General features: G+C 40.9%; 48 protein-coding genes and 3 pseudogenes. 11 read left to right on the top strand and 40 right to left on the bottom strand.

The features are described 5' to 3' along the window. Window positions 1-207: 207 nt before the first annotated feature. Window positions 208-516, bottom strand: coding sequence for a DUF3139 domain-containing protein (locus L1028_RS31775; RefSeq protein ID WP_423803089.1), 309 nt, complete (start codon window positions 514-516; stop codon window positions 208-210). A gap of 88 nt (window positions 517-604) precedes the next feature. Further along, on the bottom strand, window positions 605-1,249 hold the full coding sequence (locus L1028_RS25410) for a formylglycine-generating enzyme family protein (RefSeq protein ID WP_234540788.1): 645 nt from the start codon (window positions 1,247-1,249) through the stop codon (window positions 605-607). A gap of 230 nt (window positions 1,250-1,479) precedes the next feature. Here L1028_RS25410 and L1028_RS25415 point away from each other — a divergent pair, with 230 nt between their 5' ends. Both L1028_RS25415 and shc read left to right on the top strand, forming a co-directional pair. Beyond that, entirely contained in the window at window positions 1,480-1,926 is a 447-nt protein-coding gene (locus L1028_RS25415) for an OsmC family protein (RefSeq protein ID WP_234540737.1), read from the top strand. A gap of 129 nt (window positions 1,927-2,055) precedes the next feature. Next, window positions 2,056-3,948 carry a squalene--hopene cyclase gene (gene shc / locus L1028_RS25420; protein ID WP_234540739.1) on the top strand — a complete coding sequence of 631 codons (1,893 nt, stop codon included), beginning with the start codon at window positions 2,056-2,058 and terminating at the stop codon, window positions 3,946-3,948. 13 nt (window positions 3,949-3,961) lie between these two features. Here shc and L1028_RS31385 read toward each other — a convergent pair whose 3' ends face one another. The 3 genes from L1028_RS31385 to L1028_RS25430 form a co-directional block, all read right to left on the bottom strand. Then, window positions 3,962-4,093 (bottom strand): hypothetical protein, encoded by a 132-nt coding sequence (locus L1028_RS31385; protein WP_279306915.1) that lies wholly within the window; start codon window positions 4,091-4,093, stop codon window positions 3,962-3,964. Between the two features lie 633 nt (window positions 4,094-4,726). Continuing rightward, entirely contained in the window at window positions 4,727-6,283 is a 1,557-nt protein-coding gene (spoVB, locus tag L1028_RS25425; RefSeq protein WP_234540741.1) for a stage V sporulation protein B, read from the bottom strand. Between the two features lie 285 nt (window positions 6,284-6,568). Then, complete coding sequence (locus L1028_RS25430; protein WP_234540743.1) at window positions 6,569-9,358, bottom strand: glycoside hydrolase family 3 C-terminal domain-containing protein; 2,790 nt, start codon at window positions 9,356-9,358, stop codon at window positions 6,569-6,571. A 193-nt stretch (window positions 9,359-9,551) separates the two neighbouring features. Between L1028_RS25430 and L1028_RS25435 the strand changes: the two are divergent. After that, window positions 9,552-10,028, top strand: a pseudogene (locus L1028_RS25435) (ArsR/SmtB family transcription factor). 406 nt (window positions 10,029-10,434) lie between these two features. Here L1028_RS25435 and L1028_RS25440 read toward each other — a convergent pair. From L1028_RS25440 to L1028_RS25465, 6 genes are all read right to left on the bottom strand, one after another. Continuing rightward, on the bottom strand, window positions 10,435-11,913 hold the full coding sequence (locus L1028_RS25440; protein WP_234540744.1) for an Lsa family ABC-F type ribosomal protection protein: 1,479 nt from the start codon (window positions 11,911-11,913) through the stop codon (window positions 10,435-10,437). A gap of 317 nt (window positions 11,914-12,230) precedes the next feature. Then, window positions 12,231-12,731: a DinB family protein gene (locus L1028_RS25445; protein ID WP_234540746.1), complete on the bottom strand. Its 501-nt coding sequence runs from the start codon at window positions 12,729-12,731 to the stop codon at window positions 12,231-12,233. Between the two features lie 90 nt (window positions 12,732-12,821). Beyond that, entirely contained in the window at window positions 12,822-13,370 is a 549-nt protein-coding gene (locus tag L1028_RS25450; RefSeq protein ID WP_234540747.1) for a CueP family metal-binding protein, read from the bottom strand. Window positions 13,371-13,585: 215 nt separating this feature from the next. Further along, on the bottom strand, window positions 13,586-14,452 hold the full coding sequence (locus L1028_RS25455) for an SDR family oxidoreductase (RefSeq protein ID WP_234540748.1): 867 nt from the start codon (window positions 14,450-14,452) through the stop codon (window positions 13,586-13,588). A 183-nt stretch (window positions 14,453-14,635) separates the two neighbouring features. Beyond that, entirely contained in the window at window positions 14,636-16,393 is a 1,758-nt protein-coding gene (locus L1028_RS25460; RefSeq protein ID WP_234540749.1) for a sensor histidine kinase, read from the bottom strand. After that, window positions 16,390-17,145: a response regulator transcription factor gene (locus tag L1028_RS25465; protein ID WP_234540750.1), complete on the bottom strand. Its 756-nt coding sequence runs from the start codon at window positions 17,143-17,145 to the stop codon at window positions 16,390-16,392. Before L1028_RS25465 ends, L1028_RS25460 begins: the two co-directional genes overlap by 4 nt. A 194-nt stretch (window positions 17,146-17,339) precedes the next feature. Between L1028_RS25465 and L1028_RS25470 the strand changes: the two genes are divergently transcribed. Further along, the gene (locus L1028_RS25470) at window positions 17,340-18,371 is read left to right on the top strand and encodes a M23 family metallopeptidase (protein ID WP_234540751.1); all 1,032 of its coding nucleotides are present in this window, start codon (window positions 17,340-17,342) and stop codon (window positions 18,369-18,371) included. A gap of 163 nt (window positions 18,372-18,534) precedes the next feature. Then, window positions 18,535-19,428 carry a deoxyribonuclease IV gene (locus tag L1028_RS25475; RefSeq protein WP_234540752.1) on the top strand — a complete coding sequence of 298 codons (894 nt, stop codon included), beginning with the start codon at window positions 18,535-18,537 and terminating at the stop codon, window positions 19,426-19,428. Between the two features lie 111 nt (window positions 19,429-19,539). Here the strand turns inward: L1028_RS25475 and L1028_RS25480 are convergent, their stop codons facing one another. The 10 genes from L1028_RS25480 to L1028_RS25525 form a co-directional block, all read right to left on the bottom strand. Then, a complete protein-coding gene (locus L1028_RS25480; RefSeq protein ID WP_234540753.1) occupies window positions 19,540-19,863 on the bottom strand; it encodes a coiled-coil domain-containing protein in 324 nt (107 codons plus the stop codon). Between the two features lie 100 nt (window positions 19,864-19,963). After that, the gene (locus L1028_RS25485; protein ID WP_234540755.1) at window positions 19,964-21,184 is read right to left on the bottom strand and encodes a GNAT family N-acetyltransferase; all 1,221 of its coding nucleotides are present in this window, start codon (window positions 21,182-21,184) and stop codon (window positions 19,964-19,966) included. 113 nt (window positions 21,185-21,297) lie between these two features. Then, the gene (nhaC, locus tag L1028_RS25490) at window positions 21,298-22,686 is read right to left on the bottom strand and encodes a Na+/H+ antiporter NhaC (RefSeq protein ID WP_234540756.1); all 1,389 of its coding nucleotides are present in this window, start codon (window positions 22,684-22,686) and stop codon (window positions 21,298-21,300) included. A 233-nt stretch (window positions 22,687-22,919) separates the two neighbouring features. Continuing rightward, window positions 22,920-25,436, bottom strand: a complete 2,517-nt coding sequence (locus tag L1028_RS25495; protein WP_234540757.1) for a hypothetical protein — start codon at window positions 25,434-25,436, stop codon at window positions 22,920-22,922. A gap of 37 nt (window positions 25,437-25,473) precedes the next feature. Further along, on the bottom strand, window positions 25,474-26,811 hold the full coding sequence (locus tag L1028_RS25500) for an ABC transporter substrate-binding protein (RefSeq protein WP_341482582.1): 1,338 nt from the start codon (window positions 26,809-26,811) through the stop codon (window positions 25,474-25,476). 35 nt (window positions 26,812-26,846) lie between these two features. After that, window positions 26,847-28,007 carry an efflux RND transporter periplasmic adaptor subunit gene (locus tag L1028_RS25505; RefSeq protein WP_234540758.1) on the bottom strand — a complete coding sequence of 387 codons (1,161 nt, stop codon included), beginning with the start codon at window positions 28,005-28,007 and terminating at the stop codon, window positions 26,847-26,849. A 20-nt stretch (window positions 28,008-28,027) separates the two neighbouring features. After that, complete coding sequence (locus L1028_RS25510) at window positions 28,028-28,861, bottom strand: carbohydrate ABC transporter permease (RefSeq protein ID WP_423803090.1); 834 nt, start codon at window positions 28,859-28,861, stop codon at window positions 28,028-28,030. A 59-nt stretch (window positions 28,862-28,920) separates the two neighbouring features. After that, window positions 28,921-29,787 carry a carbohydrate ABC transporter permease gene (locus L1028_RS25515; RefSeq protein WP_234540790.1) on the bottom strand — a complete coding sequence of 289 codons (867 nt, stop codon included), beginning with the start codon at window positions 29,785-29,787 and terminating at the stop codon, window positions 28,921-28,923. A gap of 203 nt (window positions 29,788-29,990) precedes the next feature. Next, the gene (locus L1028_RS25520) at window positions 29,991-31,478 is read right to left on the bottom strand and encodes a DUF4179 domain-containing protein (protein WP_234540760.1); all 1,488 of its coding nucleotides are present in this window, start codon (window positions 31,476-31,478) and stop codon (window positions 29,991-29,993) included. Window positions 31,479-31,498: 20 nt separating this feature from the next. Further along, window positions 31,499-31,960 (bottom strand): RNA polymerase sigma factor, encoded by a 462-nt coding sequence (locus L1028_RS25525; protein WP_423803091.1) that lies wholly within the window; start codon window positions 31,958-31,960, stop codon window positions 31,499-31,501. Between the two features lie 217 nt (window positions 31,961-32,177). Between L1028_RS25525 and L1028_RS25530 the strand changes: the two genes are divergently transcribed. Beyond that, the gene (locus L1028_RS25530; protein WP_234540761.1) at window positions 32,178-32,933 is read left to right on the top strand and encodes a DeoR/GlpR family DNA-binding transcription regulator; all 756 of its coding nucleotides are present in this window, start codon (window positions 32,178-32,180) and stop codon (window positions 32,931-32,933) included. Window positions 32,934-33,246: 313 nt separating this feature from the next. Here L1028_RS25530 and L1028_RS25535 read toward each other — a convergent pair whose 3' ends face one another. From L1028_RS25535 to L1028_RS25585, 10 genes and pseudogenes are all read right to left on the bottom strand, one after another. Continuing rightward, entirely contained in the window at window positions 33,247-34,320 is a 1,074-nt protein-coding gene (locus L1028_RS25535; protein WP_234540762.1) for a Gfo/Idh/MocA family protein, read from the bottom strand. Window positions 34,321-34,337: 17 nt separating this feature from the next. Then, window positions 34,338-35,153: a sugar phosphate isomerase/epimerase family protein gene (locus tag L1028_RS25540; RefSeq protein WP_234540763.1), complete on the bottom strand. Its 816-nt coding sequence runs from the start codon at window positions 35,151-35,153 to the stop codon at window positions 34,338-34,340. A 144-nt stretch (window positions 35,154-35,297) separates the two neighbouring features. Next, window positions 35,298-37,682 (bottom strand): polyprenyl synthetase family protein, encoded by a 2,385-nt coding sequence (locus L1028_RS25545; RefSeq protein ID WP_234540765.1) that lies wholly within the window; start codon window positions 37,680-37,682, stop codon window positions 35,298-35,300. A 281-nt stretch (window positions 37,683-37,963) separates the two neighbouring features. Next, window positions 37,964-38,101 (bottom strand): annotated as a pseudogene (locus L1028_RS25550) (saccharopine dehydrogenase); the annotation flags it as partial. 120 nt (window positions 38,102-38,221) lie between these two features. Beyond that, window positions 38,222-38,758 (bottom strand): hypothetical protein, encoded by a 537-nt coding sequence (locus tag L1028_RS25555; protein ID WP_234540767.1) that lies wholly within the window; start codon window positions 38,756-38,758, stop codon window positions 38,222-38,224. 151 nt (window positions 38,759-38,909) lie between these two features. Beyond that, window positions 38,910-39,944 carry a right-handed parallel beta-helix repeat-containing protein gene (locus tag L1028_RS31565; RefSeq protein WP_341482583.1) on the bottom strand — a complete coding sequence of 345 codons (1,035 nt, stop codon included), beginning with the start codon at window positions 39,942-39,944 and terminating at the stop codon, window positions 38,910-38,912. 294 nt (window positions 39,945-40,238) lie between these two features. Then, window positions 40,239-40,586, bottom strand: a complete 348-nt coding sequence (locus L1028_RS25570) for a DMT family transporter (protein WP_234540769.1) — start codon at window positions 40,584-40,586, stop codon at window positions 40,239-40,241. Between the two features lie 17 nt (window positions 40,587-40,603). Beyond that, window positions 40,604-40,930, bottom strand: coding sequence for a DMT family transporter (locus L1028_RS25575; protein WP_279306916.1), 327 nt, complete (start codon window positions 40,928-40,930; stop codon window positions 40,604-40,606). 12 nt (window positions 40,931-40,942) lie between these two features. Next, window positions 40,943-41,482, bottom strand: a complete 540-nt coding sequence (locus L1028_RS25580) for a TetR/AcrR family transcriptional regulator (protein WP_234540771.1) — start codon at window positions 41,480-41,482, stop codon at window positions 40,943-40,945. A gap of 85 nt (window positions 41,483-41,567) precedes the next feature. Then, complete coding sequence (locus L1028_RS25585) at window positions 41,568-42,044, bottom strand: GNAT family N-acetyltransferase (RefSeq protein ID WP_234540773.1); 477 nt, start codon at window positions 42,042-42,044, stop codon at window positions 41,568-41,570. 125 nt (window positions 42,045-42,169) lie between these two features. Here L1028_RS25585 and L1028_RS25590 point away from each other — a divergent pair, with 125 nt between their 5' ends. From L1028_RS25590 to L1028_RS31780, 3 genes and pseudogenes are all read left to right on the top strand, one after another. After that, window positions 42,170-43,837, top strand: coding sequence for a ribonuclease J (locus L1028_RS25590; RefSeq protein ID WP_234540775.1), 1,668 nt, complete (start codon window positions 42,170-42,172; stop codon window positions 43,835-43,837). A gap of 239 nt (window positions 43,838-44,076) precedes the next feature. Further along, a complete protein-coding gene (locus L1028_RS25595; RefSeq protein WP_234540777.1) occupies window positions 44,077-44,745 on the top strand; it encodes a helix-turn-helix domain-containing protein in 669 nt (222 codons plus the stop codon). 265 nt (window positions 44,746-45,010) lie between these two features. Further along, window positions 45,011-45,193, top strand: a pseudogene (locus tag L1028_RS31780) (DUF5823 family protein); the annotation flags it as partial. 137 nt (window positions 45,194-45,330) lie between these two features. Here the strand turns inward: L1028_RS31780 and L1028_RS25600 are convergent. Next, window positions 45,331-46,887, bottom strand: coding sequence for an ABC-F family ATP-binding cassette domain-containing protein (locus L1028_RS25600; RefSeq protein WP_234540779.1), 1,557 nt, complete (start codon window positions 46,885-46,887; stop codon window positions 45,331-45,333). A gap of 231 nt (window positions 46,888-47,118) precedes the next feature. Between L1028_RS25600 and L1028_RS25605 the strand changes: the two genes are divergently transcribed. Beyond that, window positions 47,119-47,703, top strand: a complete 585-nt coding sequence (locus tag L1028_RS25605) for a P-loop nucleotide/nucleoside kinase family protein (protein WP_234540780.1) — start codon at window positions 47,119-47,121, stop codon at window positions 47,701-47,703. Window positions 47,704-47,885: 182 nt separating this feature from the next. Here L1028_RS25605 and rsiV read toward each other — a convergent pair whose 3' ends face one another. From rsiV to L1028_RS25640, 7 genes are all read right to left on the bottom strand, one after another. Next, entirely contained in the window at window positions 47,886-48,773 is an 888-nt protein-coding gene (gene rsiV, locus L1028_RS25610; RefSeq protein ID WP_234540781.1) for an anti-sigma-V factor RsiV, read from the bottom strand. 1 nt (window position 48,774) lies between these two features. Next, entirely contained in the window at window positions 48,775-49,281 is a 507-nt protein-coding gene (locus L1028_RS25615; protein WP_234540782.1) for an RNA polymerase sigma factor, read from the bottom strand. Between the two features lie 91 nt (window positions 49,282-49,372). Further along, window positions 49,373-51,352, bottom strand: coding sequence for an acyltransferase family protein (locus tag L1028_RS25620; RefSeq protein ID WP_234540783.1), 1,980 nt, complete (start codon window positions 51,350-51,352; stop codon window positions 49,373-49,375). A gap of 171 nt (window positions 51,353-51,523) precedes the next feature. After that, entirely contained in the window at window positions 51,524-52,597 is a 1,074-nt protein-coding gene (locus tag L1028_RS25625) for a stalk domain-containing protein (RefSeq protein WP_234540784.1), read from the bottom strand. 84 nt (window positions 52,598-52,681) lie between these two features. Then, entirely contained in the window at window positions 52,682-53,131 is a 450-nt protein-coding gene (locus L1028_RS25630; protein WP_234540785.1) for an NUDIX hydrolase, read from the bottom strand. Between the two features lie 17 nt (window positions 53,132-53,148). After that, on the bottom strand, window positions 53,149-54,135 hold the full coding sequence (locus tag L1028_RS25635; protein WP_234540786.1) for a phosphotransferase enzyme family protein: 987 nt from the start codon (window positions 54,133-54,135) through the stop codon (window positions 53,149-53,151). A gap of 202 nt (window positions 54,136-54,337) precedes the next feature. Then, window positions 54,338-54,871: a YdhK family protein gene (locus tag L1028_RS25640; RefSeq protein WP_234540787.1), complete on the bottom strand. Its 534-nt coding sequence runs from the start codon at window positions 54,869-54,871 to the stop codon at window positions 54,338-54,340. A 175-nt stretch (window positions 54,872-55,046) separates the two neighbouring features. Here L1028_RS25640 and sleB point away from each other — a divergent pair, with 175 nt between their 5' ends. After that, a complete protein-coding gene (gene sleB / locus L1028_RS25645) occupies window positions 55,047-55,688 on the top strand; it encodes a spore cortex-lytic enzyme (protein ID WP_423803088.1) in 642 nt (213 codons plus the stop codon). A 46-nt stretch (window positions 55,689-55,734) separates the two neighbouring features. On the opposite strand, the gene L1028_RS25650 is transcribed toward sleB, so the two are convergent. Continuing rightward, window positions 55,735-56,001, bottom strand: a complete 267-nt coding sequence (locus tag L1028_RS25650; RefSeq protein ID WP_234540794.1) for a CD3324 family protein — start codon at window positions 55,999-56,001, stop codon at window positions 55,735-55,737. Window positions 56,002-56,021: the final 20 nt, after the last annotated feature.

Here is a 56,021-nt window from a genome sequence, read left to right on the forward strand (position 1 = left end):
TTTGTCGATGCGCTTTTACACACAGATTTCGCCATGCGCAAGCATCCTAGCTACAAAGGTGGCTTGGCCCCTCCTTCGGTTGGACTTTCACCAACTAGATAATGCGTGCCTCTGGGCACGCCGACAAAGAAAAAACCGCACAAAGTGCGGTCAGCTTGATGAGAAACTAGTCATTTTTCAGACCAAGATTTATTTGCTATATCTCAACTATTGATTAACCTTCTTTAATCTTTGCGGCTCCTTAGGATCTAGTTGCTTCCAATCTGATGCATCTCTGTCTGTGAAAATATAATCCGTATCTGGGTCATTAGCAAATCTAACATATACAGGGAACTTCGGCATTGAGCTCAGTTTAGCTTTAATACTCAATAAATCAGATTCAGAGTATCCTTCTACAGTAATCAAATATTCTCTTAAGTTTTTCTCAAGTGAATTATATTTAAACTGAAGTGCTGCGTACATTCCTAGAACGAGCAGAGTAATAATTACAACGGAGATAGCTACAAACTTTCTAATTCTAGAAGCACCTCCTTTTGTAAGTCTATTTTAGGGACAATCATTTTCTGTGTTAATGTGAATTGATTAATATAGAGACGAATTAATGTTATAAAGATCGAGCAAGACGAAATCCAAGATCATCCACACTAAATGTGGGATGACTGCGACGACGACAGGTTGCTCCACAGCCCCTGGCCTCTTCAGCCCAGCTGCCTCCTCGAAAAATCCGATAGGACCCGTACACTTGTTCATCATATAAATCCCAGCACCACTCCCAAACATTCCCTAACATATCATAAAGCCCCCATGCGTTCGGTTCTTTCGTCCCTACTACATGGAGTTCACCATCTGAATTTTCATTGTACCAAGCTATCTTATCTAGCTCGCCATATTGATAACCAGTAGTTTCTGCTTTACATGCACATTGCCATTCTGCTTCTGTTGGAAGTCGATAGCCACCCGCTTCCCTATCCCAAATAATATGATCTCCATCATCACTGATAACATAAGCTTCTTTCAATCCAGCCTTCTGAGAAAGCAGATTACAGAAAGAAATAGCATCATTCCAAGAAACATTCACCACAGGTTTATGATTTTCGACAGATGACTTCGTTGTTTTTTTTGTAATAGCATTGTATAGTTCCACCGTTACAGGATACGGTTCAAGAAGAAATGGTTTTATTTCAGTCTTCCATTTAGTTTTTATTCGATCGTCTCTTAATTCTATTGCTCCCCCTAGAATTTTAACCATAGGATTCTTCAAATAGCGCGCAATTTCATTTGACACTTTATCTCCTCCGATACTTTTTAACAAAATCCAACTTATGAAGATGTAAGAATCCAAATCATACTAATCAAGTATTGACAGGGTATAAAGAATAGAACTATAATCTAAACAATTCCTAGAAAAATACTATGAATTACATAATATTTAAAACATCTAATCATGACTGGGTTGACCAGAAGAAGGAGTGTAGACAAATGTCAAATGTTCAAACTTTCAAAGCAACTGCCCATTTACAAGATGGAGTTAAAGTCATTACTAAAGCAAGACAATTCGAGCTCGTCATCGATGAACCACAAAATCTTGGGGGTACGGATACAGGAATGAATCCTGTTGAAGCTTTGCTAGCTTCTTTAGGGGCCTGCCAATCTATTGTGGCTCGAGTTTATGCTTCCAAATTTGAGGTAGAGCTTGAAGATTTCAGAGTAGACGTTGAAGGTGATCTGGACCTCGATGGATTTTTTAACCGTTCTGAAGTCCGTCCCGGCTATTCCGATATTCGATATACATTCTACATAAAGACCCCATCCCCTGCCGAGAAGGTCGAAGCATTCGTACAATTTTTAGAAAGCAAATGCCCTGTGGGTGACACGATTGCTGACCCGGTAAATCTTAAGCTGAACCGTATCGTGATTGAAAATTAACCGATTGATTAGCTAACATAGTGTCAAGGGCTGTGAGGTTGCATAAAGCAACTTTACAGTCCTTTTTCATTTCAACCTCTCATCCATCATATAATACTAAAAATGAAGGACTTCGGAGGTACCTAAGGAATGAATCCTATACTGAGAACAGTAGATAATGAGATCGAGCGTTTAACAGCACTCCTGATTGATCAACAGCAGCAAGATGGATCTTGGCATTTTTGTTTTGAAAATGGAATCGTTATCGATGCCTATGTCATCATTCTCTTTCGGATTTTGAACGTACAGAATGAAGCCCTGATCAGGCAGCTACATGATCGTATTCTTGCTGAGCAGCAGTCCGCTGGATTCTGGCAATTGTATAGAGGTGAAGAAGATGGTAACTTATCCACCTCGGTTGAAGCCTACTACGCCCTTCTCTATTCTGGGTACAGTAAGGTGACAGATGAGCCAATATTGCGCGCAAAGCATTATATTCAATCCAAAGGCGGAATTGGAAAAGTAACTAGCATCCTAACCAGAGTCATTCTCGCAGCTACTGGTCAGAGCAAATGGCCTTTATCGATCTCTTCGATTCCCCTAGAAGTTCTGTTGTTCCCGTCTTATTTTCCTATTAACTATTTTGAGTTCTCTTGCTACTCAAGAGTGCATCTCACGCCTATGCTTATTATGGCCGATCGACGTTTCTCGATCTCAACAGCGAATGCTCCTGATCTATCAGATCTCATAGACACACGCATTGAAGATGCTGAACCCGCTTCCCGTGGATATCAAGAGCTACAGGACATTATACAATCTGGCCTAAACAGACTTCTTGGAAGCCCTCGCTACATTCACGAAGTTGCCCGATCCAAAGCAGAACAATTTATTCTCCAGCGGATTGAATCCGACGGGACTCTATACAGTTACGCAACTAGTACAATTCTTATGGTATATGCCCTTCTGGCTCTGGGCTATGACCAGCAACATCCTCTGATTACGAATGCCTTAGATGGGCTTACCGCGATGCAGTGCCGTTCTGAAAGTAAAACAACAATACAAAACTCTCCATCTACGATATGGGACACGGCTCTAATAGCCTACGCTTTACAGGAGGCACAAATTCCCGATCATCATCTCGCGATTCAACGTGCGACTTCGTATCTGCTGACCAAACAGCAGCATAAAACTGCTGATTGGTTTATTCATAATCCGGATACAACTCCGGGGGGATGGGGTTTCTCAGAATCTAACACGATTAATCCGGATGTGGATGATACGACCGCTGCTTTACGAGCCATTCGAAGTTTATCAATAACTCAGCCATCCTATCTAGAGTCATGGAATCGTGGACTGAACTGGGTCCTATCGATGCAGAATAAAGACGGTGGCTGGCCAGCTTTTGAAAAAAACACCAATAAAGAAATGCTCACTTGGCTCGCAATCGATGGGGCTAAATCTGCTGCTATTGATCCCTCGGAGGCAGATCTAACCGGGCGCACCTTGGAGTATCTGGGGAACTTTGCCGAACTTGATTCACGAAACGAATTCATCGGGCGAGGTGTGAAATGGCTGATTCAGCATCAGGAGAAGGATGGCTCATGGTACGGAAGATGGGGCGTTTGTTACATCTACGGGACTTGGGCTGCCTTAACAGGATTGCAGGCTGTTGGTCTGACACTAGAACATGATACATTGCAAAAAGGAGCGAATTGGCTCCTAAGCATACAGAACTCGGATGGGGGTTGGGGGGAATCTTGTCATAGTGATCGGCTTTTGAAATATGTGCCATTAGGCGAAAGTACGCCTTCCCAAACCGCATGGGCGCTTGACGCACTCATCGCTGTTCAAGCGGCACCTACACCTGCGGTAAATCGAGGAATAAAAAGACTAATATCATCTATGAACGAAGTGGATTGGAAGAGCTCATATCCGACAGGCGCTGGTCTCCCCGGCAATTTCTATTCTAATTATCACAGCTATCGGTACATCTGGCCGTTACTCACACTGAGTCATTTTAGAAAAAAATACGGTCAAGGATAATACTCGGTAATAACTAGCGTAGTTCTGCTTCACTTCTCAAGTGTCTCATAAAAGCTTGGATCGCGCCCTTAAGTAGTCCTTTTTGGGAGCTCCCCCTCCGGTATGTATTCATCAGTTCAAACAAAAATTCTTGTTTTCTTTCCATAAAGATCACCTCCTTTTTCTGTTCGTAAAAAGCATCAGAGCAGCGATCATCCGTTATTGGAGAATCGTTGCTCTGATGTTATGAACCGGGGGTTGAACACTTTTGTCCGTTTCACTTACTTCTAAATCACCCAGTCTTGATCAAGCTCAGAGCTTTTCGGACCCAGAAGACGCTATTTGCTTGTTTTTAGGATTTTGAGTTAGGTTACAGACTCCAGTGAAACTATTCCTTAAAAAGAGAGTCATTTGGGGTATTTTTCATGGCACGATAATCGAAAATCATTACCTGGTATTTTGGATCCATATCGGTTTGTTTGAGCAAATTATGACTGTAACTTCTGATATCCCTAATCTGTATATTTTTAGCGCAGGATTTTAACGCAAGCTATGAAGTAACTGCATTCATTACAATTAAAATCAAGAGAAATCACCTAGTAGACTTAAACTCATGAGAATAGATGTAAGAAATACAGCTATTTTCAATGCGCAATTGTTTTGAATGATTATAGCTGTACAAAATACAGTTAAACACCTCGCTGCTCCCCGTTACCTTCATCCGCCTCCATACTGTTACACAGAGGGTTACATCATAACTGGATGTACTTTTTGGAGCACGATACCGAAATATCCCCTTTCAAGAAACAGGCGTAATCGTCGGCGGTTTCGGTGACCGTTCCCAAGCATGGGTTACCTGCAATGTTGCAGCGTAGGTGATCAATGATACGAATAGTGCTCCGGACAGTTCAATAATCTGCCCCAGTTCCATTCGTTCCAGAATACCGTGAGCCGTCATCCCGCAAATCGTCATGACAATTCCTCCCGCGCCCACCTTGAATACAATCCGAAAGTCAAAATAAAATCCGATCGTTCCTGCCACAGACAAAAAATTCAGCAGTGTCAGCAGCAAGAGCCCCAGTCCAAACCCTATAGCAACCCCTTCGATGCCAATATTAGAACCGAGAACAAAGATTGCAATTACTTCAAAAATATTCGTAAGAATATGGTTCCACATGACGGTTGATGCTTTCCCCAAACCAAGCAAAATCGCTTGCAGTGGTGCTCCAAAATAATAAAGAAAAAATAAGGGTGCAATCAACCTTAGCAGCTCACCCGCTTCTGGCGAATGATAGATCAAAGTAGTTAATGGTACAGCCCATAAGTACAGGATGATTGTACAAGGAAGACCTACAATAAGCGCGGATCGCATAGCCATATCCATCCGACTATGCATAAGCTTGCTATTATTGCTCACACTAGCTTCGCTGATCGCCGGAATTAATGCAGTGGACAACGATTGAGTGAAGAAGCTGGGGAGAAACAACATTGGCAGAGCATATCCCGCTAAAAGTCCGAATTGCTTAGTCGCCATCTCAACACCCACACCAAACAGGACTAGACTTTTCGTAATCAGCAACGGGAGAAACGCATGATAGAGGGAATGAATAAAACCGCTGCCTGTCATCGGTAAGCCGATGCGCAGCAGATCTCTCAACGTACTGTCTCCTTTGGGTGAAAAACTTGAATTAGGCGGTGAGGAGGTTTTAATCTTCCCTCGATTTGCCCATTTGAAGACAGCAAACAAATAGAGCAAACCAAAACCTTCACCGATCACGGATGCCGCCATAGCGCCCGCAGCTGCATAGGTAATCCCATAAGGCAGCAAAACGTTGACAACACCGATAATGACAATGATTTGCGCCAAATTCTCAATAATATCGGAAAAGGCCAGCGGGTTCATATTCTGTTTTCCACGAAAATAACCTTTCAATACAGCTGACATCGCAATAATTGGAATGATCGGCGTAATAGCGACCATAGCATAATACGCCCGCTGATCAGCTAAAAAAACCGACGCGATCCATTTGGAGCCAAATAGTGCCACTAAAGTTAGTATAATACTCAACGTACCCGTAATACTTAAGGATACTTTGAGAATTCGCTTTACTCGCGCTTCATCCTGCTTAACCTCGGCTTCTGAGACAAGCTTTGAAATCGCAACAGGAAGCCCCAGCTCTGTCAGTGTAATAAACAAGGGTAGCAGTGGATGAGCAATCATAAGCAGCCCTACCCCCTCGGCTCCCAAGAAACGTGCCAGCAAGACGCCATTCAAAAATCCGAGCCCTTTTGTGAAAAATGACGACACGGTTAAAATGAACGTGCCGCGAATAAAACTTTGTTTACGCATCCCCATTTCTACGCATCTCCACCTATAGTTTGTCCTGGTCCTACTTTCTAACTTATTCGAACAAACACAAGTACATGCAGACAAGTATTTATAAAGTATATAATCTGCAAAAAGCCCGACACACCATAGTGGGTGTATCGGGCAATTTCCTCATATTTTAGTATCCGAGCAGACTCTTAGTTTTGTTGGGGAATAGAGCTTCATGCAACAATAAGTACAACAAAAAAACCGCGAAAAATATCGCGGTTTTTAGAAATACTTAACGATCTATTCAACATTAACACATGACACCTAGTCGATTTTATTAAATTCAATCCAATCGATCTGCAAACCTGGTTTGATGAACTCTAATTTCATATCATAAAGACCTGCTTCGAGTTCGACTTTCACAAGCTTCTGTCTGATCCATTGACCTTCGGTACCATTTGTTTGAATGGTTGTCATCAATTGATCATTCACAGTCACATTGCAAGCACTTTGAGCCAGTTCAGGTTCCGTTGACATGATATGCACTAGAATCCGATATAGACCAGCCTGTTCCACTTTAAAGCTAGTTGATCCTTCTACGACAGGTTTAACCTGTGGATTCTGTGATAAAGATTGAGCTTGTTCTACATTAAGTGAAGGATTAGCTTTGAATGACTCAACCGTTTCTACAATTTCCTGTTTTCTCGAGAATACAGGTGCATTCATGATAAACTCACAAATGTTTATAGCAGAACGTTGCAGTTCTCCACGGGTTAACGTACCATTTTCCAAGGACTCAATAGTGTTATCATTCCATCCGTTAATTTCCGCACCATAGTTAGCTACAACCATATAGAGGTCATTTTGTGCACGAACCATCCAGTTTGTAAATTTCCGGTCTGCTGGTCCGCCATTAACAACATCATTCATGATCGCCCACCAGTCAGTCATAACAATCCCTTTAAAGCCCCACTCGCCGCGAAGAATAGTGGTATTCAAATCATAATTAGAAGCCGCCCAATGTCCGTTAACTGGATTATAGGAGGTCATAATAGAATTCGAACCGCCCTGCTTCACCGCAATTTCAAAGCCTTTCAAATAAATCTCACGAAGCGCACGTTCAGACACCACGGCATTTACTTTACTGCGATGTTTCTCCTGATTGTTACAAGCAAAGTGCTTCATCGTAGCGGTTGATCCGCCTTTTAAAATACCGCGAGTACATGCAGCAGCAAACACTCCAGAGATCAACGGATCTTCTGAAAAATATTCAAAGTTACGTCCATTAAGCGGACTGCGTCGGATATTAAGGCCAGGTCCAAGCAAGGAATCCACGTTATTTCTTAACAACTCTTGCCCTTCCATAACATAAAGCTCTTCTACCAATTCCGCATTCCAAGTCGCTGCAAGAAGCGTTCCGATGGCAACTTGAGTCGCCTTAGCTCCGCTGTCCATACGAATCCCTGAAGGACCATCAGCCGTACATGCCACTGGAATTCCGAGATTAAATAAACTGTCACTTACTCCACCAAATGCAGAGGCCGTGCCAGGTGTAACTAAAGGACTGCTCATCCCTTCACCACGTACAATTGCAGCCAAATCCTCATCACTGAGCTGAGCAATGAAGGCTTCCATACTAACCTTCTGTTCATATACGTCTCTTAATTTATATCCTTTATTACCTGTTTGTGAGATCGTCTCTGGAAGATTAGTTTCAATTCGCTCAGCTAACGAAATCTTACGTTTAGGAACTTCAACATAAACAATCTCGTACGAACCGTCCGCCTTCTGAGCGCCTGGCATCATTCTCGTAAAGCTTTCTGTAGGTGCGAGAGCTTCTTGCAATTGCTCCACAACTTGAAGAGATTCTACTACATATCCGTCCTTACCCTCAACACGAACACCTTCCACTTGCTTAACACTAGTTCCCACAAACAAGCGGTACGTACCTTCTTCGAGCACATAGGCAGAAGCGTGTCCTGTCACACCTGCGTCATCATAAGAAGCCATCGAATGAGCTGAGAAACTCACGGTAAGGCGCTGCGCTTCACCCGGTTCAAGAACTTTTGTCTTATCGAATGACACCAGAGCTTTAGCTGGTTTACCGAGCTTACCTTGCGGAGCTTCATAATAGACCTGAACAACCTCTTTACCAGCGAAGGAAGTTCCTGTATTGGTAACGGTTACGCCGATTTCAATGAAAGACTCGCCTTCTTTGGTAATCAATTTGGCTTCTTCTGGCTCGATACTAAAAGTTGTATAAGATAAGCCATAACCAAATTCAAATTGAACCTTATCTGGGCAAAATGTCTCGAAATAACGATATCCTACATAGATATCTTCCTGATACAAGTTCGTAAATTCATTGCCGTAATTCTGTGTAGATGGGTAATCATTGATGGAATAAGCGATTGTATCCGTCAGTTTACCACTTGGAGTTACCTCTCCAGACAGCACATCTGCAATCGCATTTCCGCCTTCCATACCACCCTGCCATGAATAAATCACCGTTGAAATCGGATATTTATAGCTTTCATCGTTCATCCAGTTCATATCAATAATGTTGGAGACATTCAGGACAACGATTGTTTGCTCAAAATATGTAGTTACCTGCTTCAGCATCGCCTGTTCATCATTTGTTAATTGGTAGCTGCCCGGTGCATCAGCATTATCCTGATCTTCCCCTGCCGTGCGTCCAATTACAAGAATGGCTTTATTCGATTTGTTTCTAGCTTCGGAAACCAATTCATTGCTCAAAGACATTTCCTTCTGATGCCAAGGTTCTGCAGCCCATGCGCCTCCACCATTATCAAATGGATTCTGTTCAATCCACTTTTCATAGACAGCAGCCAGTTCTTCGTTAACTGTAAAGTTCTTCTTAGTGCGAAGACCATCCAATAAATTGGTCGTATAAGTAACATGGACACTACCGCCGGAACCTGTACCACTGCGATAATAATTCACTTGGGATCTACCAAAAATCGCAACATTATCGCCTTCGCCAAGCGGAAGTACCTGATTATCATTCTTCACCAGCACCGCACCTTCAGCGGCTACTGTCCGGCTAAATTCTGCAAAACCTTCTAATGGAATTCCCACATTCTGTGTGCTCAACTTATTTCCTCCTGTTGTTCAATTCTATAGGTTGTTTCTTGAAATCTTCATTCCTTTAATAACATGCTAACAATGCATCTATATCATTATAGTACATTGGAAAACTGGAATATATATAATAATTAACTTTATTAATATAATAATTTTAGTTTAGACCATTCACTAATTTAATAACGAGTACGAATTCGCTCGGATTGGAAAATGCCTCTCTAACCCAAAACGATTAGAAATCTTGGACCTCCTATCTCAAAGTCCAAAATCTGTAGAGGGCTTAGCTAAAAATACGCAAATGACGGTTGCTAATGTTTCGCAGCATTTACAGACACTACACAATGCAAAGCTAGTAAATTACAAGAAGCAAAGAAATTTTGTTTTTTATGAATTAGCTGACTCAGCGATAACTGATTTCATGCGCACATTGCATAGTTTACCCGAGAAGTAATTAGTTCAAGTACAACAAATTCAGAAAGAATTTCAAAGCAAGCATTTTCAGATGGAAGGATTGTCTTTGAACGAAGCTATATCTATTCCTATTGAAGAATTAGAAGAGAAACTTGCTTCCTTACCCTCAAATTGTGATGTAGTCGCTTATTGTAGAGGACCTTACTGTTTAATGTCCGTGGAGGCAGTCGAATTATTAAAAACAAAAGGGGTTAATGCTTTTCGATAGGAACAAAGCGTTCAAGACTAGAGTGATTTTGTAAAATAAAAGCAAGAAGATTATGGAGTGATGCTAGAAAGGCGGAAAATCTAATGTCGATGAAAGTTAGTGATTCTACAAGTATTAGCAATCAACTCCAGTACATATGGGGCATCATGGACATGAGGCTTCGTTGCATTATTGCTTATTCCAGTCGTTCTTTCGTCTCGAAATTTGAATAACAATAACAACAAAGGTTGGCCTCAAGAAATAAAATATTTTAAGCTTCATTGCTCCAGGGTATCATTGTCTTCCTGCAGTATTTCAAAGGTCTGTAGGTAGCATATTAATATTAAATTGCAATTTAAAATATACAGAGAGACAAAAAAGCCGACAGATAAACTCTGTCGACTTCCCCTTCATTTCTTCATTTTAATTAAAGTTCAACGATCTTCGTAGCAACATTGTTGCAAAATTCCCGATCATGCTCCACAAAAACAAGAGTTGGCGTGTATTCAAGCAACAGCTCTTCAATTTGCATACGTGAAATAACATCAATAAAATTAAGCGGTTCATCCCAAATGTACAAATGAGCTTTCTCACTAAGACTTTTGGCAATCAGTACTTTTTTCTTTTGACCACCACTGTAAGTGGATATGTCTTTATCAAATTGGATTCTAGAAAAATCAAGCTTTCGTAGAATAGATTTAAACAGACTTTCATCGATTCCATTGTCTCTGGCATAATCCGTTAGATTCCCCTGAAGATTTGAAGTGTCTTGGGATACGTAGGAAATGATAAGCTGGCTATCCTTTGTAAGAGTGCCTGTGAAATCTATATCCTCACCACACATCAATTTGATGATACTTGATTTACCTGAGCCGTTTTTACCCGACAGCGCAATGCGCTCACCCTGCTCGATAGTGAAGCTTACGTCTGAACATACCTTTTTTTCACCGTAAAAAATCGAAATATTGTCTAACTCAGCAAGTTGACGTTTATGATAGCCAAGCTGTGTAATTTCTAGATTCTCAGAATTTTCGATATTTTTTAGCAGCTTAGACTTTTCGTTAATCGCAGAATTTTGTCTTTGCTCAATGGCTTTAGAGCGTTTCATCATTTTAGCGGCCTTGTGTCCAATGTAACCTTTATCGACCTTTGAGCCGGAATTCCTCGTTCCGTTTTTTGTTTTTTCCACTTCATGTGACCAGTTGCCTGTCCGTTTAGAAGAAGCAGATAAGCGTTTAATATCTCTTCTGAGTTTCTCGTCCTCTGCTAGCTCAAAGTTATCTTGTCTGACTTTATTCTCCCACCAGCTTGAAAAATTGCCTTTTTGAATCTCTATATTCGTCTTATTTATGGACAAAATATGGTCTACACAATTATCAAGAAAAGATCTGTCGTGAGAGACCAGAATATATCCACTTTTCGTATTGAGATAATCACTGACTAGCTCTCTTGCCGTCATGTCCAAATGATTGGTAGGTTCATCGATCAACAGGAAGCTATTTTCCTTAATGAAGAGAGTGGCTAACAGCACTTTCGTCTGCTCTCCGTTAGACAATGAGTCAAAGGGTCGATATAACACATCTTCAGAAACCTTTAATAATGAAAGTTCACGCATTAATTTCCAATGAATATAATCCGGAAAAATCTCGCTGATCACATCAATGGTATTAAGCTCCTTGTTATCCACCTGAAAAGGAAAATATTCAAAAGTGACATGAGCAGAAATATTTCCGCTGTATTCATATTTTCCAAGCAATAAACTCAGAAAGGTGGTCTTTCCTCTACCGTTCCTTCCGGTAAATCCCAATTTCCAATCAGTATCGATTTGAAAGTTAACATTCTCAAAGATGTTATCGTAGCTGCCTTCATAGGCAAAGGTTAGATTTGTAACATTTATTAATGACATATAAGTATCCTCCTGTATGAAAAAAATAAAAGCCACAAGAAAGTTACTTTCTTGTGACTCAAATAAATACAGCAAATCTAGCCCCAAATGGAGTTAGATAAGGATATATTGTTCGAGTGAAAAGAAGTAGTAACTTTCTTGCATACAAAAAATAAAACAAACGAAATAAACCGTTTTTGTTGTTTTATTCATCATGTGTCGCAAGAATAATTACTACACTATACTTTTCAACTCCGATCATTAATTTGTATCCATGATACCATGCCGATTTGTTTTTTTCAACTTTCCGATCCTTAAATCGTTAAGAAATTCATTTATTAAGCGTTCGTTAACTCATCTGCCGAAGGCCCATAAAGGCCCGGCACTTGTATATTTAGAAGTCGGAAGTATACCCCAAGCTGTGCCCGGTGGTGAATCATGTGATTCAAACCGATGGTACGAAGCGCGACTGCCCGTGTCTGACGGCGGATAACCGCTGTACCATTACGCAGGGTCCACTCCGCACCAAGCGTCTCCACATTGCTTTCAGAAATTAATTGTTCAATCTTGCGAGCGCTCATATCAAACTCTTGCAGAACCGCGGCGGGGCTCTCCAGTGCCTCTCGTCGATATGCCACAGAGGCCAAATCAAACTCCGAGTGAAGAAGAATGGCTGTTTGCCAGTTTAGCAGATTGACGAGATGTGTGGATAGCCCACCGAGACTCATTGACTTTTCGTGTGGTTTCCATGTCATATACTCCTGCGGCAGCTTCTCCAGCATACGACGCGTACCAGCTAACTCCTGCAAAACATCCCCGATGATCAGATCTTTATCCATTCCTCTATCTCCTCTCTTCTTCAAGGCAATTTCTAATGATTTCGTGTGAAACTGTTGCTTAACAAAGTAATTGTCCTCTGCTAGAACTCTTTAGATACTCTCTACTAATTGCATAGTCGTTACACATGTATTATCACTCTTAAAAGTGGAAAGTGCGGCTTTCGCTTTTATACCATCCTGCTCAATCGTTACATTATATTTCTTATCGCGAGGTAACCAAAGATCAATGAATCCGTTAGATTGGGACTTCATAGTTTGATCCACAATCACGTTGCCCTCAGTGTCCTCGACATATACATTAAACTCTTGTTCTGTTAATTCCCCTTGGCATCCAGTCAAGCTATGTGTTGCACACGGGTGTGTACTCTTAACATATGGTGCGATGGAAACAAAAAACTCATCTTTGGGTAAGTCATATTTGGTTGATTTATTGTTGCTGTCGGTCACAATGAGCTGCTCTGAAGTGATGGAAGCAGAGAGATCTTTCATGCTGCTTGAACTATATTCCTGCACTAATTGTTTAACATTAGATGTATCGGTTGTTGCAGGTGATTCTTTATCGTTTCCCCCCACAAATAAAACTGCCCCTAAAGCAACTACAACTACAGCACCTGAAGCCATCCAGATTTTTGTCCTCATTGATATTCATCCCCTTCTCTTCGATTCAATCATTCTCATTACACCAATAGTTCACATATGTTTCCTATTATATCATTATTATTACATTAACATGAGATAAGCAGAAGCCTCGTCAAAATAGTGATTTTTCACGAAACCTTTATCATTGATGTTAACGATGCACAAAAAAAGCCCCTTCTGGTTATTCACCGAGAAGAAGCCTTGAATCATATTATTTAAGCTTGCAGACTATTTACTAAATCACGAATGACATCCGCTAACGGAGTGACTGGACGATTCAGTACGTTCTCCAGATCGCTACTTTCAATATCCAGCCATCCTTCGCGAATACCACGTTGAATCGCAACAACGAATGGCAGAGCAGCTTCTGGTACACCAACCTCAGCCATGATTTTCGCATAAGCTTCGTCGTCAACTTGCAGCACTTTGATTTCTTTACCGATTACACCACTTATAATTCCGGTCAATTCTTCTTGTGTTAAAGGCTTGCCAGACAGTTCATAGACAGAATTCTCATGTCCTTTCCCAGTTAGAACATTAGCAGCAGCTTCTGCATAATCTCCTCGTGCTGCCCAGCCAACTTTACCACTACCAGCAGAAGTTACCCATGGGGCACCTGCTACGGCGCCTTGAATAGATCCAATCTCGTTCTCCATGTACCAGTTGTTGCGAAGGAAACTGTAAGGAATTCCGGTAGCTCGAATGGCATCCTCGGTTACACGGTGTACTTCAGCAAGGAACAGCTCACTCTTCTCTGCATGTCCTACGCTTGTATAGGCAATGAATCCAACACCAGCTTTAGCGGCTGCATCAATAGCTGCTTTATGTTGGCGAATCCGAGTCTCGTTATCTCCATCTGAAGATACAATTAGCAGTCGATCCACACCGGCAAATGCTTCATCCAACGTTTCCGGCTTATCAAAGTCACCATGACGGACTTCCACACCACGCGCTTTAAGATCACTTGCTTTATCTGGATTCCGGACACTAACTACAAGGTCCCCTTCGGGTACAGTTTTAAGTAGAGACTCTATCACTAATGATCCGAATTGACCTGTTGCTCCTGTTATAGCTATTTTCATTTTAAAATCCTCCTCAAATTAGGATTAATTTCATCCTCTTAATAATTGTTAACCTGTAACCATTGTAGTTACATTTAAAAAAGATGTCAACTCCTTTATTTTTATAGCCTTGACTGAACCTAGTAAATACAAACAGCCCTCACGGTATCCGGTTGGAATACAGCGAGGGCTTGAATGAAGATATCAGCTCCATATTAACTTAATAACCGTTCCCTTACCTACGTGACTCTCGACAGTAATCTGGCCCCCCATACATTCGATCAGTCCTTTAGAAATCGCCATGCCGAGCCCAGAACCGTTGGAGGTAGACGATGTATCCGTTCCTCGATAATATCGTTCAAATAGCCGAATCATTGTTTCTTCATCCATTCCATCGCCGTCATCAGCAAATTGAATGATAATTCCGGTCTCCCTATCTTTATGAATAAGCGACACGGTCAACTTCGTATCCGGTGGGTTGTGGAGCAGCGCATTCGCAGTTAAATTGTTGACAACCCTCTCTAGCCATGGCGTATACAATTGAGCTCTAACTTCGGTTTGTGCAGGTAGAAATACTATTCGCTGCTTCCCATAGGCAGGATTGGCAGCAGCTTGTTCGAGAGCTTGTTGCAGCCAAGTGTTCAATTCAACTTCCATCGTCTCAGGTGGTTTAATTCCTGACTTTAGACGATAGGTCATTGCAAGATCACTGATCAGCATGTCCATATGGGCCGATTTATCTAACATAGTCGTTGTAAACTTACGGACTTCCTCTTTCGACCAATCGTATTTTGGTTCTGCCAGTAAATGAGCATATCCTGTGATAGAAGATAATGGGGTTTTCAAATCATGAGTAACACCGGCGATCCATTCTTCGCGTAAGCTCTCCGTCTCCTCCCGAATGACTTGATCTCTCTTTAAGGTTGCCGATAATTTCTCAATTGAAACCATCACATCAGCAAAAACACGGTACCTTCTCCTCCATTTCAAGGCGTGTGTTCGACTGCGACGAAGTCCTTTACGATCCGTTGGCTCTGTATAAATGGCATTTCCGATGGAATCGAGCCACACGAGCATATGCAGCATTGGCGCACCAAAACGATGCGCTTGCCATAAGGAGAGCAACACAAACGCGATCAATAAAGCGATAAGCATGGCAAATGAACCGATGATCACGACTTTAACTTCTTCTGGTACCCACATTTTTTTGCCTGGATCTGTCCCTTTGATATTGGGTTCTCCCACAATCCAAGTACGACCTGACTCCTTATCAAAAGAAGAAAGAACATGATACCCATATCGTTCACTGTACATGGTACGAAGTACAAGCTCTTGAACGGAGTACTGAGTGGGTATCATATTAGGTCTGTTATAAGAAAGCACTTCATTGCCTGATGAATCTATAAGTTGAACAAAAGCTTGGGCCGATTTAATTTCTTTTTCAAGTTCATCAGGAAGTACTGGCTCCCCTTTCGCAACAGCGAATGTCCCCTCACTCTCACTCACTTTCTTTAGTAGTGGACCTAATACATTAGGCGCACCATACACCAGTGCGAGCTGTTTACCATCCTTTTCTTGAATCCATAGTGCCAGATTATAAGGAAACGGCTGAGTGCCCGTCCAATAAGCAACTACTTCGCCAGGACCATATTGAATGGGTACATCTTTAGGTGTATTATAGGCACTCTCAACTTGCCCATCTTCATTTAGACTTTGTAGCCAGCCTTTATTTTTCTTCACTTGCTCCAATAAACTCGGAGAAAAATGTATGCCATCCTCATCAATCTTAGATGATTCTACCAATTGTTCAAGACCCACATTGGCAAAATCACGCGTGAGACTAATATCAAGAAACCGCAGCAAAATCCAAGTAAATGTTATGGCAGAAATAGCGAGAACTACCATGCCCGTAATTGCGAGCTGAAGAACAAACTTTAACGTTAACCGGCGCTTAATATTCATGGCGCAGACAACTCTTGGCGTTCTACTTTAACCAGTTTGTACCCAAGACCTCTAACATTAACGATAAACTTCGGATCGGATGGGTCTGCTTCTATACGTTCTCTTATGCGGTGAATATGCACCATGACCGTATTATCATCACTTAAGGCTTCTTCACCCCATACCTTTTCATATAATTCACTTTTGCTGAATATTTGATTGGGATGTTTACATAAGAACAGCAGCAATTGGAATACAAGTGCCGGACAAGAGACCGACTCACCCTCAACCAGCAGCTCCCCTGCTGTCTCATCTAGTTTAAATCTCCCGTAATCATAAACGTTCGCAGATTTGCTGTGAACTGTCGCTGTGATCTTATCAGTACCTGATGGAGCAGGTGAACTTAAGTATCGCCGCAACTGAGCTCTTATTCGAGCGACAACTTCAAGTGGATTAAAGGGTTTAGTGATATAATCATCTCCACCTATAGCAAATCCGGTCAGCTTATCAAAATCAGAGGTTCGAGCCGTAAGAAACAGGATAGGTGCGTCCGTCGTCTGCCGGATAAAAGGACAGATTTCAATTCCACTGCGCCCTGGCAACATTACATCCAATACAATCAAATCATATTTTTTGGCTTCGCAGGCGCTTATCGCTTCTTCACCCGTCACCGTAGTATCAATATTCAAATAACCTTCCTTGCGTAGCACAGTCTCCATAATCTCCAAAAGCGATTGTTCATCATCTACAAGTAAAATCGATGCTTCATTCATTGTGAAATTCCCTTTCCAAATAGCCCTTGTTTTTATCATCATAACATGATTCTTGAGGCTATTAATCGCACTTACCTTAACAGAAGCTTAATTCGTATTCGTCTACTACCCCAAAAGTTAAGATCGTATTAATAATGTGTTTCAGAAGAGCTAAGACTCATTTGCTATAATTTGGCTATTGGGAGGCGATATTATTGAAAAAAAGCTCTAAAAAAATTATCAGCATACCGGGAATGTCAGCAAAAACAGCTTTGGCAATAGGATCACTTACTTTGCTATTAACTGCTTGTGGAGGAGGAAAAGCGGATATGAATAATAATGCGGAAGTGAAGCATACATCCAGTTCAACCGCAGAATCAAACGAAACAGTATTCCTGCCAGATGATCTGCCAAATTTCCTGCTTAAAGGGTACTATAAAGAAATGCACGCCCACTTTAGTCAGCCTTTGAAAGATGAGGTTAGTGAAACTGAATTAGCTGAGACCGCTAAGGAATTCACTAAGGATATCCAGACACTGAATAAAGCTTCTGATATGCAGCTTAATGGATTTGATCGACGTACTTGGGTGAGTGATACAGGTAATAAAGGGCTTATCGGAATGTTTGATCCGGATGGAACCATTTCATTAATCCAGATTCAAGAACTGACATCATCCCCTGAAACCGACTCGACACTTAGCAAGCGTGAATACGCATTGCCTTTCGAAGGTGACTGGTTTGTATTTTGGGGCGGAGAGAATGTTCTCGTAAATTATCATTATGAAGTAGAGATCCAGCGTTACGCTTATGATTTCATCCAAGCCAATGAGAACTATTCTTATAAAGGCGATCAGCTGAAAAACAAAAGCTATTATGCCTTTGGGAAAAATATTCTCGCACCTGCAGATGGTACAATCGTATCGATTGTGAACGATATTAAAGATAATGAGCCCGTCGGTGTGATGAATCCAAACCAGGCAACAGGCAATAACGTGGTCATCGATCACGGTGGTGAATACAGCCATCTAGCGCATTTACAAAAAGGTTCAATTACAGTTAAGCCAGGCGATAAAGTCAAAAAAGGCGATATCATTGGACTGACAGGTAATTCAGGCAACACTAGTGAGCCCCATTTACATTTCCAGATTTCTGACGGAGTGGATTTATTCAACTCTCGTTCAATCCCTGTTAGGTGGGAGAATGGATTGAATCCGATCCAAGGCGAGACGATTACCGCTACTGAATAGCGATCATTTTTAGTTGATAAGGTTGTCTCCCCGAGGAGATATTCGGACGAGACAACCTATACCAAAGCTTAAATACATACAAATAGGTCGATTTACAAATATTAATAGGCCTATAGTGACTAAATACTGATCTCTTCTCTAAAGAAAGGAAGTGTTAAACCAGATGACTTTACTCCTAGGGTCACATGTATCCATGACTGGACCAAAGATGCTCCTTCGAGCTAGTGAAGAGGCAGCATCTTATGGAGCGACCACCTTCCTAATATATACCGGAGCTCCTCATAATACTCGCCGTAAACCCATTGAAGCTTTGAATGTTAAAGCTGGACAAGCTCACATGAAAGAAAATGGCATTTCTAATATCGTTGTTCATGCTCCATTTATTATTAATTTAGGGAATACGCTATCCACTCAGGTCTTTGAACATAGTATTGAGTTTCTTCAATCAGAGATTATTAGAACGGAAGCTTTAGGCTCTACACAAATTGTCCTGCATCCCGGTTCCCATGTTGGTGCGGGTCCACAGGCCGGAATTTCTCGAATTGTAGAAGGCTTGAACGAAGTGCTATCCCAAAAACGAAATGTTCAGGTTTCATTAGAGACCATGGCGGGAAAAGGTAGTGAATGCGGAATTACATTTGAGGAATTAGCAGCGATCATTGATGGAGTTACTCATAACGAGCGCCTGTCTATTTGTCTGGACACTTGCCATATCCACGATGCTGGTTATAATGTGAAGGAAGATTTTGATGGCATATTGGATCAATTTGATCGCATAATTGGAATAGAGCGCCTAAAGGTCATTCACGTAAATGATTCAAAGAATATCATCGGCTCACGAAAAGACAGGCACGAAAATATCGGACATGGATATATCGGCCTTCAGGCGCTTCGATATGTAGTCCACCATCCACAGCTAGAAACCATTCCTAAGCTCCTAGAGACCCCCTCCATCGGTGAAAAGAAATATGTCAACCCTCCTTATAAGCATGAGATTTCATTGTTACGAGGGGAAACTGATGAGCCGATAAAACAAGCGCCCTTATATGGACGGTAAGAGTTTAAGAGAGAAATATTTGATATAAAATATAAGTGAATAACTTACTTTATTATATTTAAATAAAAACCGCAAGGAGCGCGGTTTCTATCTGTGCAAGCTATATTCAATTTATCCTTTTGCAGGATCATTTGTAACAGATGCAGTTTCGTTCACTTGGAGTTTCTTTAGCGAGTTTTTCTTTGCGGTTAATTCTATTGACAGATCAGCTTGCATACGATTTAAGGTTTTTATCTCATCATTCAGCTTTTTGATTCGCGACATTTTACTGCTCAAATCTGTGTGAGACTTGCTAAATTTCATATCCTGTTCTAATTGATTAATTTTGAATTTAGATTTTTCTTTTTTGTTCTGCGTACTCTTGATTTTGTTTTCGAGCTCGGTAATTTCTTGTTGTAATTTAGTGATCATTGGTTTAGTAAAATTAATTGCCATTCTTACACCTCATATCATATTGTGTTGCTGAGAGACTATTCTACTATAAAAAGAGCAAAAAAGCACACTCATTAGAGTATGCTTCAAAGGTTAACATATTTTAAAAATAATCAGAGAAATAAGGATGCTCTGGTCTAATCAATCCTTCCAGCAAATGAATCGTGGCTTCATCTGTCTGAATACGTCCGATGCGAGCCAAGTAGGTTGCCCGCTTATAGCCCATTAACATGGTTGTTAAGGTAGGAATATCAATCGTAAGTGAAGGATTTACTCCCCCTTCTTGCAGGGTCCCCTTCCCTTCTTTATCTACAGTTAATGAAAATGTCCCTCGATTCCATTCCAGCATCGGATCGCTTAAGTTAAAAATGAGCTCACAGTCTTTGTCCTGCCGTTTAAAAGGATACTGTTCGATAAATAAACGGACATCTACAATCCGTGCCATAAAGTATGGAGCGATCGTTTCCTTGATATCCCCATCATCTAGTATGAATGACAATGGTTCTCCTTTATAAATATCCCCTTTAACCAGCTTAATCATTGAAAAGTGCGCACTAATAAAATTCCACAAACCCGTTCGAGCCTCTTCAACAATGTATACCATCTCTTTGATATAAAAAACTTCTTCGGCGACCCAATACAACAAGTACCCCATGGGTTCATCGTTGTTATTGTAATAAATGCCCACCGTCATATCATCCAAATCCCATCGCAAATATTCTTCCCAAGCTAACTCATTACGAATCATCGCCCCATGATGCTGCACGGCAAACTGATCGTAAATCACTTTGATATCTGGATGTTCAATAGATACGCGTTCCACATTTCCTGGGACATTTCTCATTTTTGGCAACTGGGTATCCGGCACTTCAAATGATATTTTATCAGTGATGATCTCCCAGCCTTTTCTTCTATAATAAGGGATTGAATACGGATAAAGATAAGATATCGATTGTTTACGATCCCGCATTTTAGTTAAAGCATGAAGCATCAGTTTATTCATTAAACCCAAATTGGCATATTCGGGATAGGTTCCAACACCCGTTAGTCCACCCATCTCATAGATATGCCCAAAAATATTAACCTGAAATGGGTATACGGCTAACTGAGAGATGAGCTTATCTCCATCAAACCAACCTACAACATCAGCATACTTAAGAACTGGCAACTTAGCCTGAGTAATTTCACGATTCTCCCAGCCAAAGATTTGCAGATCACGATTGGTCACTTGAAATACATAACGTAATAGATTATTAAATTGTTCTGCATGCTTGGTCTCGACATTAGCTAATCTTATTCGATCCTGTAACTTACTGCGACTCACTATTATTACCTCCGATAAATTGACCACTTTTTCAGCTAAGAATACTAGCTTGTTCACATTGACTCAACGCATAGTATTCTTTATCTACGTTGAATCAATGCATTTGGTGTCCTTTATCTTGAGATTTCTTGATCTTTACCCAATGAGTTCCTTTGTAATCTAGGGATCAACGCGTAAGCAAACGTGATGAATGGACTTAACCATAAGAAAGTTGCATAAGGCGCATATTCTATAACGGGTACACCCAGAGTCACTGCGAAGAAGGCACCACTGACACCCCATGGAATCAATGGATTAACGAGAGTGCCGCAATCTTCTAACGTACGGGACAATGTCTTCGCTGGAATGCCACGGCGATTATATTCATCTTTGAACATTTGACCTGGCAAAAGAATCGAAAGATACTGTTCACCCGTCATGCCATTTACCGCAATGGATGATGCTCCGCTCATCAGAACAATGCTGCTCTTACGTTTGAGCGGTTGAATGAGTTTACGGAAAAAGGCCTCAATGACCCCGCAATGCTGAATCAAACCACCTAAGGATAAGGCAATTAAGATTAGAGATACAGACCACATCATCGATTGCATTCCTCCGCGGTTAACGATAGAAGCAACCATTTCATTCGCGATATTACTGTTATATCCGCTCTGCATTACACTAAACCAGACATCGATTTCAGTCTGCTGCTGAATCAAAGCCGTCACAAGAAGACCACTGACAATACCAACAACTAACGTAGGCAGGATCGGTATCCGCTTGATCGAACAAGCGATGACAGCTAGCGGAGATAGCAGCGTTAACCAATGAATATGGAATCCATCTTGCAACGCAAGCTTGATGTCTTTAATCGAGGATAAGTCGATCGAATTCCCCTTTGGAGCGAACAGAAAAAAGAGAGTGGTGATAACAAGCGCCGGCACCGTAGTGTATGCCATGTTACGAATGTGTGTAAACAAGGATATGCCAGCCACTGCAGGTGCAAAATTCGTTGTATCGGAAAGTGGCGACATTTTATCACCAAAACAAGCCCCACTGATAATCGCTCCAGCAGCTAGAGTTGGGGAAATTCCCGTAGTTAAGGCAATTCCCATTAAAGCAACGCCGATCGTGCTTACTGTCGTGAATGAGCTGCCGGTGAACATCGAGACGATGATCGTGACATATAATGCGCTCACCGCAAAATAATTCGGATTAATATAATCCATCCCATAGTATAAAAGCGACGGCACCGTACCGCTCATCATCCACACAGCGATCAGAATTCCAATCAGCATAAGGATAAGAATTGGCATAATGGCCGTTTGTATCCCTTGAATAATGGCTGATTCGATCTTCTTCCAAGAGAAACCAAACATTCCTAGTAAGACGGCCGTGCCTATTGTAGTTACGAGAAGCGGTAGATGCGGCTCCGCTTTCAATAGAAAGATGGATACAAATAGAAGTGCTAAAATAAAAACGATGATGATCATGCTTTTTGAGAAACTAAGCTGTCGTTCCATGAAGATAATGCTCCTTAACATTGTATTGGGTATAAAAATAATGATCGAATGCTTACACACTTTTAAGCTTTTTTGCTTTTTGGCATTGAAGCGCAGAGGTAATCTTAATGAAAAGAATGGGAACAGTCAATGTAAAGAACATACATTGAAGGAATTTCCATAAAAAGTTCATAAGTATATAAAAAAGTGCTGGCAATTATGCCAACACTTTTGACTTGATTCTATACCCTATTTTAATTGCCTGCGCTTCCACTACCATTAGGTTTTTTCGATTCAGTTGTTTTGTAAGTTATCGGGTAGGATTGACTCCCTAGCAACACCCTATGACCCTGGAATTCATCATATAAATTTATACGGAAGCTTCCTCCCCTTAATTTATTGTAAAGGTTACTATTAAATGAAGTTGTGTATGACTTATTTTTACCCATTGGCAAATCAGTCCCCATTACCAAAGTCTTCTCCATAGATTGTCCGTAAGGGTCAATCATTTCTAAGACTAACTTATGCTCATAGGCACCTGCTTCTAAATCTTCTTGTTCAGATAAGCTATAATTTACAGCTATATCTAATGTGTCCCTCTCTTCAGTAATGTAACCCACTGCATTTGCAACCGAAAGGTTGTAAGGGAATAGATCAACACTTATTAGATTATTCTGTGAGATTACTGCTGTAGGGGTAAGTGCTAATTTAACACTATTGATAAATCCTGTTGATGTCCCCCCTAGATCTGTAAGCTTACCGTCAGCAACCCCTTCTCCAATATATAGCACAAGCTGAGAGGTATCCACACCTTGGGGAAGCTTACTCCAGATGGTAACCATTTTTTTACCATTTGGGCTTGTTAGCGTTGTCGATTGGCTAACCATCGCGTTGAAAAATTGGTTATCAGGTGTTTTGTAATAAGCTACCAGCTGTACCTGTTTCGACTGGCGTGCTTCTTCGCTAATCATTTCCAGTTCCGTATAGATCAAATTAGATTTATTAGAATTATATGTGGTTGTCCGACGCTCACGGACTTCTGCTTTTTTGCCTAACGAATTCATATGATGAGATTCACCTGCAGCAATCGTATGGATCACATTATTTAGCGAGTTTGAATACATGGAGAGAAACTTCGTGACTTCATCTCCAGAGGTATCTTGTAGCACAATTTTCAGCTGATTGAAGCTATAAGAATATGGCACTTTCGCTATCACAAATATATCTTTTGTTTCATTAGGAGCTAGTGACGTTTGCGAATTTGTGGTCACGATCTGGGCTGTACTGCTCAGATCACTCATTCCTGCTTTGACTATAGCTTTTAAAGAAGGTAGCTGTACTGAGGTTAAGCCTGTGTTGCGGATGCTGATATTAGTTACAATTTGATCACCATCATCCCAAGGTAACCGCTGATAGGATCCAAGCTTCACCATGAACTTCCCGTACCTGTTCTCGACCATATACTCTTGTCCCATCAGATTATTATGTTCTAGAGCATACGGAATGTTATACAACGCAGTTGGAAAAACAACCTTGTCATCAACAGCGGGTTCCGTCCACTCCAGCTTTAACGTACCTTGATTAAGTGTTAATGGCACATCCGCACTGAGACTGACGATCTTTTCTTCAAGTGGTTTCAATATTACATTCGCAAGTGCTTTTGAATCTACCGGAATACTTAATCCTTCAGCAGCTTTAACCGTAAGCTCATATGCAGGTAGCGTGACAGGTTTATTCCCTAGATTCTTTAAGCGGAATTGAAGATTCCATTTCGCAGAGTCATTTTCCGAATACACGGAAGCACTCTTCAATTGCGTTTCAACCGTGTTATTCTTGATAGAAATCTTTTTCACAGCATAATTAGCCACAGCCAAGTCAGAAGCTGTTACTGAAGGAAGCTTAAAAGATTTAACAGGTAGTATTATTTTCAAAGTTTCATCTTCTTGTGCGAATTGCAAGATCATTTGTTCAGTCTTCATATAGGAAGGAACTTCCGTTAAATAGAAAACCGTCTTCTTCTCTTGAGACTGTACATTGAAACTTGTGTTAGCACCCTCATGCTTAAGTTCGAACACCGAACCACCCGCTGAACTCAGGTACGCCCTATAAGTAGAATTGCTTAGTGCTTTTTTACCTAAATTTGTGAAACTAACACCAACTCTCATATAGGCTTTTCCATTCCTATTAAGCCTTTGTAGACTTTCCGCTTTGATGTTTACTGGTAGATTATCCATCATGAGCTTCTTGCTCTGGCCCTGAGGAACGACAACTGAATAACTTGCTGGAATGGCGAATTCACCTAGCTTTTTCTGATAATCCCGGCTACTGAAATCCCACTTAAATAGGGTCACTTTAGTGCCGCTTAATTTTGTAGACTCGCCAATGTTCACGTAGTAGGTTACATTTTGGGTACTCTTTGGAGGGATGTTTTTTTGGGCAACATCTCTCGTGACAGGTTTGCCTTGTATGACTAATCCCCCAGTTGTAATAACCCTTGAGAAATAATCTACGTGAGCTACACTATTGGTGCTACCATTGCTATAACTAAGCGTGTATATAAGTATATTACCGTTCGATTGCTCTAAAATATCCATATCTATTAGCTTCACGTTGACATTACTTTTCAAAGCTATAGAACCAAGTTTGTCAAGAGTGAATACCGCTGCGTCTGAAACTCCAGTCGACGCTGCGTATGTGCTGTTTGCAAAAGGTTGGCTTAATAGCATTGCGCTGAGCAGAACTACAGCATATGTCTTTAGTGATTTGTGCATGAGTCCCCCTCCTTATACAAAATCCTGTTTAATACATCTATTCGTTTAGAACGATTGTTACTCGATTCTGGATCAGCTTTGCAACATCTTCCGCAGATTTTTGTCCACTGAAGAATGATGAGGACTCCTCTCCAATAATAGAAAGCACTTTAGTATCCAGTTCCGCATATTGATCTACCGTATGAATGATTTCTTTAAACATAGTAAATTCTTCATCAGAAACCTTAGCCGCTTTTCCGGTTGGAAGCTTATATGCTCCACTTTTCACCTTTTCCTGAATATCGTTTAACTTCTTATCGTTCACGGATTGGAGCAGAGAGAATCCTTCTCTATCTTGCAAGGACTGTGCTTCTTCAGATAACAAGAAGGTCATAAACTTATAAGCTTCTTCTTTCACCGGAGTATTGGCTTGTATGGCGAGCGAAGATGAAGGAATGATTCTCATACCACCAGTCTGACCTGCATGTGGCTTTTGAAGGTACACCGGATTTTCAAAGTAAGAATATGGACCATCGATAAAGTCTGTTGGTGACCATATAACGATGGAGTTAAAAAGCTGATTACCTATCTCCGCTGGCTCCGAAGTCATAACTTGTTCTTTATACATTTTCTTGACTTGTTCCAACAGCTCCACAAAATCAGGCGAGTCGAACTTCGCTTGTTTCGCTTCACTATCAACAAACAAATTATAATTATCAATAGCCATTTCTTGGAGTGTCATTTCCGCTGGGTACTCCGTTAGGGCATAAAGTTTGTTTTTAGCGTCCTTCCCAACCTGTTGTATAATTTCCTTCGATTGCTCCCCAAACTCTTTCCAAGTCCAATTCTTATCGTCAATCTTCACATTTGAGTTCTTAATCATATTTCCATCACCTATGAACGCTCTAAAAGCGAACCCGGTAGGAATGAAGTATAGACCGTCGTTCACCTTCATTGCGTCCAAAACATTCATTTCTAAATCGCTCTTATTTACCGTTTTATCTTGTTCAATATCATTCATGTTCACAAGCAACTTTTTACTCACATAATCATTGATTGAAAAGGCGCTTACATCAAAAATATCTGCACCTTTTCCGGAGAGTAGTGCTGTATTCGTTGTTTTTTTATATTCTACATAACCATTCTCCCCCCAGTCATTTCCCACTTCTTTATATGCTTTAATTTGTAGGTCGATATCCGGGTATTTCGCTTCAAACTTTTTCTCTAGCGCCTGATAGAATGCACTCGATTCTGCTAGAGATAGAGTCAAGATTGTCTTCCCCTCTTCAGTTGCCGTTTTCCCCTTATTTTCCACTTTCTCATTACCTCCGGAATTACATGCCGTTGTCATTATCAAAGCACCCATTAATAGTACAAAAATAGACCTTTTGATCATTTGATTTCCTCCTATTTTCTCGTTTATATGATTTCTTATTGCAGTCGAACTCGGTTCCCGTCTTCTAGAGGTTCACTACTTTCCAGAATAATTGAATCCTCCTCATAGAGAATATCCGATTGAATCATCGTTTCTTTCTCGTTCTTTTCACTGGAGTGAATACGAACTTTTTGAGCGACAAAGACATTGCCTAATGCCCCCCGCTGCTCGTCAACTTTATAGACAAACAAACCTTCCCGATCCTCATGAATCGCTTCATTCGAAAGGAGTAAACCCTCTTGGATGGATTGTTTCTCGAATTTGATCCGCGCCTGTTCACCCCCTTTAAGTTCTGGATCAACGATTTTGATTCTCAGGGCCTTTTGAGCAATGGTTTGTGTCTTCCCTGACTCATTACTAGCAGAGCTATCAGTACGTGACTCTGAATTCGCTACTTCTTCGATGGAGCCGCTTAGGGTACGGGCTTCTTGACCATGATTCATATCAACCTCGACCTCTATCTTTTCTCCAGCAGAAATCCCTAAACTAGACAAATGCGCGGAATCCACAATAATATCCAATCTATAACCCTGACTGCTGTTCGATACAATCACATCCGGTTCTCCCATTGAAGTTAACCCTTCGACGGCATTCAGTTTTGAAATCAGACCATCGAACGGAGAGAGTAGTTGTTTTTCGCTTGTTAGACGATTTTTTAGCCCGCTAATCTTATTTTCCTGGGCTAAGATATCTAACTTCCCTTTTTCGATATCACGTCTTGCATTTCTGATTTTGAATTCATCCTCTTCCAGCGCGGACTGGATGTACTGATCTTGCCTATTCTGTTGATCAATTTTCTGCTTTTCTAAATTTGTTATTTCATCTTTCAATTCTTGCTCAGCCGTTTTGCTCTCATAGATAATAAGCTTTTGTCCCTTTTTTACACGTTGTCCTTCTTTCACAAGAATTTGTTCGACCTTCAGTCCGGAAGTATTCGAAAGTTTAACTTCAGCAAGTGGCTGCAATATCCCACTACCTTCAATCGTAAATAAAAGATTACCCTTTGTTGGTTTTTCGGTTCTCACTTTCGGCAAGGTCAAAGATTGTATCGTATTACTGAACAATGTAAAAAACAACAATAATCCCATAAAAACCATGAAGACGACTTGAATATTTCGTTTACGTCTACGATCAGTCGGCTCTATACCTAACTCCATATCCCGTCATTCTCCTCCAATCAACCTTTGATACCAGACAATTGAACGCCTTCAATAAAATACGATTCCGCATACAGAAATAGCATCACCATGGGAGCCATATAAAGTATGGATGCAGCAAAAGCAATTCCTCTCTCGCCTTCATTGATCCTCGATAAATAGACTGACAATGGCTGCTTAAACGGATCATCTAGAAAAATAAGCGGCTGCTCCACCATATTCCAATAATCAACGAACAATAATATGACAAGTGCTGCCAGGCCAGGTTTAATCATCGGAACAATAATCTTGTAAAAGATAAGCAAATGTCCGGCTCCATCCATTTTGCTCGCTTCGATATAGGCGTACGGTATATCCAACATGAATTGCCTAAGCATAAACACACCAAAAGCTGCGAAAATTCCTGGCAATATAATCGCATATGAGCTATCTAATAATCCTAGCTTATCCGCCATAATATAGTTCGGTACTAGCGTCACTTGGAAAGGCATAAGCATCGTTAGGACGTAGATTAGAAACAAAGGATCTCGTCCCCGAAATTTAAGCTTCGAAAAAGCATAGGCAGCGAGTGCTGCTACCAATGTTTGTCCTGCAATGATGGGCACAACCATGAACACTGAGTTCCAGAACATCGTCAGATATTTAGGGTTGTCTAGGAGAACCTTAGTATACTGGTCCAAGGACACTTGATCCGGCAGCAATTTTAAATTTACAAAAGGATCTTCTCTCCCTTCAATCACCTCATTCATCTGCCCGATAGGGCCATAATTGATCTCAATTTCTTTCTCTGTCATAAGCGAATTTGTGAATGTGATCACAATTGGGAATAATAACAAGACTGCAATAACAGCCATGACGAATGTTAATGCCCCTTTTCGTAATACTTTAACTACTGGCACAACCCTGTTCACCCCTATTCCATGAATTGTCGATGCCTACGCTCAAATGCAAACAATCCCAACACAATCAATAAAATACAACCAAACATTAAGGTCGCCGCAGCTGTCAGCTTCTGAATATCGAGCGACATGAACATGTTGTTCATATAATGCTGCATCATATATATGCTATCGTGCGGATAATCACCTGCGATTAAATACGTTTCGCGAAACACTTTGAATGAATTAATAATCGACATGATGACTACAAAAAACATCGAAGAGGTTAGATAGACAAGCGTAATACTGCGAAACTGCCGCAATCGTCCAGCACCTTCAATTTGAGCCGTTTCATAATAATCCTTCGGAATTTGCTGCAATCCTGCCAAGAATAAAATCACGTTGTAGCCGATGTTCTTCCATAAATAAACAACAATGATTACATTTCTAGCCGCATTCGTCTTCATCCAATCCACACGATGGATACCGAAGTTGTTCAGCCATGCGTTAAGCGAGCCATTCCAATCGAAGAGCATCTGCCAGATCAGAATAATAGAGGCGACAGGTACGACAAGCGGCAACACGTATCCAGTCCTCAGCCAATTCCGAAGATATGTATTTTTATTCAATAACATCGCTAGTCCTAACGAGAGTACAAGCATTAGTGGAACACTTATCGCGCTAAAATAAAATGTATTGGATGCTGCTTTACGGAAGGACTCGCTCTCTAACAGCTCTCGGTAATTATCAAACCCTACAAAATGGCCCTCTATCGTGCTGTCCATAAAAGAATAGAATACTCCCATAACAAACGGTATAAGGTAAAACAACGCGAAGCCGATACCGCTTGGTGCCAGGAACATCATTGCCGCTGAGCCATCCTTTCGGAGCCATTTCTTCATACTTGGGTTTTTCATTCTTTCAGTAACCTCCTTCATGTACTTAGAATAAGAAAAACTATTTAAAAAGAAGTGCGGTATATATTAAGTATTTCTTAAATTTCAAGGAATGAAGAGGTGGGATCACAGAAAAACCGTTGATAGAATTATCAACGGCTAATGAGTTAATATAAAATTCATTCTTTTGTCTAATGATTCATTGCTTTCTAATTCTTCGCGTACAACTCCACAGCCTGCGTATCCATAATTGGATTTATATATTTCTCTAACGTTATAGTCAATGGCTGAGGATAGTTCTTCGCTTCTGCTCCAAAAATATAAATAAACTCATCCACGCCTGGCCCATCCTGTGACCTCATTAATCCGCCAAAATTTAATACCGCGCTCCTATTTGTAGTATATCCAGACTGATGCACTTTCCCTTCTCCGTCCGTGAAGGTTTCAGACGTACGGGTATAATGGTTCAAATATTGAGCATTCTCAAACTTATGTCTTAAGAGAATCGTTCCTTCCATAGCATCATTCTCTGGAGTTGGCGTGACTAACTCAAGTCCACTTCCGGGCGCTTCAATAAGCTGATACTTGTTAAGATCGACGACAATTTTCATTTGATCCTTTTCGACTGCCGAAATTCCAAATGCTTTCAACGAGACGCTGTCTGGCTTGCTCTCTACAATCTTTTTATTGTCTCTGAACACCAGCGTAGTCTTGGAATCGTCCGAGTAGACTTCAGAGTTATCAGCAGTGATAAGTGTGGGATAATAAGACTTCTCCTCAGTGCCTTCATGCTTACTGATTAGAACTGGGTTGATCAATTGAAAAATCCGTTTATCATTGTTTTGATCATACTCCAGATCCACATAGGTGCTAAGCGGAGTAAATTGGACCCCAGCTACTTTAATCTTTTGTCCGTCTACGGTCAGCGTTCCGTCTGTATCCAGTATACGTTCATGTGCTTTGAGCATATCAGGATCAAGCTCGAAAGCAACATCTAGGCTAGTCCGATACTTATTGCTACTGGATAGGAGAGCCTTATCTGAAGTTTCGGTAAGAATAATATTATAGTTAACTTTCTTTGGATATTTAATTGTTGGTGAAAGATTATTTGAGTATATAAAATCCATAGACTGCCCAGGTTGAATTCGGCTCTCGCTAGCGAGCATACTTAATGATGCGCCTTTGTGAAGAGGCGACTCCTTTATTCCTTCAAATTGAAGCTCAAAATCCGCGTGTATAACTACTTCGTCCGTATTGTTCTGAACACTGTATAAAACATAAACTTTCCGTCCATCTGTAACGGCACCTGTCACATCTATCCGGTAACCCTTGTTTTCCGCACTTTGACCGACCGGCACAATGAGATTCTGCTCAAGAGCACTGGCCAGTGCAGGCTCTAACCTTGAGAACGAGCGATAAGCTTTGAAATTATCCGTGTTTTTAGTGCTTGCCGATTGTACTGAAGGTTGTGCCACCTTATTTGGTAATCCGATTGTTGAGTATGTAAACAGTAACGCAACCGCTGCAGCTGCAACCACACCCATTCCTGTAGTATAAATGCGCCGTTTCTCTTGCTTTTTCCCTTTTGCAATTCCTTTTCTCATGGCGTTGTAAATTTTCATCTCCTGTATTGCTTCGACATTTTGCTGCACTTCATCGATGTTCTTATGTAGAATACGTTCTTCTTTTTCTGTCATTCCGTTCACCTCCAATATTGCTATAAATAGCTCCGAAGCTGTTTGAGTCCCTCTCGAAGCCAAGTCTTAATGGTACCTTCTGGTCTTTTTAGTACTTTAGCAATTTCGATTGTGGTCATGTCATGGTAGTATTTCAGCGTTACGACATGCCGGTATTTAGGTTTTATCTGATTCATCGCACGCTCCAGATCAATTCGGTCATTACTCTTCATTTCCTGTGCCGCTTCCTCCACCATCTTTTCCGCAACAATCACACGCTTTTTGCGCCGTAGCTCATCCATACAGCAATTAATCGTTATTCGAATCAGCCAGGGTGTGAAGGACTGTTCGTCCTTTAATTTTTTGCGTTTCATCCATGCCCTGCATGACGCTTCTTGGATCACTTCCAGCGTGTCTGCCTCTGTTCGCAGATAACTGTAGGCAATAGCGTACATTTTTCGATGCTCCACATACAAACGACTAAAAAAAGCTTCTTCATCCATTTGTGCAAAATCCACCATTCTGACTTCATCCATTGTGTTTTCCACCTTCCACCACCCCCTCTTTCTTATATCAGGAAAATGCATCCACATCATATATCTATAAGTAAGACGGAGTTGTACGTAAAAACGATTGATTTTTTTCAAATTCATTTCATATGTAGTAAAATAGTAACGTTAAGTACAACCTTTAAAGCATTTTGTGAAAAGAGGTGGATCGGTGCTAAAAGCTGACAGACAGGCGTATATCCTAAAAAAAGTAGAGACCGAAGGCCGCGTCGTTGTCCAAGAATTAACACATGAATTAAATGTAACAGAAGATACCATTCGAAAAGACTTACAAAGCCTGTCGAAGCTGGGACTTCTCAAACGAATTCATGGTGGAGCTCATAGCCTTATTAGTGACATGAAAGATTTCAATTCACGTGTAGAATTTAATAGCCAGACCAAAGCTGACTTAGCTAAACGAGCTTGCATGCTTATTGAGAATGCAAAGGTTATCTTTATTGATGGCGGGTCCACAAATTTAAAAGTAGCTGAGAACATCCCTGAGCATTTTGATGGAAGAATTATTACGAATTCCCCCTCCATTGCGTTATCGCTATGCCGGTTGTCCAAAGTTAGTATAACCTTGTTAGGTGGCGACCTCGATAAAAAAAACAAAGTGTTATTAGGAGCCGCAACGCTTAGAGCGATACAGCAAATCCATTTGGATCTTACAATCCTTGGCGTATCCACGCTGGATTCAAAGGTGGGCATAACTGTCCCCTCTTATGAGGAATCTATTATTAAGAATCAACTCTTTGAACAGTCCTCCTTGGTTCTCGCTATAGCTACGAAAGAAAAGCTGGAGAAAATATCATCCTTTTTTGTAGCAGACGTATCCTCATTGGACTATTTAATCACTGAAAACTCAGTAGATAATAAGACTATTGATACCTATACAAAACTTGGAGTTAACGTGGTTACAATATAGTTCATTTCTTCTGAAGACCAAAAAAAGAACACCATTGAAGATTGTGCTCATCTCTCGTTTATAAAATTCTTGATCGCGTCATACGAATCATGATTATGCTGCAACTTTACAAGCTTCATAGAGGAAACGCCACAGTCTTTCTATGACCTCGAAAATCTAGTGAGATCCCTCGTATTTGATCTGTTTGCTTCATTAACCCGAAAGTTGATTGACGTCTCCGCCTAAACCATGAAGAAATATAAAAGGCTCTCCATCATCTTCATAATGAAACCGAATGTGATCGTAGGTAAAGTACGGCACATTATTCCCTCCTTTATAACGGACCAGAAACGTCACTTAGGTAAATTGTATCTCCAGTCTTCATTGATTCTTCAACAGCGAGCATCGCTCTCATCGTAGCCATCCCATCCTCAATTGTTGCACCTATGCCTTGCTTATTGTGCAGAACAGAATCTGCGAAACCTTCAATCTGCAATCTATAAATATGGCCATCGGCTCCAAGTGGTCTGTGGTAGCTACTATCACTAGCTTTGAAGATTTCTACATCGCTTGATTTTAATGTCCAAGGGTTGTATGTCTTTCCTACTACTGATCCGAATTCACCATAAATTTGGAATCCTTCATGCCAATCCATCCGAACCGCAATGGTCAAATCCAATTGAGCTACAAAGCCGCTTTCAAACTCCGCAGTAATAAACCAACAATAGGCACCGAACTTTTGCGTATTCCATGCTTTCACACTTACAATATTTCCACCTAGATATCTTGCGGTATCGAACAAATGGCTGCCATGACCTAAAATATAGTAGCGTTCCTTGTTCGCTTTTGGATCTCCAGCAGGTCTCTTTATATTTTTACCGGATATAATCACTGGCTGAACATTCTCGGTGACGGTATATCGATAGGTGGAATCACAATACCAAGCTTTTAGGCCAATAATCTCACCCATTTCATGATCCACAAACTCTTTAGCTGCTACTATACCGGGGTCAAATCTCTTCATATTCCCCACTTGCACTTTAAGATCGGTACGATCCACAAGCTCTTTTAATTCTTCCACTTCTTCGATGGATACGCCTAGAGGTTTTTCTACCAAGACATGTTTGCCTGCACGCACCGCTTGTTTAGCTGCCTCTACATGAAATTGATCGGCAATGCCAATAACTACAGCATCTACGCTCGGGTCCGCCAGCATTTGATCATAATCCGTATATATCTTGTCGGGTTCATAGATAGCATTCATTCTTTGGAGCAAGTATTCGTCCACATCGCATATTGCGTAAAGATGAGCATTACGTGAACGCCTTATAGAGTCAAAATGTGCCGCTTGTGAAATCTGACCGCAGCCTAACACACCAATGTTCAACAATTTGTTTTCCTTTTTCATATTCATGTCCTCCTATTCTAGTTAATGTAATTCAAAGCATGCGCTACATCGTCCTCAGCTAACCCATGCATAATAACTGGACCGTCATAAACCTTACTTAATTCATTCAGATATTCCTTTAAGGGCAAGTTTCCTTTACCCACTGGTGCAAAAGTGATCTTCTCTTCGGTTACAAAAGCATCTTTGCAATGCGCAATGGCAATGTGCTCCTTCAGCACTGTTAGGGTTTTTGAAATCTTACCTAAGAGGTTCTTATGATCCTGTGGGGTTACTAGATTTACTGCATCGTAGAGAACCTTAAGGTAAGGTGTATCCAGATCCCTCAATAGTCTTAAAGCATCTTCTGCCGTACTCACCACATTGGCTTGTTCAGGTTCAAATACTAGCGTTACTTGATTGTCTTCTGCAATATTCAGCATCCATGTAAGACTATTACGCAATAGTGACCACGCCCTCACTGAATGATTGTCAGGATGAGGACTCCAGAAATTTTCTTGATTCAAGCTACCCGTAGAAATAGAAACATACGGCACAGCTAATGCTGCAGCAGCCTCAACTACAGTCTTAAAACACTGCTGATTCTCAACTTTCTTCTCCTCATTTAGCTCCAGCGTATTAAACGTCCCTGAGATCACAGCAATGCTAACTCCACTGTTTATTGATGCTTCTTTGATTTGAAGGATAATCTCCTGACTAATTTCTTTAGGTAAACTCGCCAACCCCACGTTAGCAAAATTAAATTGAACGGTACTCATGCCTTGGGCTTTGATTTTGTGTAAGGCGATCTCCAGTTCATAGTTCGAGTATACTTTAGAGAAAATCCCTAGCTTCACAAGTTACACCTCTATTATCTATTTTCAACTTCATCATACACGCAGTTTCGATTATAAACAATAAAATCCAATTACCGTAAAGAACTAATAATCTGCAAAAAAATACAAAAAGTGCTGGCAATAATGCCAACACTCTATAATCAATTATCGATTTCGATTAATCATGTAATTCAATAAATGCTTCAGAAAAGCAATATTTCGAGGAATCTCCTTCAACGCTTCCATGGCGAGACAGTAGTGTTCCCACATTTCTTTTCTTGCGCCGTCTGCTCCAAGGATAGCTACAAACGTTGAATTGTTATTCTCCACATCCTGCCCTATCGGCTTCCCTAATAAATGATGATCCCCTTCCAAATCGAGCAAATCATCTTTAATCTGAAAGGCAATCCCCGCATGGTAGGCAAATTTTTTCAAAGACAGAATTTCTGACTCCTTAATCTGAGCGAGAATGGCTGGCATCACTAATGAAGCTTCAAATGCAATTCCGGTCTTATAAAAGCAAATCATATTTAATTGCTCTAGCGTCAACGCTTTCCCCTTAGAATTCAAATCCATCGCCTGACCCATACATATATCTTCTGCTTTTTGGGCTGAATACTGCATCAAGGCAAGCACAGCTTTTGCATCAAAAGAATGAAGCGACGCCTGTTCCTCGATCGACTTCTGAATCAAAAATAGACCCGTTAACTCCGCTGTGGAGCTATTATACACTTCGTGTAGAGTTGCACGCCCCCTTCGGGTTGAGGCATTATCCTGGGACGGAAGATCATCGAAGATTAGAGAAGCGGTGTGCATATATTCCAAAGATCTCAGAAGCGGCACAATTGCTGATTCATCTAGACCATATTCGTTAACACCCATGACCCAAGTCAATATAGGTCTTATCCGCTTGCCGTCGCCTGTTAGACTATAATTAGCCGCATCAATAAGCAGCTCTTTCATTTCTGGCGTCCCGTCTGGCTTGGCTATCAGCAATTGTTTATTGATTTGATCGCGGACCTTTTGGATCGTATCTCGAAATTCCACTTTTTCCTTCTTGCTGTTTTTTAGATTCAAAAGCAACTGATCCCTGAGCAGTTTATCGAAAAAATCCACATCATCTGCTTTCTGCACCATCTGCTGCACAACAAGGTTAAATGCTGGTTGACCAGAAGCAAAGATCTCCATGATCTCTTTATACTTTTCAACCCCTACACGTTCTTTACAGCGCTTGAGTCCATTGATGGCTCGATCTAAGATTACCTCACGGGTTTTAGGATCAGAGCGATACACGGTGTGTATTAAATGGGAAATAACCGTCCAGTATAATTCAAAAGGATTGATCAGATCTGTACGTTGGCCACGGTATTTTAAATAATAAGTATAGGGGGTTACCGCTCCCGCTTTCATATCGTCAAACATATCCGCAAAATCATCAGCCAGCTGATTATATAACCCATAGAAAAAGGTGCGTTGATCAAATCCGTCATCTGCTGGAGCACTAATTACGGATCGGACAATTAAACGGGAAGAAGAGGATTTTAAAATGATGGGTATGAAAAGCTCTTCATTGCTGTATTCAGAATTAGAAAGATCCTTCATACGATCCAATTCCTGTGAATGGAAAAATACAAAAGACTGCTCGAAAAATGCATCCTGTATGTCTTCCCGCTGATACCCTCTAATATACTCAAAAGCCTCCTTGAGCTCCGAATGTACAAATCGAATGAACGGCATGTTCTCTCCGGACCATTCACCCAATTCCGGTACAACTCTATTAAGGATCGCGGTGCGTATCATATGAGAATACTGTTCTTTCTCTTGGTCGGTTAAGACACTGGAATCAAGAAGATCATCAATGAATGGATAAGTTAGGCCATATGAATAACCAAGTCTAATGGCTTCACCAATCCTCTTGGATCGCTCCACAGGCGGTACGTCATCGTCCATTTCTTCCATCACATGGAGAATCACCCCAATAATGATCTTGATTAATTTACGCTGCGCTTGCTCGGGATTCATTTCCTTCGGAAGATGTGCTGATACCTGCTTAAGTTTGTCTATCACCCAAATCGTGGCCGTTTCAACGCCTTCCTTCTGAGCCCAACGGTAAATCCCGGTGAAACTCATGAAATCCGACTGATCCTCCGAACTTGTGGAGCCTGGAAGAATCATCTGATTTCTAATGTCGGCAACCATACGCTTAATCCGGAGCTGTGTATTCGGCGAATCCAAAGCTTGCCCCAGATCTCTCATATAAAGATAGGAAACACTTCGATCCAAATAATCATCCAATTTACCGGTTTGATTCAGCCATCCTAGATATCTATGATAATCCTGAGAATCAGGTTTCCTTTTTCCTCTTGATAAAAAGGACAACCATGAACGGCGATGAATATGGTTCTTCTTCCACAATTGAAAATCTTCAATCAAGGTAGACACATAAGTTTTTTCTTTGAACTGTTCACGAAGAGATGCAAAATACTGAGCCGCCTTCTGCTCAGCGATCGAATATCCTGTATCGGCGTAATCTGTAAATTTTTCATTCATAGGTGATGACCTCAACTTCTCTTTTTGTTAACATGACCCATTAGGGAAGAACAGAATTTCTTCCTGAATGAAATGTTCATCAGTTAATACGGTCAAAACTCTTTTGGGTTACGAAAAAGAAGCTTGACTAATCAAGCTTCTTTCAAAATTACTATACACAAATTATTCTATTTAGATTAATCTGCATTATGCTCCTTTACTTGGATCTTTAGCGAGAGAGTCGATCCTAATTCCTTTTGTATAAATGCTAAGTCTGTTATCTGCTCGACATGATAGGCTATAGCCAGCATTTTAGTAACGAAGACTGAGTCCAGACAAAATCGTGTGGAGACGGACGATGCTTTGAGCGTTCGGGCAAGCGTCTGTTGATCTGAGAATGGGAAACGATAGGCATGGCAACTCCCTAAATCGTCACCAAAGTGATTATAGGTATAGATATCACAGCTATCTAACTCATTTATATGAACATTATTTTATAGAAAAAAATAGTTCCCTCTCTATCCATTATGAGGAACGAACCGAAGGGGTACTATTTAAAATTACTTCGTATCTATGGAAATAGACAGCCTTCCATTGGATTCAATTAAAGAAACTTTAGCGTTATCCGTCTGCCATACCCTACGAAAGTTTGTACCTTCGCCCTCTTTTTCCATATCTGCTGTGCTACCTTCACTGTTAGTGGTAGGCTCACCGAGCTGTTGCGTAATCTCTTGCATTAATTTTTCCTTGCTAGCTTCCTTAAAGTGAATCGTCTCTCCAATCACTTTTCCGGTGTCATCATACGCGACCTGAAGAGCTGCCTCGTGATTCACAATCTTCTCGTTATATTCGCGGGATAAAAGAGTAGAATTCGTACCTTCATTACGTTTAGGTGCGCCTTCGCCGAGAGATTGGACAACTTGCGTATCCTCTTTTCCAATTAAAGTGGCTAGTGAGTCAAGGCTATAACTTTCCTCAGCTCCGCTTGGCGCAATTGTTGGAGGTGGTAGCTGGGATTTATCTGGAACTGGTTTTGAGCATGCACTAAGTGCAAGGACCGTAAGCAGTAACAAAAAAGTCTGTTTTAATTTCATCATGGGTTTCATTCCCTTCGTTGCTAGCTCTTGATGTATTTTTTACAATTTACTGAACGATTATGTATTGGTGGAACCAAATCCGTCCAAAAAAGACGATATCTCATGAAGTCAAATGACTTTGAGATACCGTCCTGCATCATAAACCTTTCAATTAAAGGGAAGCTGCGGCTTGGCTGACCCAAGTCACTAATTGAGCTGCATCAACGGTATCCCCTTTTCGCAGTTTCAGCGTTTTTCTCTCTGAGAGTCCTTCGAACATCCCTTCTGGAAACACGAGCTCATTCGTATTAAAAATAACAAAGCTTACCGCGTCTTTCGATGTTGAGATGGCTGCTGGACCCTGATGTGGCCCAGAGAAACGTGAAGTAGTAATACCATCAAGCCCAGTACCATTAATATTGATGATGTTAAACACGATATTCTCAAATCCACCGCCATAACCGAACTGGATTGCATCGCGTTGTGTATTGATGATATCGATGTTGGTAAAGGTGACGTTCTTGATGGCATCATTCGATGCCTCTAAATCGATGGCTCCACGTTCTCCACCATATAGATCTTTACTGGTACCACTTGTGATAATCGTAGTGTCTGAGAAAACTATGCCCGCATTATTCTGGAAATGGTAACCAGGGAAAACGGTGTTCATACGAATACCAGAACCACCTACAGTGTCGATGATGTAGTTATGATCAGCCTTATGACCGCCGCCTCCAAAGAATGCTATGGCTGCTGCACGCCAGTTATTCTCAATCGTGTTATAGGAGAAAGTGTTATTTACACCCGCCGGAGCACCATTGGTGTTACTAGTCCATACTGCAAGACCATCATCACCGTTATTTCGTACGTTAGTATTTCGAACAATCGAATTACTAGTGCCTTGGGAGTAGTTGATGCCATCGGCAAGATTGTTCCGAATCCGGTTGTTTTCAACCACAAGCCCACTGGCATAAATAGCAGGTGTATGAGCATAGTCGCCTACCCACATGCCACATTCAAAATGTTCAACCCAGACATCATGGATAATTGAATTGGTACCGAAGTTATCCATAAACCCTTTGTAAATTGCATTTTGTCCATAACGGGATCGCAAATTTGAATTCATGTAAACATTACTAAAATCTAGCTTGCCGCAAATACGGAGTGAAATGCCGCCTCCTGCCGCATGGATACTACTAGCGACCATACAACATACTTGTTACGCATTTTAATTTTAATCCTCCTTAAATATGTTAGATTCTCAAAAATTCACGAACCTATCAAAGTGCTCAAATGGTAGCGTTTTCAATATAGATCATCCAGAGCACATTAAAAAGAACAACACCCTCCCTTCACTTTCAGACACACTCATTATAGATAAATAGCTGCTCAAACTATAAGATGTAATTCTACGGAAAAGGTAAGTGATACCATTATCGCGAAACTATGCGATTTATGGAATCTATGACATCCGTTTAATTAAAAAAGAGCCCGATTTAATTTAACGAGCTCTCTCTTTATCTGCAGAAGGTGCGTTTAATAACACTACCCCTCCTACAATTAATACGATTCCGGCAAAAGTTAGAATACCAAATGGATCTCCCCACACGATAATACCGACAAACGCTGTTAGAACTGTACCTACACCCGACCAAATCGCATAAGCTAAGCTTAACGGTAATTCTCTAAGACTTATGGATAAACTATAAAAAGCAATTACAAAACCAATAATAACCCCTATAGAAGGGAATAATTGCGTAAATCCTTCTGACATTTTCAGCATAGTAGTACCTACGACTTCGCTAGCAATCGCGATACTTAGAGCTATATATCCTACATTTCTTTTCATGCTACAGCCTCCAAATTCTAATGAGCCCCACCAGAAAGCTTCATAATAATTACACCACCAATGATGAGAAGCAGACCAAGTAATTTCTTACGATTAAAGTTTTCTTTATAAATGACTACGCCAATTATAGCTGTCAATGCTGTACCAACCCCTGACCAAATCGCATAAGCCGTACCTAATGGAATTGTTTCAAGCGCTAGAGAAAGACTATAAAATGCAAAGCCCATTCCAAGGATCACACCAATAGAAGGGAATAACCTTTTAAAACCGTTAGATACTTTTAGCATTGAACTGCCAAATACCTCACAGAGGATCGCTGTTGCCAATAATACATATGAATTCAAGATCGCCACTCCTTACTTCGTCATATTTATCAATTCATGAATAACTTTAGTGCGTAATTCATCATCTAACACACCTAATCCGAACATCTCGGAATACCATAATCCATCAGCTGCCAACCTAACGATAGTAGAACGTACAGGATCAATACCATCGTTCTCTATATTTTGTTGCCATGTTGCATATTGATTTTGAAATTTACTAAGAATATCTGGATTCGTGAAAAGAGCAGCCGTTAGTGCGGTGCCGATCTCTTTGCCTTCCTTAAGATCTTCATCTATAGCTTCAGTAATAGCACGACTCCACTTCCCTTTTTCAACCATTTCACTCATAGCCCTATCTTGAACATTGTTAAAAAAATCATTCGTTAGCTCTTCGACCATCCCTATGATCAAAGCTTCTTTATTTGGAAAATGGTGCAGTAGCCCGCCCTTACTAACACCGGCTTCTTTAGCAACAGCTTCAAGCGTAAGCTTCTCTACTCCATTATTCTTAACAACCGTGGAAGCAGCCAATAATATAGTTTTACGTTTAGAATTACTGTTCACGTTCATCACCTCTGCTATTTACTATACCGTCTGGACGGTTTTATTGTCAAATAAAAAACAAGCCTGTTTATTCAGGCTTACAAAACAATAATTAAGATAGCTCTTTAATATACCACGCATCACACGCGAAATGCTCCGAGCCAGCCAAGGGCGCAGGTAAAAGCTGAAATCCATTTTTCGTATAAAAACGGTTAGCTGCATGCATGTTCTGCAAAGTCTCCAGATAACACTTGTTATAATGAAGCTTGGCATAATCCAGAGCCGTAATTAAGAGTTCCGAAGATATCCCACTACCTCTAACGGACGGAGATAAGTACATTTTTTGCAACTCACATATATTGCTCTCATTCCCGAACGGCGCAATTCCGCAACCTCCTAATACTTCTCCTTCCGCTTCTACAACCCAATAGGCCCTATTTTCACTCTGATTGTAATATTCATATAAATGATGCAGGCTATCATCTTCCCAGGCAAGCCCTGCCCTATTCCCGCCAAACTCAATTAGGCAGTTCCTAATGATCTCTTCGATTGTATAATTATCCTTCATTTGTATTCTTCTGATGTTCATGATTAATCTGTCCCCTAACTTTCGAATACCATTTTATTGTTATTCTATTGTACCACCTCAATGAAAGGATAATTATTAAGGGTTTCATACATAATATAGGTGAATTTATAAAAGGAGGGACTTTAATGAAAGTGGCAGCTAAGCAGCTCTGGATTGCAGCGTTAGGCGGTGTAAATGAAATTGGTAAGAATATGTATTTCCTGCAATATGCTGATGATATTATTGTCATTGATTGCGGCTCTAAATTTCCGGACGAAAGTCTATTGGGAATTGACCTCATAATTCCTGATGTTACGTATTTATTAAGCAATCTTGATAAGGTTCGAGCATTAGTAGTTACACATGGACATGAGGATCATATTGGAGGAATTCCATATCTGCTCAAACAACTAAATCTTCCGATCTATGCATCCCGGTTAACCTTAGGCCTAATTGAAAATAAACTGAGGGAACACGGGATATTACGTCAGACTAAGCTTCATGTCATTGATTCTGAGTCTACATTAAAGCTAGGAGCGATTACTACAACGTTCTTTAATACGAATCATAGCATACCGGATTGCCTTGGTGTTGTATTCGATACCCCTGAAGGGACCGTTGTTCATACTGGGGATTTCAAATTTGACATGACTCCCGTTAATAAGCAGTATCCCGATATACATAAAATGGCCGATATCGGGAAGAATGGTGTAAAGTTCCTGCTCTCAGAGAGTACTAATGCAGAACGACCAGGCTTCACCCCCTCTGAGAAGCTCGTTGGTGCTCATATAGAAGAAGCATTCATGAAAGCTGACCGCAGAATTTTTATTTCTACTTTTGCTTCAAATGTACATCGACTACAACAGATCATTGAAGCTGCTCAGTTAACCAATCGTAGATTAACCTTATTAGGCAGAAGTATGGTGAATGTTGTTCGGGTAGCCCAAGAACTAGGATACTTGACCATTCCGGATAACATGCTGATCGAGCCTACAGAAGCTGCTAAACTCCCCCCAGAGCAAGTAACTGTATTATGTACAGGCAGTCAAGGTGAGCCCATGGCTGCGTTATCGCGACTAGCTAATGCAAGTCATAGGCAGATGGAAATCCAGGCTGGAGACACCGTTCTGATTGCAGCTAATCCCATCCCCGGGAATGAACGTAATGTATCTAGAATTGTCGATAATTTATATGTACTTGGTGCTAAAGTCATCTATGGGTCACGCAGCGAGCTTCATGTGTCTGGGCATGCAAGCCAAGAAGAGCTTAAGTTAATGTTAACCTTGATGAAACCTGAATATTTCATACCGATTCATGGTGAATACCGGATGCTTCATCATCACAGCTTGTTGGCGGAGGCGGTTGGTGTGAATCCCAATAATATCTTTATTTTAAAAAATGGGGACATCGTCGAGTCTTCGTCAGGTGTTGTCCGCCAATCGGGCAAAGTGACTGCTGGACAGATCCTAGTGGATGGTCTTGGGATTGGGGATATTGGGAATGTCGTACTTCGCGATCGTCGCCAGCTGTCGGCAGACGGCATTCTTATTACGGTGATTACACTAAGCCAAGCCGATGGACGTCTATTAAATGAACCGGATACTATATCCAGAGGATTCATCTATGTCCGTAATTCAGAAACTTTAATGGATGAAATCAACCAACTTGTAACTTCCACCCTTCAAAAGATGAGTGAGCCTGACCTTGGCCAATGGAATATCATCAAGCAGACCATCAAGGAGACTCTGAGTAGATTCCTGTATGAAAAAACGAAACGACGTCCGATGATTCTTCCAATCATCATTGAGGTTTAATGTAGTAATTGCACCTGAATAGATATAGGCGAATTTACACTCAATTATGAGTGAGAATCCGCCTTTTTTTTGTTTTATAATTTTTATTACTCTCCTTTTATATATCCTGCTGATAGTATTAGATTCAAGTGCAATTTTCTACATACAGAAGTAGAACTAAGCAAGAATTATCAAAATCCCTTTAAATGGGTGAGGTATATTAATACCAGAACAAGGAGGTGTTTAGACTGTATTACAAGATGATTCATAATAGTATTGAATTTATTGAAAAACACTTGGAAGAAGAACTGAATCTGGACAGAATTGCGAAAGAGGCTGGATTCTCCAAATTTCATTTCCACCGACTCTTTCAGAAATATGTCGGCAAAAGCGTAGCTGAATACATCCGTTCCCGTAGATTGAGTTCTGCTGCCCAGCTACTGCTCTATTCCGAAGAACGCATTCTAGATATTGCAATGCTTTATGGTTTTGATAGCCAGGAGGCTTTTACAAGAGCTTTTAAAGGACTTTATGCTCTCCCCCCAGCTCAATACAGATCTCAGATAAAACTATTGATTCAGGAAAGAGAGGAATTTACCATGTCCGATATTAATGGTTGGTTCATCACCGGAACATCCCCCAGCAAATATAAGGCATCATTAGATATGCAGATTTACCATAAGGGAAGGAACTCAGTATCATTGGAATGTGCAGCAACTGAACCACTCGAAGGGAATGGATTCGGTACTCTAATGCAGCAGTTTGACGCAAAAAAATATCTTGGGAAACGGATGCGGTTTGCCGGCTTTATCCGGACCGAGGAAGTCAGCGACTGGTGCGGCTTATGGATGCGTATTGATGACAAGCTCCAGAATATGCTGGGCTTTGACAACATGCAGTACAGAAGTATTAAAGGAACGGCTTCCTGAAATTTTTACGCTTGTGTGCTAGATATCCCTACAGAGGCGGATTGTATCAACATTGGCATTCTCCTATCGGGATCCGGTAAGATTTGGCTAGATGACTGCACCTTTGAAGAAGTGGGCGTGGACGTTCCCGTCACCGATTCCCGCGCACGGAAAGATGAAATTCCGACGGAACCGCAGAATCTGAAGTTTGAAGCCTAAAGTTTGTTTACCGGAGCAAAGTCTTGAGAAATGATCTATTTTTTATTGTTAAAGTGTCTCACGTCTTGCAGGCTGGATCATCGGTATCCTGGTGGCAAGATTATCCGGACTTATCATAGAAGGAGGAATCGCTCCACACGGTGAACTTGCTTTCTATAAAGTGGGATCACTGCTGTTAATTGTTTATGACTTCACTGTGATCTTTTCGCTCTTTGCCCGGAAATGCAAGATCAAGCTGCCTCAGGTGTGAGACCGTCTTCGGACGGTCTTTTTTTAATTAAAGTTATACATATACATCTATTATATAAAAAAACAGGATACCCTTCGGAGAATCGAAGTAAGGTATCCTGATCCTGTTTATAAGATTCGTTAATTGAACTAGTATACTTAGAATACTTTTGTTGTCCAATCTTCGCAATTCCAGATATCGGTCACAATGTCTTGATAAAAATCTGGTTCGTGAGAGATCATGAGAATGCTTCCCTTATATGCTTTCAGTGCACGTTTCAGTTCATCTTTGGCATCGATATCCAAGTGATTCGTCGGCTCATCCAATACGAGAATGTTGGTCTCACTGTTAATGAGCTTACATAGACGCACTTTAGCTTTTTCTCCACCACTTAGAACAGCAATCTTACTTTCGATATGTTTCGTGGTCAGTCCACATTTGGCAAGGGCAGCACGTACTTCGAATTGTGACAGGGATGGGAATGTATCCCAGATCTCCTCAATACAAGTCTTGTAATTGCCTTCTTTCATTTCTTGCTCAAAGTATCCAATCTCTTGATGGTATCCACGTTCTACCGAACCGGACAATGCTTGGATTTCACCTAAGATGCTGCGAAGCAAGGTGGTTTTACCGATCCCGTTCGCACCGACCAACGCGATCTTTTGTCCACGCTCCATTAACAAATTAAGCGGTCTGGACAACGGTGTGTCATATCCGATAACCAATTCTTTAGCTTCGAAAATCATCTTGCCCGCAGTTTTACCTTCTTTAAAGTTAAACTGTGGTTTTGGCTTCTCTTTTGCAATCTCGATGATTTCCATCTTGTCGAGCTTCTTCTGTCTGGACATCGCCATGTTACGAGTAGCTACGCTCGCTTTGTTACGCGCAACGAAGTCTTTAAGCTCTGCAATTTCTTGTTTCTGACGGTTATAAGCAGATTCAAGCTGTTGTTTTCTCATTTCGTAAACCTGTTGGAATTGCTCATAATCACCCACATAACGGGTCAGCTTTTGATTTTCCATATGGTAGATCAGGTTGATAACGCTGTTCAAGAAAGGCATATCATGTGAGATCAGAATAAATGCATTATCATACTCTTGAAGATAACGTCTCAGCCATTCAATATGCTGCTCATCCAGATAGTTCGTAGGCTCATCTAGGAGCAAAATATCTGGTTTTTCAAGTAACAGCTTCGCTAGCAAGATTTTGGTACGCTGACCACCACTAAGATCAGCTACGTCACGATCCAATCCAATATCTGTGATTCCTAGACCGCGCGCGGTTTCCTGTATCTTCGCATCGATCATGTAGAAATCTTGATTTGTAAGCGTATCTTGGATCGTACCAACTTCTTCAAGCAGCTTTTCCAGCTCTTCAGGCGACACGTCACCCATTCTGCCGTACATGTCATTCATCTCTTGCTCAAGATCAAAGAGGTATTGAAAAGCGCCTCTAAGTACATCTTGAATGGTCATGCCTTGGGTCAACACTGCATGCTGATCGAGGTAGCCAACACGCACCCGTTTGGACCATTCGACTTTACCTTCATCTGGCTGCAGCTTGCCTGTAACAATATTCATAAAAGTGGATTTACCTTCGCCGTTAGCGCCGAATAATCCGATATGCTCGCCTTTTAGAAGACGGAATGAAACATCCTTGAAGATCGCACGATCTCCAAAGCCATGACTTAATCCTTCTACATTTAATATGCTCATTTATGGACACCTTTTTCTTATTTTTCTCGCTATATTATAAGCAGGATTACACAAAAACTCAATGGAGAAGCAAAAAAATATCATATTATGGCCCATTATGCGAAATATCGCAGGTATTCCGTTCCTATCTGCCTCATGAAGATTTTGCGCTGGCGATTACACACCAACTTTTATATGATAGTATGCAGAGATGCTTATAGCGTTGAATTGAGGTTCTAAGGAGAGTCAGCGATGAACAAACTTGTATTTTTTCTGGGGCCAGCTGGGGCAGGCAAAACGACATTAGCTAAAGCGATCGCTTCAGGGCGCAAAGTTCCCTTCTTTGATATGGATATTCTCTTACGACCGGCCGCTGACGCCATCATGACCTTACACGGATTGGACCCAGCGGACAGAGACTCTGCCGAGTACAAAAGATTATGCCGTGATTTGGGTTACCGGATTACGATGGACGCTGCCTTAGATAATATCGGTCTGAATGTGGATGCATTTGTAGTTGGACCATTTACCCAAGAGGCTGCCAACCCTGACTGGATCAGCAGTGAGTTATCTCGAATTGGACGTTCCCTGCAAGATGTTGAGGTTAAAGTTGTTTTGGTTGAACTAGCCAATGAAGAATTGTATCGGACACGAATTCATGATCGACAATCACCATTAGATGAATGGAAGTTCCAGCATTGGGATGAATTCCGCAAATCTTTTGGAAACCGTAGTGTGAAGTGGCCGCTTCCAAGTTCCAATGTGAAGGTGATCGATAATTCTAATCCAGACATAACGAAGACTGTGGCTGTGGTGGAGCATTTTATCTACGACTAGGAATTAAATAGCTCTTCCATGATCATTCGTTTTACGAACAAGCATAAACGGCTCCAGCGTCCTTATAAGGACGGTAGTGTTTAAGCGAGAAATATAAGGATAAATTATAGTGTAAAACTTATACTTTCTTATATTTGAATAAAGACCGGCAAAGAGAGAACTCTCTTGCCGGTCTTTTATTATTACTGAATATACTTCTGACTTACTAGATCCCCTGCTATGGCTTCAGTTGGGATCACGAATTCAACGGAACCCATAGCACCTGGGGCTACATCATATTTATTAAACACAATTACAAGCTTGTCATCATTATTGATAAAGAAGCTTTGATCTTTTGAAATAGAAGTAAACATATCTGTTGACACCTCATCCCCATTCTCCGGGATCCAATACACAATATCGGGGTCAGCCTTCATTTGCGCAATCATCTGCTCTTTAATATTTTGGCTAATCCGCTCAATGTATTGCTCATCCTTAAATAACATTGGCAATGTAATAAGGATTTGGTTCACTTTGTCTATCGTATCAAAATTGACTTCCTCAGAAGAAGAACCTGACGTTTCCACAACATATCTTCCAATGGAGAAAATACGATCATTGTCCGTTTTGACTTCATAACCCGTGTCCAGACCTAAGTGACCTCCACCTTGCTTCTTCAACTCTGCGATCTCCGCTTGGAACTTATCATAAAGTGCTTTGTTCTCGCTTAAGTACTTGTTATTCAATCCAAGTTCCAGCTCTTTGTTCTCCATGTTCGTAACGGCCGGCACTTTGATATTGGCATCGTAGTTTTCTTCCGCCACAATATATTCTTTAATGGTTAGTACTTTAATAAGCCGATCGACACCTGGAATAGAGGATAATGCGCTCGCCACGGTTGTACTAGTGTTAATCGCAATCAAAAAGACAATAGCAGCAACCCCCATACTGGCAAACCATTTATATTTTAACCGTTTTTTTCTTCTTTCTTTAAGTGATTGCTTCAGAGAGCGATTCACCATTAAATCTAATTGTTCTGGAATAGGAACCTCGCTATATTCCTTATGTAAATCTTTTAAATGGTCTACCATCTTACATAATCTCCTCTGAGGCTTCATCCTTCAGTTTCACCCGCAATAACTGAAGTGCCTGATACAGTCTTGTTTTTATCGTATTGGTGTTCTCGTTAAGAACTTCCGCCACTTCACTAATCTTCATGTCTTCAAAGTATCTCAATACGATCACGCTTCGGTATTTTGTCGGCAGATCTTCAAGGGTTCTTTTCAAATCTATATCCGAGTAAACATCCTCTGCACCAGGACAATAGACATCTATCATCTCTGGCTCCATCGTCTGGACCTTTTTGTTTCTGCGCAGAAAGTCTAGTGAAGTATTCACGACAATACGGTAAAACCAGCTTTTCACGGCATCAGGATTCTTCAATAATTCAAGATTATCCATCGCTTTATAAATGGAATCCTGAACAATATCGAGAGCATCCTCTCTGTTTTTGACATAGCTGTAGGCGAGTCTGTAGACATTCTCTTTGTGTTCGATGATACAATTGGTTAGTATTTTCTCAGTTTTCCTATTCAACATTGTAGATTATCCTTCTCTGTTTGTTATCTAGTGTTGTAATAGGTGTAAGACGTTTAGCGAGTTCAAAAAGTTTGGAGAATTAATTATTTTTTCACTCACTTTCCAAAACTTTCGCAAGAAGTGAGGCGTAATACTTAGAACCCTCAGGTTTCAGATGCACGCCATCTTCATAGAAGAGATTGTCTTTCCCTTCACTAGCAGTGTACCAGTCTACTACGGTCGCATTACTATATTCACTGGAAACTTTTGAAATGTTGTGATTCACATTATTCTCCCACTTCCTTGGGACACGTGTATTGACCAAAAAAATCTGCTCAGCATCACTTAGTGAATCCAGTAGATTACGTAACTGCTTTGAACTAAAAGAGCCGTTAGTGCCCAGCTCAATGATCACCTTTTTACCTAAACGGCCTTGAGATTTAAGCTGATCCACTACCTCCTGAGCTTTCGCCATCTGCCGACCGATCTTCCCTTCGATGACAATGCCAGGTAATTTCTCTGAGAGATATGGTGCTACGTCCAAAATGACAGAATCCCCAATGGCCGTAACGTCATTCCCAGCTTGACCCTTCACAGCCACAGGTTTTTTTTCTTCAGGAACAATTTTGTTCACATCTGATTCAGGCTTAGACACTTCTGTATTTATAGTTCCCACTTTAGGATCAGGTTTGTTCACTTCAGGTTCAGATGTAGCTGTTGCCATGGCTGGTAATGATGGTTTATCAGTTACACTCTTGTCTATCGCTTTATGATCTGTGGAATCATCCTTTATTCCCAAATCTTGTTGTTCTTGCTGCTGCAGTTGTTGTTGTTCATACTCCATATTTGCCGATTCGATCGCAGTAGTATCCGATCCAGCGTTTAACAAATAACCTTTGCATGCGATAGGGATAAGAATCACAGCAATAATAGCCATTAAGAAGCCTGGACGAAGACCACCCCGTCGTTTTACACTAATGTTCTTCCAAGTTTCCTTAAGTGAACCTCGACGAATAGGCTCCTCCACATACTTATATGACAATGCAGCTAGAAGAAAACTTACTGCTACCTGAATGATGATACGAAGCATGCCGCTTTCTTCAGTACTCACATTCGGACTACTAAGGATAATAACTGGAAAATGCCATATGTACAAACTATATGATCGCAACCCGATCCAACGCAAAGGTTTACAGCCTACGATCGATCCCAGACGGCTAGCAGGATGAGCGAGTACGGCAATAACTACTGCAGCAATCAAAGAAATCACTAAAAACCCACCACGGTAAAGCAAATCATCAAACTCATTAACCTGATTAAAAAGGACTAACAATAGTATGAGTCCTAATCCCCCAACAATATCAAGCACACGCTGAGCCGGTTCTGAGACCTTATCATTAAGTTTCTGACTTGGCCAAGCAACTGCAAGTGCTGCTCCAATGAGAAGTGCAAATACACGAGTATCCGTTCCATAATATACTCTACTTGGGTCTGTGCCCGGTACATAGATCAAAGCCATCGCTAAAGCCGAGACTGCAGCGCAAGCCATAATCCATGCAATAAGCTTACCTCGCCGACGAGCGATCTTCATCACGATGATGAGAACTATTGGCCATAGAATATAAAACTGTCCTTCAATTGAAAGCGACCATAAATGTCCGATCGGAGATGGGGGGCCAAAGCTTTCAAAATAGGAAACATTATGAAATATTAGCCACCAGTTGTTGAAGTAAAATAAGGAAGACATAAAGTCACCCTTGAGCCCAAACAATCTTGAAGGTTCTATAATTAAAAGCCATATGGCAACCACAAAAAGCATGACGATCATCGCAGGCAACAGCCTCCGTGCCCTGCGAACCCAAAAGTCTAAAAGGTTCAGTCTTCGGTGCCGCTCCCACTGGGTAATGATTTGGTCAGTTATGAGATATCCTGAGATAACAAAAAATATTCCAACGCCGAGGAGTCCACCCTCAGCCCAATTCAGATTCAAATGATATGCGATTACAGCGAGTACTGATAAAGCCCTTAGACCATCAATTCCTGGCACATAACGCCTGCCGCCTACAGATTGTATAGAAGACTGGCTCCTCATATTATTTCTGAAAAGCTTCGTGTTGTCTTTCATAATGTTTCAGTCCTTACCGTCGATTTATCGTTCCATAAGTAAGACGCTGTAAACGCATGAAAAGTTCTGTAAGCAAGTGAAAATGTTATTAAATAAAAAAAGTATCTGGCAGAGAAATCTGCCAGATAACATTTTTTATTAAATGCCCTGCACTTCAATCTGTAGAATATCTGTTACAAATTGGACAGGGACAAACGTTTTGTTATCCTGAAGCACTGGTGCAGTACCTAATGCTTTAGGAGCCATTCTTGCTATAAAATAAGAATCTTTGTTAATAGAAACACTCGTCCACTGTGCTCCCTTCCTTAACTCAGATGTTTTGGTAGATTGATTCCACTTTAATTCAAAGTTTAATTGATTGGCTAAATCACGTAATGATAGCATCAGCACACCTTGCTTGTTGGTGAAACTGGGAACTTTTTTCAAATCAAGCTTAGCTACGTCCGTGGAATTACTATTCAAGCTGAAACGAAACTCTGGTGATCCTACATATCCAGGTGCAATACTATATTTAGGGAAGACAACCACTAAGTCACCTTTATCGATATAAAATGACTGCTCAACTGAAGTTCCTTTGTACTCTTCCAAGAAATACTTGTCGGAGTCTTTTTTAATCTCCGCAAGAATATCTACATCGAGCTTTCCTTTGTAGTTAGCACCGAGCAGGTCTGAAAGAGTAACTAGTTGTGCCTCAGCTACATTTCTCACATTATAAGTATCATTCCGCGGCAGGCTAGTTCCGCCTTCAGATCCTTCAGTAATAACCGTCAAGGAGATAACATCTGCTGGATTACCTGTTCCATCTGACTTCAGCTCATAAGCGATATTAAGAGTGTAGGGATGGTAGTCTTGTTTATCTGCTTGTGCTTTTTCACCCATTTCAGCGGCGTCTTTCTCCCAATGTGCCAAATCCTTTTCAGCATGAGACAAAATAATATCATTCAGCTCATCTTGGTATGGCTTGTCTAGCATGCCTGTTAGTTGTGGCACTTTAATATCAGCGATTAGATATTTACTTGTTGTGTTAAGAACTTTTTCTTGAATCTTAATGCCAGTAAGCGCTGGGGTCGTAGATTGCACCATTGAAGAAACACTAGCTGCTACTGATGTGGATGCCATAGCATGAACCGGTAAGGAAGCTAAGCTCACCCCCAAAATTGCCGCACATCCAACTGCACTCATTTTAAATAGATTTTTTGTTGTTTTGTTCATATCTCGTCATCCTCCATCTCTATTTATAAGTGCCTTCCGATGACACTCATTAGCTAGGACGCAGGGGGACCTCTAAAAAGTTTGCTAATTTTCTAATTTAAATATAATTTCTTCTATATCTGTGCCCTGTAACTCTACGTAAAAAGGCTGCACTGCATCATTTAGGCAATACTCTAGCCGCAGTCTTAGGTTTTTCCATGTGAGCATATCCATTGCTTGTTCTATTGAGAAAAAGCCCACTTCCAAGCTTTCAGAACTAGTAGCGGGCTTACCACCGATAGCTGTACCCAGAAATAATGTAGTGCAAATATACCGATCTACATTTTGAAAAACGCCGCAGAACTTATAAATCTCTATATCAATACCCGATTCTTCTTTGGCTTCCCTGATCGCCGCCTCTTTAAGAGACTCTCCTTCTTCGACCTGTCCACCAGGCATCTCCCATCCTCGGCGTGGCCCTTTTATTAATAAGATTTCTCCCTGATCATTGAATACAACGGTAGCTGCAGAAAGAATATGTTTTGGAGGTGTCATATTGGTTAGCTCCGTCATTAAAGCTCTAAACAAGCTATGTCATTTAGAGCATCTTGAATATTGCAGGCAAGCCACACTCTATTCTCCTCACGTTGTGACTCCGAAAACTCTTGAAATAACAAAAGCACTAATTCCAGTCGACGCTTCTCAATAAAGAGCGGGAGCACTTCTAGCCACTTATTGTCGAGAGCATACTCTCGATTATATCCCTTCATAAAGGACTTCAACATGGCTGCCGCAAGACTAGAAGTTCTACTCTGCTCTACTTCCGGTTTTCGCCAATCCCCAAAGATGGTCGAGTAATAAACGGCAATGGCAATATCATGCACCATATAGTCGTATCCGCAATCATCAAAGTCAAACACGGTGATCTGCCCCTCATGCACGAAAAAATTACCCGGATGCAAATCACGGTGACATAGTCCATAACCTTCTCGATTCCGCGGCAACTGGTTAATCCGATCATTTATATGAAGCAACTTTTCAAAAAGCAGCTGTTCAACAGTACCAAAGTTAGCAAAGTCAAACTCTAGCTTACCCTGATGTGGTCTTGCCAGAACAGTCTCCGGACGCTCGTATTGCAGAGCTAAAGCATGCATTCTTCCTGTTACCTCACCCCATTGCTCATAGAGCTCCGATCCCCAATAAGGGTCGGAAGCATTAACATGACCACCTGGTGCTTTCTCCATCACACAGATCATAAATCTTTCCTCATCTTTGACTAGCGTTTGTACCAAACTGCCATCCTTAAAGGGAATGGGGGGAGCCAGTTGCACTCCATGCTTTGCAAGATGGTCCATAAAGTCAAGTTCAGAGATAACCATCTCCTGCTCCTGATGAGAATGATGAGTTACACGTAAAATAAATTCATGATCATCTTTTGGAAAGCTATAGACAACATTTTCAAAGCCACCAATATACTTTATCGTTGTCCAATCGACTTGAATCTGTTGTGCAGCTTGCTTAAGCATCTCTTCATCGAATTTCACCTGCCAGTTAGGCATTTCAATCACGCTCCTACCTTCTAAGAAAATACCATTTTAATGGTATATTTTGTATAGTTGTGCTTTATAAAGATATATTAACACTTCACTACCAATAAAAGAAGCAATCAAAAAGGTAGGAGCAGCCTAGAACTTTAACAAAGTTCATGACTACTCCTACCTTGATCTTTTTTCATTACTTATGAACTTAAATTTCTATTGGTTACTTTATAGCTGAAAGCTCGTCTTCCGTTACCCATTTATGATTTTTCACTTTATCTTCACCCGTAGTTGGCATGTAATCAATCATATATACCGCAGTTTGTTCCGCAGCGTTAATTTGAGCCGTTGCACCTTTCATACCTTTCATATGGTCAGCTTCCATTATGACTTCCGAGCCGGATTCATAGGGTTTGTCGGCTGCTTTTTTGATTTCCTCATGAATAATCCACTTGTGATTTGTAACTGGAAATCCGCCTGTTGCGGGCCTATAAGAAACGTTATACGCAGTGGTATCAAAAGCTCCAACTATCGTTGCTATTGCCCCTCTCATACCTTCCATATGGTCCGCTTGGATAATCGCTTTACTTCCTATTTTAAAAGTAGGATCCTCTGCCACTTTCAAATTTTCAGGTACGTCGCTTGAACTGGAATGCGAGGTATCTTCCATTATTTTATTGCCATAGCTATTATCATTACCACATGCGCTTAAAGTGAGTGCAGCTGCGATTATGAATAGATATAATTGCTTTTTCATATATAAAACCTCCGAAGTTGATGTGCCCCTGATTATTCATTTACCCATTTCATAAGATCACAAACCGAATGAAGGATTTTTGAAAATATAAAATGATTATTAGATTACCAATAAATGAGTGTTGTCTCAGTTATTGAAGGTTATTTATAATGTTTTCTGAAAGGAGGCTACTACAATGAAGACTAAAATATTCACTTTGTTGCTTCTTTTGGGTCTGGTAGGTATGGCTACTATGATCGGTTCTGCTAGTGCTGCTCCGGTATTAACCGTAGGGAGTTCCTCTGGAGATGTGTGGGATCTTCAGTATCGATTAAAAACTCTGGACTTCTATACTCAACCTTTAGATGGTGTATATGGATCACAAACGAAAACAGCCGTTACTAAATTTCAAAAGGCCTACGGATTAAGTGCCGATGGAGTTACTGGTACAAAAACTTGGAATGCTCTAAAAAAATACACGCTTAATATTGAGGAGATGGATATTCTGGCGAAAGTCATTTACAGTGAATCTCGCGGTGAGCCTTATAAAGGTCAAGTCGCAGTTGGCGCTGTAGTTATGAATCGCATACAATCTAGTCAATTCCCAAACAATATTAAAGAGGTTGTATTTCAACAGGGCGCTTTTACAGCCGTATCTGACGGCCAGTACTGGCTTACTCCAAACCGGACTGCCTATTTAGCTGCTCTTGATGCTGTGCGAGGTTGGGACCCAACATACAATTCGATCTATTATTTCAATCCAGATACAGCTACTAGTGCATGGATCTGGACTCGTCCTCAGAACTTAAAAATTGGTAAGCATATATTTGCGAGTTAACGCTTCAAATAAATGTAATAGCCGGTCAACCACTACGGTTGACCAGCTATTTTTTAGTATAAACAATTTTCTTAATACTATCTTTAGAAAGACAGTATTCACCTGAGAGCTGGTCAACGGTTGCACCAGCAGCAAACCTCAGGCAGATCTCAATATTTCTTGATTTTAAATATTTTCTACTCCCTGACTTCTCGCCCCATTTCACATGTAATTCTTCAGGCTTTGGAACGTAGACCATACCGCCGTTTATATATTTCTGTATTTCTTGTAGTAACTCTTTTGGGAAAATCGTATCTGCATTTACATATTTCATAATTAATCTACTCCTTAAAC

Source organism: Paenibacillus pseudetheri, from assembly GCF_924513355.1.
GTDB classification, from domain to species: Bacteria; Bacillota; Bacilli; order Paenibacillales; family Paenibacillaceae; genus Paenibacillus_AQ; species Paenibacillus_AQ pseudetheri.

Excerpts from the sequence above, each read along its gene's own strand:
- L1028_RS25460 (WP_234540749.1), bottom strand. The coding sequence starts at position 16,393 with ATGAATATTAAGCGCCGGTTAACGTTAAAGTTTGTTCTTCAGCTCGCA.
- L1028_RS25415 (WP_234540737.1), top strand. The coding sequence starts at position 1,480 with ATGTCAAATGTTCAAACTTTCAAAGCAACTGCCCATTTACAAGATGGA.
- rsiV (WP_234540781.1), bottom strand. The coding sequence starts at position 48,773 with ATGGTAGACCATTTAAAAGATTTACATAAGGAATATAGCGAGGTTCCT.
- L1028_RS25505 (WP_234540758.1), bottom strand. The coding sequence starts at position 28,007 with ATGGAGTTAGGTATAGAGCCGACTGATCGTAGACGTAAACGAAATATT.
- L1028_RS25535 (WP_234540762.1), bottom strand. The coding sequence starts at position 34,320 with ATGAAAAAGGAAAACAAATTGTTGAACATTGGTGTGTTAGGCTGCGGT.
- L1028_RS25650 (WP_234540794.1), bottom strand. The coding sequence starts at position 56,001 with ATGAAATATGTAAATGCAGATACGATTTTCCCAAAAGAGTTACTACAA.
- L1028_RS31385 (WP_279306915.1), bottom strand. The coding sequence starts at position 4,093 with ATGGAAAGAAAACAAGAATTTTTGTTTGAACTGATGAATACATACCGG.
- shc (WP_234540739.1), top strand. The coding sequence starts at position 2,056 with ATGAATCCTATACTGAGAACAGTAGATAATGAGATCGAGCGTTTAACA.
- sleB (WP_423803088.1), top strand. The coding sequence starts at position 55,047 with ATGAAGACTAAAATATTCACTTTGTTGCTTCTTTTGGGTCTGGTAGGT.
- L1028_RS25475 (WP_234540752.1), top strand. The coding sequence starts at position 18,535 with ATGACTTTACTCCTAGGGTCACATGTATCCATGACTGGACCAAAGATG.
- L1028_RS25515 (WP_234540790.1), bottom strand. The coding sequence starts at position 29,787 with ATGAAGAAATGGCTCCGAAAGGATGGCTCAGCGGCAATGATGTTCCTG.
- L1028_RS25495 (WP_234540757.1), bottom strand. The coding sequence starts at position 25,436 with ATGCACAAATCACTAAAGACATATGCTGTAGTTCTGCTCAGCGCAATG.
- L1028_RS25635 (WP_234540786.1), bottom strand. The coding sequence starts at position 54,135 with ATGCCTAACTGGCAGGTGAAATTCGATGAAGAGATGCTTAAGCAAGCT.
- L1028_RS25500 (WP_341482582.1), bottom strand. The coding sequence starts at position 26,811 with ATGATCAAAAGGTCTATTTTTGTACTATTAATGGGTGCTTTGATAATG.
- L1028_RS25455 (WP_234540748.1), bottom strand. The coding sequence starts at position 14,452 with ATGAAAATAGCTATAACAGGAGCAACAGGTCAATTCGGATCATTAGTG.
- L1028_RS25615 (WP_234540782.1), bottom strand. The coding sequence starts at position 49,281 with ATGTTGAATAGGAAAACTGAGAAAATACTAACCAATTGTATCATCGAA.
- L1028_RS25410 (WP_234540788.1), bottom strand. The coding sequence starts at position 1,249 with ATGGTTAAAATTCTAGGGGGAGCAATAGAATTAAGAGACGATCGAATA.
- L1028_RS25595 (WP_234540777.1), top strand. The coding sequence starts at position 44,077 with ATGATTCATAATAGTATTGAATTTATTGAAAAACACTTGGAAGAAGAA.
- L1028_RS25440 (WP_234540744.1), bottom strand. The coding sequence starts at position 11,913 with ATGTCATTAATAAATGTTACAAATCTAACCTTTGCCTATGAAGGCAGC.
- L1028_RS25640 (WP_234540787.1), bottom strand. The coding sequence starts at position 54,871 with ATGAAAAAGCAATTATATCTATTCATAATCGCAGCTGCACTCACTTTA.
- L1028_RS25445 (WP_234540746.1), bottom strand. The coding sequence starts at position 12,731 with ATGGATAAAGATCTGATCATCGGGGATGTTTTGCAGGAGTTAGCTGGT.
- L1028_RS25510 (WP_423803090.1), bottom strand. The coding sequence starts at position 28,861 with ATGGCTGTTATTGCAGTCTTGTTATTATTCCCAATTGTGATCACATTC.
- L1028_RS25545 (WP_234540765.1), bottom strand. The coding sequence starts at position 37,682 with ATGAATGAAAAATTTACAGATTACGCCGATACAGGATATTCGATCGCT.
- L1028_RS25580 (WP_234540771.1), bottom strand. The coding sequence starts at position 41,482 with ATGAACGTGAACAGTAATTCTAAACGTAAAACTATATTATTGGCTGCT.
- L1028_RS25450 (WP_234540747.1), bottom strand. The coding sequence starts at position 13,370 with ATGAGGACAAAAATCTGGATGGCTTCAGGTGCTGTAGTTGTAGTTGCT.
- L1028_RS25465 (WP_234540750.1), bottom strand. The coding sequence starts at position 17,145 with ATGAATGAAGCATCGATTTTACTTGTAGATGATGAACAATCGCTTTTG.
- nhaC (WP_234540756.1), bottom strand. The coding sequence starts at position 22,686 with ATGGAACGACAGCTTAGTTTCTCAAAAAGCATGATCATCATCGTTTTT.
- L1028_RS31565 (WP_341482583.1), bottom strand. The coding sequence starts at position 39,944 with ATGGTCGCTAGTAGTATCCATGCGGCAGGAGGCGGCATTTCACTCCGT.
- L1028_RS25480 (WP_234540753.1), bottom strand. The coding sequence starts at position 19,863 with ATGGCAATTAATTTTACTAAACCAATGATCACTAAATTACAACAAGAA.
- L1028_RS25520 (WP_234540760.1), bottom strand. The coding sequence starts at position 31,478 with ATGACAGAAAAAGAAGAACGTATTCTACATAAGAACATCGATGAAGTG.
- L1028_RS25585 (WP_234540773.1), bottom strand. The coding sequence starts at position 42,044 with ATGAACATCAGAAGAATACAAATGAAGGATAATTATACAATCGAAGAG.
- L1028_RS25600 (WP_234540779.1), bottom strand. The coding sequence starts at position 46,887 with ATGAGCATATTAAATGTAGAAGGATTAAGTCATGGCTTTGGAGATCGT.
- L1028_RS25630 (WP_234540785.1), bottom strand. The coding sequence starts at position 53,131 with ATGACACCTCCAAAACATATTCTTTCTGCAGCTACCGTTGTATTCAAT.
- spoVB (WP_234540741.1), bottom strand. The coding sequence starts at position 6,283 with ATGGGGATGCGTAAACAAAGTTTTATTCGCGGCACGTTCATTTTAACC.
- L1028_RS25590 (WP_234540775.1), top strand. The coding sequence starts at position 42,170 with ATGAAAGTGGCAGCTAAGCAGCTCTGGATTGCAGCGTTAGGCGGTGTA.
- L1028_RS25570 (WP_234540769.1), bottom strand. The coding sequence starts at position 40,586 with ATGAAAAGAAATGTAGGATATATAGCTCTAAGTATCGCGATTGCTAGC.
- L1028_RS25555 (WP_234540767.1), bottom strand. The coding sequence starts at position 38,758 with ATGATGAAATTAAAACAGACTTTTTTGTTACTGCTTACGGTCCTTGCA.
- L1028_RS25625 (WP_234540784.1), bottom strand. The coding sequence starts at position 52,597 with ATGAACAAAACAACAAAAAATCTATTTAAAATGAGTGCAGTTGGATGT.
- L1028_RS25620 (WP_234540783.1), bottom strand. The coding sequence starts at position 51,352 with ATGAGGAGCCAGTCTTCTATACAATCTGTAGGCGGCAGGCGTTATGTG.
- L1028_RS25525 (WP_423803091.1), bottom strand. The coding sequence starts at position 31,960 with ATGGATGAAGAAGCTTTTTTTAGTCGTTTGTATGTGGAGCATCGAAAA.
- L1028_RS25605 (WP_234540780.1), top strand. The coding sequence starts at position 47,119 with ATGAACAAACTTGTATTTTTTCTGGGGCCAGCTGGGGCAGGCAAAACG.